Raw genomic sequence first — 57671 nt, 5'->3', positions numbered from 1 at the left:
CGGCAGCGCGGTCACCGAAGTGCCATCCTCGCGGTGGGACATCGACGACTACTACGACCCCGACCCGCGCGCCGCCGGCGGCATGTACACCAGGTACGGCTCCTTCCTGCCGGACATCGCCGGCTGGGACGCCGAGTTCTTCGGCCTCTCGCCGCGCGAGGCCCTGCGGATGGACCCGCAGCAGCGCCTCCTTCTCGAACTGGCCTGGGAGGGCCTGGAGGACGCGGGCGCGCCGCCGTCGCGCCTGTCGGGCAGCCGTACCGGCGTGATGGTCGGCTACATGGACAGCCTCCAGTACGGCCGGCTCCAGCTCGAACGGCACGGCGCGGAGGCGCTCGCGGACCCGTACCTCGGCCAGGGCTCGTCCATGAGCGTCGCCGCCGGGCGCATCGCCTACCTGCTCAACCTGTGCGGCCCCACGCTGGCCGTCGACACGGCGTGCTCCTCCTCGCTGATCGCGGTCCACCTCGCGGCGGAGGCACTGCGGCGCGGCGAATGCGACCTCGCGATCGCCGCCGGGGCGTCGATGACCTTCCACCCGAGCACCTTCATCCAGGCGTGCGCGGCGTCGATGCTGTGCGCGGACGGGAAGTGCAAGACGTTCGACGCCAGCGCCGACGGCTACGTCATGGGCGAGGGCGGCGGCGTGGTGGTGCTGGAGCCGCTGTCCAAGGCCATCCAGAACGGCCGGCGCATCCGCGCGGTGATCCGCGGCTCGGCCGTCAACCAGGACGGCCGCAGCAACGGCCTCACCGCACCCAGCCGGAGCGCCCAGGTCGACGTGATCGGCCGCGCCCTGGCCGCCGCGCGGGTCACCCCCGAGGACATCTCGTACGTGGAGGCGCACGGCTCGGGCACCCACCTGGGCGACGCCATCGAGCTGTCGGCGCTGCACGACGTCTTCGGCGCTCGCCCCGCCGAGCGTCCGCTGCGGGTCGGCGCGGTGAAGACCAACATCGGGCACACCCAGGCGGCCGCCGGAGTGGCCGGGCTGATCAAGACGGTCCTGGTCCTGGAGAACGAACTGATCCCGCCGAACCTGCACCTGTCCGAGCCGGCGGCCGCGATCCCGGAGGACGGGACGGTCGTGCCGGTGGCGGGGGAACCGCAGGCGTTCGTGGGGGCGGGGCCGCGGCTGGCGGGGGTGAGCTCGTTCGGCTGGTCGGGCACGAACGCCCACCTCATCCTGGAATCCGCCCCCGACCCCAACACCGCTTCTCCCGCCACGGAAACCGGGCACGGCACGTCCGCTTCTTCTGCGCGGTCAGCCGTCGATCTGCCAGAACCCGGCAGGGCCGGGGATGCTCGGGCGCTGGTGCTGCCCGTGTCGGCGGCCAGTGACGCCGCCCTGCGCGAGCACGCCGGGCGGCTGGCCGCCACGCTGGTGGCCCGGCCGGAGTCGGCCCTGGCCGATGTGGCCCGTACGCTGCAGGCTGGTCGTGCCGAGCACGACCACCGGCGCGCGCTGGTCTGCACCGACCTCCAGGACGCCGCCCGCCTGCTGGGCCGCGTCGCCACCGAGGGCGGCGTGCACCGGGTGAAGGGCCGTCCACGGGTCGCGTTCCTGCTGCCCGGCGTCGGAGACCAATACGCGGGCCTCGGCCGGGAGCTGTACCGTACCGAGCCCGTCTACGCCGAGGCGGTCGACCGGTGCGTCGAGCTGGCCGCCGAGCGCTGCGGCGTGGACCTGCGACCGCTCTTCTCCACCGACGGGCAGGACGAGCCCGCGGCCCCCACCGGCCTCGCGGGCCTGCTCGGCCGCGACGGCCCGGGACCCGACCGGGCCGACGACCCGCTCAGCCACGCCGAGATCGCGCACCCGTACCTCTTCACCGTCGAGTACGCCCTGGCCCGGCTCCTGTCCCACTGGGGCGTCACCCCGGACATGCTCATCGGCTACAGCCTCGGCGAATACGTCGCGGCCTGTCTGGGTGGCGTGTTCACCCTGGAAGACGCCCTGTACGTGGTGGCCGAACGAGCCCGCCTGATCGCCGCCGCCCCGGCGGGCCGCATGGTCGCCGTCGCCGCAGGCGAGGACCGCGTCCGGGAACTACTCGCCGGTGCCGGCACCGGCACCGGCACCGAGACCGAGACCGAGACCGGCATCGAGACCGGCATCGAGACCGAGGTCGATGTCGCGGCGCTCAACGGGCCCTCGATGACCGTGCTCAGCGGGCTCCCCGAGGACATCGAGACGGTGACCCGCCGGCTCACCGCCGAGGGTGTCGCCTGCCGGTCGCTGCGGTCCGCGCACGCGTTCCACTCGTCGCTGCTCCAGCCCGCCCGCGAGAAGCTGGCCGCGCTGCTCGACTCGGTGCCACGTCAGGTCCCGGCCACCACGATCGTGTCCAACCTCACCGGTGTCGCGTTGACCGCCGAGCAGGCCACCAGTTCCCAGTACTGGGCCGATCAGCTGGTCAGTCCGGTCCGGTTCGCCGACGCCGTACGGCACTGCGTCGCGCAGGAAGTGGACGCCTTCGTCGAGATCGGCCCCGGCCAGACCCTCGGTGGGTTGGTCCGGCAGAACCTGTCCGACCGGCCGGCCACCGTACTCGGGACTCTGCCGCCGCTGTGGACGGCGGGGGAGCGCCCGGACGCCCGCGCCGAGCTGCTGGAGGCGTGCGGACGGCTGTGGGAGCTGGGCGTCACGCTGAACTGGGAGCTCACCCGCCCCGCCACCGCCCGCCTCGTGGACCTGCCCGCGTACCCCTTCCAACGCACCCGCTTCTGGCCGGACCAGGGCCAGGACGTCCCGCGCCCCGACCGACCCACCAAACCGGCCGACTTCGCCTTCACCCCGATCTGGCAACAGGACACCACCCGCCCCGTTCCGGCGCACCTCGTCTCTCCCGGCGGTCGTCAGGTCGTACGGCTGGGTGGGCCGTTGGTGGTCTTCGTCGACTCGGAGGGGGTCGGTGAGGAGCTTGCCGAGTTGGTCGCCGCGGCCGGGAGTCAGGTGGTCGAGGTCGTGGCCGGGAACGGGCTGCGGCAGGACGGGCGGCGTATCGTCATCGATCCCGCCGTGCCCGAGCACTACGCCCAGGCGTTCGCCGCTGTGACGGAGCCGGGGCCGGTGCATGTGGTCCACCTGTGGAGCCAGCTCGCGACGGCTGTCACCCCTGTGTACGCCACCGACGAGGAGCTGCGGGGGGCCATCGGGCACGGGTTCGACAGTCTGCTGCTGGCCGTACAGGCGCTGGGTGAGCTGCCCGCGCGCCAGGGGGTGCGGCTGCTGACGGTCACCCGAGGGGCGGCCGAGATCCTCGGTGGCGACGCGGTCGCGCCGTACCGGGCGGTGACGCATGGGCTTGGACGGGCGGCGCACCACGAGTACGCCGGACTGACCTGGAGCGGCGTCGACCTCGACCCCGAGGACGGCGGGCAGGTGGCCGGGCAGCTCGTCCATGAGCTGCTCAGGGAGCCGGACGAGGCGCACGACCGGCTGGCCGGGTGGCGGCGGGGTCGTCGCTGGGTGAAGAGCTGGGGCGAGGTCCCGGACCGTGGCGAGCCGGCCGACAGCCCGTGGCGGGCCGACGGCGTCTACCTGATCACCGGTGGCGCCCGAGGACTCGGCATGGGCCTGGCCAAGCACCTGGTACGAGCCGGAGTGCGACGGCTCGCCCTGGTGGGCCGGACCCCACTGAAAGGCATCGCCGAGTCGCACAGCGGCCTGCGCGAGGTGCCGGACCGGGACGGTGGGACTGCGCGCGGCCCACATGACGTACCGGAGCAGGACGGCAAGGTGGCTCGGAGCCTTGAGAACGTCGCCGAGCTGGAGGCGGCTGGGGCCGAGGTGCTGTTGCTGACCGCTGACGTCGGTGTTCCCGATGAGTTGCGGGGGGCGTTGCGGCGGTGCCGGGAGCACTTCGGCGCGTTGACCGGTGTGATCCACGCGGCCGGTGTGCCGGCGGGTGGGATGGTGCAGCGCCGGACCGTGGCCGAGGCGGGTGCGGTGCTCGCGCCCAAGGTGCTGGCGATGGGGCCACTCGCCGAGCTGGTCGGCGCGGGTACGCCTGCCGAGGAGCGGCCCGAACTGCTGGTCCTGTACTCCTCCGCGGTGACCGCGTTCGGCGGCATCGGCGAGGGCGACTACTGCGCCGCCAACACCGTGCTCGACGCGTACGGCGAGGCGCTGGCGGCGAGCGCGCCGTCCACCACGGTGGTGTCGGTCGCCTGGGGGACGTGGCAGCATGACGACTGGCAGGTCGAGTCACTGAAGGGCGCTTCCGGCCTGGCCCAGCGGGTGGCCGCCTACCGGGAGAGGTACGGCTTCGCCGAGGAGGCGGGGTGCGCGTTCCTCGACCGGATCGTGACCGGCGGCCACGGCAGCGTCCTGGCCGCGCGCCAGCCGCTGCGGGACGTCCTGCGGGACTGGTCGGCCATGTTCGACCTCGACGCGCTGGTCGGTGCGGCGGCGGCGCCTCGTGGGGAGCGGTTCCCGAGGCCGCGGTTGCGGACCGAGTTCGTGGTGCCCAGGAACGAGACCGAGACCAAGATCGCCGATCTGTGGGGCGCCTACCTGGGCATCGAGCAGGTCGGCGTGCACGACCCGTTCTTCGACCTCGGAGGGAACTCCCTGGTCGGCATGGCCATGGTGCTCGCCATCGAGAAGGAGCTCGGTGTGCCCATCGCGCCCGCGGTGCTGTTCGAACACCCGACGGTCGCGGAGTTCGCGGCGGCTCTGGAGCGCTCGGGGGACGACGACGGCGGCACTCGGCAGGCGCTCACCACCAGCTCGGCTCGGGGGCAGCGCCGCCGCCGCGCCCGTTCCGGCCCACGGAAATGAGCGCGCGGATGAGGTCACGGACGGGACCGCAGTTGAAGTCGGAGTTGACGGCCGCGATGAGGCCGAGATGGAGCCGGAGATGAGACCGGAATTGAGGACTGTGGACGTGACTGACGAGCTGGCCGGTGAGGTTTCCGGCAACGACATTGCGATCGTCGGGATGTCGGGGCGGTTCCCCGGAGCCTCCGACGTGGCCGGATTGTGGGCGAACATCCGTGACGGCCGTTCCGGCATCACCCGGTTCACCGATGACGAGTTGCGGGCCGCCGGGGTGCCCGAGGATCTGTTGGCGGATCCCGGCTATGTGAAGGCCGGTGCGGTGATCGAGGGCGTCGAGCTGTTCGACGCGGGGTTCTTCGGGTTCAGTCCGAAGGAGGCCCAGATCCTTGACCCGCAGCACCGGCTGTTCCTGGAACACAGCTGGGAGGCCCTGGAGGACGCCGGCTGCGACCCCACCCGCTTCGACGGCGCGATCGGCGTCTTCGGCGGTTCCGGCTGGAGCTCGTACCTGCAGCACAACCTGATGCCGAACGACATCGCCGCCACCATGGGCGAGCTCGCCCTCGGCCTGGCCAACGACAAGGACTCGCTGACCCTCCGCGTGGCCCACACGCTGGGCCTGTCGGGTCCCAGCTACGCGGTGCAGAGCTATTGCTCCACGTCGCTCGTCGCGGTCTGCGCGGCGGCCTCCAGCCTGGCCGGGTTCGAGTGCGACCTGGCGCTGGCGGGTGGCGTCGCGGTCAACGTGCCGCACCGGGTCGGCTACCTGTACCAGCAGGGCGGCATCGCGCCGCCGGACGGCGAGTGCCGGGCGTTCGACGCGGGCGGCCTGGGCAGCCCGCTCGGCAGTGGTGTCGGTGTGGTGGCGTTGCGCAGGCTGGAGGACGCGCTGTCCGCCGGGGACCAGATTTACGCCGTCATCCGTGGCTGGGCCGTCAACAACGACGCGGGCAAGAAGGTCGGGTTCACCGCGCCCGGCGTACAGGGGCAGGCAGCCGTCATGGCCGAGGCGCTGGCCAGCGCGGGACTGATGCCCGCCGACATCGACTACGTCGAGGCGCACGGCACCGGCACCGCGCTCGGCGACGCGGCCGAACTGGCTGCGCTGCAGCAGGTGTTCCGCGACGAGTCGTGCCTGATCGGCTCCGTCAAGACGAACCTCGGCCACCTCGACCGGGCGGCCGGCGTCACCAGCCTCATCAAGACGGCGCTCGCCCTGCGCCACGACGAGATCCCGCCCACGCGCAACCTCACCGCCCCCAATCCCCAGCTCAGCGCCGGCGAGGCCGAGCTGGAGGTCGTCACCAGGCTCATCGCCTGGCCGCGCAGACCGGGACGGACCCGGCGGGCCGGGGTGAGCGCGTTCGGCATCGGCGGGACGAACGCCCACGTAGTTCTCGAAGAAGCGCCTCCCGTCTCGTGCCCGATTCCGGCTCCGCGGCCGGAGCTGCTGGTGTGGTCCGCGCGGTCCGCCGCCGCAGCCGACGCGATGACCGCGCGGCTCGCCGACCACCTCGCGAGCGACTCCGACACCCACCACCTGCCCGACATCGCCTACACGCTGCAGAGCGGGCGGCAGGTCTTTGGTCACCGCCGGATGCTGGTCGCCACCACCGTGGACGGGGCCGTCGCCGGGCTGCGCGACGCCGGAGTACTGGCCCGCGCGGACAGCCGCGCCGACCGGCCTGTCGCGTTCCTCATAGCGGGCACCGGCGAGCAGTACCCGGGCCTGGCCGCCGACCTGTACGAGACCGAGCCGGTGTTCAGGCGGACGCTCGACGAGTGCCGGGCCGTGCTCCGCGACCACCTCGACGGGGTGGACCCGCTCGCCGAGATGCTGCTCCCCAGGAACCCCGGCCAGGCCGCCGGGCTCGACCGGCTGCTCGGGCGGGGGTCGGCGCCGGTCGACACCATGCCTACCGCTGTGCTGCAGCCCGCTCTGTTCGCCGTGGAGTACGCGCTGGCCCAGCTTGTACGTTCCTGGGGCATCGAGCCCGCGCTGCTGGCCGGCTACAGCCTCGGCGAGTACGTGGCCGCCTGCCTGGCAGGCGTACTCCCGCTGGACTCGGCCCTGGCGCTGGTCGCCCACCGCGCGCGGCTGATCGACGCCCTGCCGGCCGGCGCGATGAGCGCCGTGCCGCTGGCCGCCGACGACCTGCGGAACCGCCTCAACCGGGCGGGCATCGCCGACGTGGACGTGGCCGCGGTCAACGGCCCCGAACTGACCGTGCTCGCCGGGCCGCCCGCCGCGATGGAGGCGGCCAGGGAGTTCCTGGCGGGCGAGTCGGTGCCGTGCCGGCCGCTGGCGACCAGCCACGCGTTCCACTCCCGCATGATGGAACCGGTACGCGACGAGCTGACCCGCTGGATCGCCACCCACGTCACGCTCGAAGAGCCACGCATCCCGTACGTCTCGAACGTCACCGGCGCCCTCATCACCGCCGCGGAGGCGACCGACCCCGGCTACTGGGCGCGGCACATGTGCGGGCCCGTGCTGTTCGACGCGGTACTCGGCACGCTGCTCGAACAGGGTGAGCTCGCGCTGCTGGAGATCGGCCCCGGCCAGTCGCTGGGGGCGATGGCCCGCGGCCACCGCGACTGCCCCCGGGACCGCTGGCCGCTGGTGGTCTCCTCGCTCCCCGCCGCCGCCGACCCCCGCCCGGCCAGTGTTGTGCTGGCCGAGGGTGTGGGGCGGTTGTGGCTGGCGGGGGTGCCGGTCGATTGGGCGGGCTACCAGCAGGATCGGCCCGTACGCAAGGTGGGGCTGCCCAGCTACCCGTTCCAGCGGGAGCGCTACTGGATCGACCCACCCCGCCACCAGACCGCACCCGCGCCTGACGTTTTGGTCGCCGCGCCCGCTCCTGACAAGGCGGTCCCGCACGTCCAGCTCATGGTCCCGCACTGGACCGCAACCGACGGACCCGCCGCGACAGGCCCGTCTGCGGGTGATGCGATCGGGCGCTGTGTGGTGCTTGCCGATGTGGGTGGTGTCGCCGACGCGGTCGTCGAGGCGCTGGGGTCGGATGGCACCGAGATCGTGCTGGTACGGCCGGGCGGCGCGTTCGCCGAGGTGGTGGGCGGGTACACGATTGACCCGGAGTCGGCGGCCGACCACACCGCCCTGGCTCGGGGGCTCGTGGGCGAGAGCCCGACGACCCTCGTCGACCTGCGGCTGCTCGACCACCCCGACGGTGGCGACGGGCGTCAGGTGGTGCTCCCGCTCTCCCGGATGCTGGACGCCTGGGGCAGCGAGGGCGGCGACAGCACCAGGATCATCGTGGCCACCCGGGGCGGCCAGGCGGTCACCGCCGGCGAGGTCCCGGACCCGGGCCAGGCCGCTGCCGCCACGCTGCCGCTGGTCGCCAACCAGGAGTACCTCAACCTCGACTGCCGCTGCGTGGACCTCGAGGCCGGGACCGACGTAGCCGCGACGGCCAGGGACCTGGTGGCCGAGCTCCGCAGCCCGGCGACCGACACCCTGGCGGCCTACCGCGCCGGGCGCCGCCACACCCGCGACTACGTCCCCGCCGCCCCGGACACCACCGCACCGACAGAGGGCCTGGGAGTACGGCCTGGTGGGACGTACCTGATGACCGGTGGTCTCGGGGACGTCGGGCTGCTGGTGGCCGAGCATCTGGTGCGGGCCGGAGCCGGGCGGCTGATCCTCACCAGCCGCGGTGGCGTGCCCGCTACGGCCGGTGACCCGCGCTACGAGGCCGTCCAGCGGTTGCGGGCGCTCGGAGCCGAGGTGCTGACGCCGCAGGCGGACGTAACCGACATAGACGCGATGCGCGCCGTGATGGCCGAGGCTCTGCGGGATGGTGGGCGGCTCGACGGGGTGATTCATGCCGCCGCCGAGACCGGCAGGGACACGTTCCTGTCGATGCGTGACCTCGGTCCGGAAGCCGTCGGGAGGCACTTCGGCGCCAAGGTGGCCGGCGCGCTCGTTCTGCGGCAGGTGCTCGCCGAGTTGCCCGTTGAGCGGGCGCCCGGGTTCTGCGTGCTGTTCTCCTCGACGTCGTCGCTGCTGGGTGGCATCACGTTCGGCAGCTACGCGGCGGCGAACGCCGCGCTGACGGCGGTCGCCCACGACACCGTCGCCTCGCCGACCCGGTGGGTGGCCGCGAACTGGGACACCTGGTCGCGGACGCTCGAAGGGATGGAAGGCGGCATCGGTGCGGCGATGGCCGCGCATGCCATGAGCACCGAGGAGGGGCTGGCGGCGTTCGATCGGCTGGTGGCCGACTCCCGGCCGAGCCTCGTGGTGGCGGCGGGTGGTCTCGATGACCGGCTGCCCAGGGCGGTGGCCGGGCCGGAGCCGGGAGCGGGCGGCACCAGGTTCCCGCGTCCCGAACTGCCTCAGCCGTACAGCCCGCCGTTGACCGCGACCGAGCGGGCGCTCGCCGAGCTGTGGTCCGAAGTGCTCGGCATCGAGCCGGTCGGGACCAGGGACAACTTCTTCGACCTCGGCGGCAACTCGCTCGTCGCGTTGCAGATGCTGGCCCTGGTGAAGAAGCGGTTCGGGACCGCGGTTCCGACGGTGATGCTGTTCGAGGCGCCGACGGTGCACACGCTCGCCGGGATCCTTGACGAGAAGGGCGCCGGCGCCGGTCGTACCGCGCCGATGACCGCCCGCACCACGACCAGCGCCCGCGCCACGACGGTGGCCAAGCGGGTCGCTCAGAGAGCCGCGGATGGCGCCGTCAGCAGCACCGATGGCACCGACGCGGACGACGACCGGCGGATCGCGATCGTCGGCATGGCCGGCCACTTCCCCGGCGCCTCCGACGTGGGTGCGTTCTGGAACAACCTGCGCGAAGGCGTCGAGTCCATCAGCTTCTTCTCCGAGGAGGAGCTGCTGGCCGCCGGCGTGGCCCCCGACCTCATCCACGACCCGTCGTACGTCCCCGCCCGCCCGGTCCTCGACGACGTCAGCGGCTTCGACGCCGCGTTCTTCGGCCTCAGCCCCCGGATGGCCGCGATCACCGACCCGCAGCAGCGGGCGTTCATCGAGGTCTGCTGGGAGGCGCTGGAGCAGGCCGGGTACGCGGTGCCCGAGAGCCGGGGCCGGGTGGGCGTGTTCGGCGGCAGCAACATCAGCACGTACCTGCTCCGCATGGGCGAGCACCTCCTGAACGACGAGGAGGAGGTCAGCCACTACGAGATCATCATGGGCAACGACAAGGACGCGCTCACCACGACGGTCTCCTACCTGTTCGACCTGTACGGGCCCAGCGTCGCGGTGCAGACGTTCTGCTCGACCTCGCTGGTCGCGGCGCACCTGGCGGTACAGAGCCTGCGGAACGGCGAGTGCGAACTGGCGCTGGCCGGAGGCGTGTCGATCCGGGTCCCCGACCGGATCGGGCACAAGTTCGGGCCCGGCGGGCAGGAGTCGCCCGACGGTCATGTGCGGACGTTCGACGCGCGGGCGCGGGGCAGCATGTTCGGCGACGGGGCCGCGGTGGTGCTGCTCAAGCGGCTGTCCGATGCGGTACGCGACGGCGACCACATCTGGGCCGTGATCCGCGGCTCGGCGATGAACAACGACGGCGCCCTCAAGGTCGGCTTCACCGCGCCGAGCGTGGTCGGCCAGGCCCGGGTGATCGCCGACGCGATGGCGGACGCCGGGGTGACCGGCGAGGACATCAGCTACATCGAGGCGCACGGCACCGCCACCGAACTCGGCGACCCGATCGAACTGGCCGCGCTTACCCGGGCGTTCGGCGAGACCGAGGAGACGCAGTACTGCCCTATCGGCTCGGTGAAGACCAACATCGGGCACCTGGACCGCGCCGCGGGCGCCAGCGGACTGATCAAGACCTCGCTCGCGCTGCGCGAGCAGGTGATCCCGGCCAGCCTGCACTACACCAGCCCCAACCCGGAGATCGACTTCGAGAACAGCCCCTTCTACGTCAACGCCCAGCTCTCCCCATGGCGGACCCGCGACGGACGGCCGCGCATCGCGGGCATCAACTCGCTCGGCATGGGCGGCACCAACGTGCACATGGTCGTCGAGGAGGCTCCAGTCAGACCCCCGGCTCCGCCGGTTTCGTCCGAGTCCTCCCGCAGGTACCAGGTGCTGCCCGTGTCCGCGCGCAACGCCACCGCGGCCGACCAGGCGGGCGAGCGCCTCGGGCGGCACCTGGCCGCCGCGCCCGGTATCCGGCTGGCGGACGTGGCGTTCACGCTCCAGGTGGGGCGGAAGACGTTCGAGCACCGGCGCGTCGCCGTCGTCGACAGCGTCGAGTCGGCCGCCGCCGTGCTGACCGGGGAGTCGCCGGAGCCCGGCGTGCTGAGCCGGGTCGACACGGTGCAGGGGCGTCCGGTGGCGTTCCTGCTGGCCGGGGCGGGGGAGCAGTATCCCGGTCTGGTCACTGAGCTGTACCGGCGCGAGCCGGAGTTCCGTGCGGCGCTCGACGAGTGCCTGGAGCTCCTGCGCGGGCCGCTGGGCGACGTGGACCTCGCCGACCTGCTGGCGGGTGGGCGCGGCACCGCCCCCGACCTCGCCGCCCTGCTGGGGCGTACGAGCTCGAACGGCTCAACGAAGGCGGGCGCGGGCGGTGATGAGCGGGTCGGTGTTCTGGAGCGTACGGAGGTTGTCCAGCCCGCTCTGTTCGCCGTCGAGTACGCCCTGGCTCGCACGCTGATGACCTGGGGCGTACAGCCGCGGATCATGCTGGGCTACAGCCTCGGCGAGTACGTCGCCGCCTGCCTGGCGGGAGTGCTGTCGCTGCCGGACGCCATCGCGCTGGTGGCGTACCGGGCGAAGCTGATCGACGGTGTGCCGCCCGGTTCGATGGCCGCCGTGTCGCTGCCCGCCGGCGAGTTGCGGCGCCGGTTCAAGCTCGACGAGCGGGGGCTGGACCTCGCCGCCGTCAACGGCCCGCAGGTGACGGTCGTCGCCGGTCCCGTCGAGGCGATGGACGGGCTCCTCGCCGACCTGCGGCGGGCCGAGATCCCGTGCCGTCCGCTGCAGACCACCCACGCCTTCCACTCCAGGATGCTGGCCCGCCTGAGCGACGAGCTGACCGCCTGGGTCGAGGCGAACATCGAGCTCAACCCGCCCGCCCTCCCGTACATCTCGAACGTCACCGGCGAGATCGCCGACGCGGACCTGGTGTGCGACCCGGGCTACTGGGCGCGGCACATGTGCGGGACCGTACGGTTCGCGGACGGGATCGACGCGCTGCTCGCCGACCCCGAGCTGGCCGTGGTCGAGATCGGTCCGGGGCAGTCGCTCGGCGCCCTGGTACGCGCCGCCGGGTGCCCGCCGCAGCGGTGGCCGCTCATCCTCAACGCGCTGCCCGGCGGCAGCGACAGCCGCCCGGAGGACGCGGTGCTCGCCGGTTGCCTGGCCCGGCTGTGGCTGCTCGGCGCCGACCTCGACTGGGCCGCCCACCACGGCAGACACCAGAACGCAGCACCCGCCGATGTGCTCGGGGCCGGGTTGCCGGGGCGGATTCCGCTGCCGACGTACCCGTTCCAACGTCAGCGTTACTGGATCGACCCGCCCGCGAGCGGTGCGCGGCGGCAGCCGGTGGGTGCGCTTCCCGCGCTCGACCTGGACAACCTGTTCGAGGCGATCACCAACCTGCCGAGGCTGCCGGAAGACCAGTGGATGTACCTGCCTGTGTGGCGTCAGACGGCCCCGCCCGCGCCGGGCGCGCAGCCGGGTTCGTGGCTGGTGTACACCCGCGATGGGCTCGCCGACCAGGTGGCCGCCGAGCTTCGGCGGACGGCGGGCGCCGCTGTCACGCTGGTACGTCCCGGCGACGCGTACGCCGACACCGCCGACGGATACACGGTGCGGCCCGGCAGCGTGGGCGACACGCTCTCGCTGCTGCGCGACCTGCGTGCCGCCGGTCGGCCGCTGGAGCGGGTGGTCCACCTCTGGACGCTCGACGCCGCTCCCGGCGACACCACCATCCGGTACGGCCTGCACACGCTCGTCGCGCTGGCCCGGGCGGCGGCCGAGTCCGGTACCGACGACTGGTCCCTGGACGTCGCCGTCACCGGCACGCAGCAGGTACTGGGCGACGACGTGTCGAACCCGGACGGCGCGACGCTGATCGGGCCCTGCCTGGTGATCCCCCTGGAATACCCGAAGGTCGCCACCCGCCTCATCGACCTGGAGACCGCCCCGCCCGCCTCCGCCACTCCGGGCACCCTCGCGCTCGCCGGTCGGGGTGCTCCCGCGCTCGCCGGTCGGGGTGGTTCGGTGGTCGGCGGGTTGGTGGCCGAGTTGCGCCGGCCGCAGGCCGACCGGATTGTGGCGCTGCGCCACGGTCGCCGCTGGGTGCCTGGGTACGAGACCATGGCGGTCGATCCGGACCTGGAGACGCTCCGCGACGGCGGCGTCTACCTGATCACGGGCGGGCTGGGCGGCATCGCGCTCGGCCTGGCCGAACGCCTGGCCCGCGACTGCCACGCCAACCTCGTCCTGCTCGCCCGCCGCGGCCTGCCACCACGCTCGGAGTGGCCCCGCATCCTGGCGAGCGCCGGACCGAACGGCGCCGGACCGAACGGCGCGGGTGCGGTCGATGAGGTGACCAGGTGGCGGATTGCTCAGGTGACCGAGATCGAGAAGCTCGGCGCCCGTGTCGAGATCGTCACCGGTGATGTCAGCAAGCCCGAGGACGTCCGCCGAGCCGTAGACACGGCGGTCGAGCGCTTCGGTGCCCTCCACGGAGTGCTCCACGCCGCGGGTGTCCCCGGTATGGGGTTGATGCAGTTCAAGCGGTCCGACGAGCTGGACCAGGTGCTCGCTCCGAAGATCGCGGGCACTCTGGCCATCGCCGAGGCGTTGCGCATCGGCGAGCCCGACGAGGTCGAGCTGGACTTCCTGGTGCTGTTCGCCTCCATCACCTCGGCGACCGGCGGTGGTCCGGGGCAGGTGGACTACTGCGCCGCCAACGCCTTCCTCGACGGTTACGCCCACCGGCTGGCCGGCACCGGCAGGCGCGTTCTGGCCATCGACTGGGGCGAGTGGACCTGGAACGCCTGGGAGGAGGGTCTGGCCGGGTACGACGGCGCGTTGCAGCAGTTCTTCCGCGACAACCGGGCCCGTGTCGGCATCGACTTCGAGGACGGCTGGCGGGCGCTGCTGCGCGCGCTGGCCAGTGGCGAGCCCAGGGTCGTGGTGTCCACGCAGGACTTCCCGACGGTGGTGCTCGGCAGCTCGCGGTTCAACCTGGAGGCGGTCACCTCGCCCGCCATCAGCTCGGCGACCGGCGAGCGGCACCCGCGCCCGGAGCTGGTCACCCCCTACCAGGAGCCGTCGGGGTCGGCCGAGGAGCAGATCGCCGGCATCTGGTGCGACTCGCTCAAGCTCGACCGGGTCGGCGTCCTGGACAACTTCTTCGAGCTCGGCGGCAACTCGCTGCTCGGCGTCAGCATCGTGGCCGCGATGCGCCGGGCGTTCGAGCTGGACGAACTGCCGCCCCACATCCTCTACGAGGCGCCGACCGTGTCGGCCCTCGGCCAGACCATCGAGGCCCTGTCCTCAGGCACGGGCCACGCGTCCGGGAACGGCGCCGACGGCGGCAGCCACGTACGTGCCCAGCTTCGCCGATCGGGACTCGAAGCCTCCGCCGCCCGCAGACGCGGCCGGTGAGACCGCGAAAGCGACTGCCAAAGCGACCGCCAAAGCGACCACCAAAGAGACCAGCAGAAAGAGAACGGAGCAGACATGACAGTGATCGGCGTAGTGGGCGCCGGCGTGATGGGCGTCGGAGTGGCCCAGAACCTGGCCCAGACCGGCCACGACGTGGTCCTGGTCGACAAGGACGAGCAGATCCTCCAGCAGGCGCTGGCGATCATCGAGCGCAACAGCCGGATGAGCCGCCTGATGGGCGGCCCGGCCCTGGACGCGGACGCGATCCTCGCCAGGATCACCACGGCCGTCGGCGCAGACGCCCTGGCCAAGGCGGAGATCGTCATCGAGAACGTGACGGAGAACTGGGACGTCAAGCGCGAGGTCTACGAGGCGCTCGACGCGGCCTGCGGACCCGACACCGTGTTCGTCGTCAACACCTCCGCCATCCCGATCACCAAGGTCGGCGCCGTGACGGGCCGTCCCGACAAGGTCATCGGCGTGCACTTCATGAACCCGGTGCCCGCCAAGCCGGCCGTCGAGCTGATCCCCGGCTTCCACACCACCCCCGACACCATCGAGCGGACCAGGAACCTGCTGACCGCGATGGGCAAGAGGGCCGTCGACGTCAAGGACTCGTGCGGCTTCATCTCCAACCGGGTGCTCATGCTCACCGTCAACGAGGCCGCCTATCTCGTGCACGAGGGCGTGGCCACGGCCGAGTCGGTCGACGAGGTGTTCCGTAGCTGCTTCGGCCACCCCATGGGGCCGCTGGAGACCGCCGACCTGATCGGCGTCGACACCATCCTCTACAGCGTCGAGGTGCTGTACGAGCACTACGCCGACAGCAAGTACCGGCCGTGCCCGCTGCTCAAGCAGATGACCGACGCCGGCCTGCACGGACGCAAGTCCGGCCGCGGCTTCTTCACCTACGCCAACTAACCAAACCACGGAAAAGGAGCACAGCAATGTCGAACACCGCGGAGGCGCAGATCCTCGCTTTCGTCCGCAGCCGCTACCCGCAGGCAGAGATCGCCGGGGACCAGGACATCTTCTCCCTGGGCTTCGTCAACTCGCTGTTCGCGATGGAGCTGGTGATGTTCGTGGAGAAGACCTTCGAGGTCACCATCCCGAACGAGGAGCTGCGGATCGACAACTTCCGGACCGCCGGCTCGATGGCCGAGCTGGTGGGCCGGCTGTCGGAGGAGCTGGCCGCGTGACGATCGCCGTCCCGGCACCGAGCGCGCTCGACGCCGCACCAGTCTCGGGCCCGGTCACCGACCGGGCCGGTGCGCGCGCGTTCGTGGACACGTACATAGTTCCGTACGCCGAGGCGTACGACCAGGCCGGCTACATCCCCGAGGAACTGCTGGACCAGATGGCCGAGGCGGGCCTGTGGGCCCCCTTCCTGCCCGAGGAGGTGGGCGGCGCCGGAATGGACCTGGTCACTCTCGGCGAGGTCCACGAGGAGGTGGGCCGCGGCTGCTCGTCCGTCCGCAGCCTGCTCACGGTCCACACCATGGTGTCGTGGGCGGTGCAGCGGTGGGGCAGCGCGGCGCAGCGGGAGAAGTGGACCCCGGCCCTGGCCAAGGGCGAGGTCCTGGGCGCGTTCTGCCTGTCGGAGCCCGGCGCGGGCAGCGACACCTCGGGCATCACCACGACCGCCGTCCAGTCCGGCACGGGCTGGGTGCTCAACGGCGGCAAGAAGTGGATCACCGGCGGCCAGCGGGCGGACCTGTACCTGGTGTTCGCCCGTACGGCGTCGAGCATCGGCGCGTTCCTGGTGCCCAGGGAGAGTCCCGGGGTCGAGGTGCGCCCGATCGACGACATGCTGGGCACCCGCGCGTCGATGCTCGCGGAGGTGACGTTCGACGAGGTCGCCCTTGGCGCCGACGCACTGCTCGGGCCCAGCGGGTTCACCGCGGGCATGGTGCTCACCGGCACGCTCGACCTCGGCCGCTACAGCGTGGCGGCCGGGTCGGTCGGCATCATCCAGGCGTGCCTGGAGGCGTCGGCCGCTTACACCGCGGCCCGCGAGGTCGGCGGGTCGGTGCTGCGGGACCTGCCGCTGATCCAGGCGAAACTGTCCGACATGGTCACCGACGCGCGGGCGGCCCGGCTGCTGCTGGCCGAGGCGGGGCGGCTCAAGGACGCCGGCGAGGCGTCCACGATCATGGCGACCTGGGTGGCGAAGTACTTCGCGTCCACCGCGGCCGCCAGGCACGCGTCGGAGGCGGTCCAGATCCACGGCGCCAACGGCTGCAGCCCCGACTACCCCGTCGCCCGCTTCTACCGGGACGCCAAGGTCATGGAGATCATCGAAGGCAGCAACGAGATTCAGCGCATCACGATCGCCGGCCAGGCGGCACGGGAGGTGACGTTGTGAGCGTGGCCGTCATTCACGAGAAGCCCAAGCAGGGCCGCATCAAGTGCGTCGTGTGGGACCTCGACAACACGCTGTGGGACGGCGTGCTGCTGGAGGACGAGAACGTCACGGTACGCCCGGCGGTCGTCGAGCACATCAGACGGCTGGACCGCATGGGCGTGCTGCACTCGGTGGCCAGCAAGAACGACCACGAGGCGGCGTTCGGCAAGCTGCGCGAGCTCGGCCTCGACGACCTGTTCCTCTACCCGCGGATCAACTGGAACGCCAAGTCCGACTCGATCCGCCAGATCTCCAAGGCGCTCAACCTCGGGCTCGACGCGTTCGCGTTCGTGGACGACCAGGAGTTCGAGCGCGCCGAGGTGGCGCACCAGGTGCCGGAGGTGACCTGCGTCGACGTCGTCGACGTGGACGAGGCGCTGGTACGGCCCGAGTTCACGCCCCGGTTCGTCACCGACGAGTCGGCGCAGCGACGCGGCATGTACCAGGGGCAGATCGCCAGGGACGAGCTGGAGAGCGAGTTCGTCGGCACCAACGAAGAGTTCCTGGCCGGGCTGAAGATGGCCTTCACCATCGCGCCCGCTCGCCGCGAGGACCTCCAGCGGGCCGAGGAGCTGACGGTACGCACCAACCAGCTCAACTCGACCGGCCGCACCTACTCCTACGAGGAGCTCGACGAACTGCGCGAGTCGCCGGACCACCTGCTGCTGGTGGCCTCGCTCACCGACCGGTTCGGCAGCTACGGCAAGATCGGGCTCGCGCTGGTCGAGAAGGAAGACACCTCCTGGCGGCTCAACATGATGCTGATGTCGTGCCGGGTCATGTCGCGCGGTGTCGGGATGGTGATGCTCAACCACATCATGCGGCTGGCGAAGGAGGCCGGCGTCTCGGTGCGGGCCGACTTCGTGGAGACGGGACGGAACCGGATGATGCAGGTCACCTACGCGTTCGCGGGTTTCAGGGAGGTGGAGCGGAACGGCGCCCACGTGGTCCTGGAGGCCGATCTGACGAGCGTGCAGCCGCCTCCGCCCTACGTGCAGCTAGAAATCGTGGATTGAGGCACGATGACCGTCAATGATGTGACAAGCGCGGATGTGATGCAGCGGTGGCTGCCCTACCGGGCGCAGACCGGCGCGGCGGCCGATGCGCTCGCGCTGTTCTGCCTGCCGCACGCCGGGGGCGGGGCCTCCGCCTACCGGGCGTGGCAGAACAGGTTGCCGGGCGTGGCGGTGCTGCCGGTCCAGCCGGCCGGGAGGGAGAACCGGCTGCGCGAACCCCCGTACGAGCGGATGGCGCCGCTGGTCTCCGACCTGGCAGACGTCATCCTGGCCGAGGTGAGCGGAGGCCGCCGGTACGCCGTCTATGGACACAGCCTGGGCGCGCTGGTCTCGTTCGAGCTGTTGCGGGAGATCCGCCGCCGGGGCGGGCCCGGGCCGGTGCACCTGTTCGTCTCCGGCTGCGTCGCTCCGCACCGGCCGTTCGACGACGGGCCGCCGGTGCGCGGCATGAGCCGCCCCGAGCTGGTGGAGATGCTGCGCAAGCTCGGCGGTACGCCCGACTGGCTGCTGAACGACCCATCCGTACTGGAGATGATCCTGCCCGCCATCCAGGCCGACTTCAGCGTCAAGGAGACCTACGAGTACTACGCCGAGCCCGCCCTGGACGTCCCGATCACCGCGCTGCCGAGCACCGACGACCCGCGGGCCGGCCGGGAACTGGTGGCCAGGTGGCGGGACCAGACCACGGGGCGGTTTGATTTGCACACGTTCGTCGGCGGGCACTTCGCCGTGTTCGAGCAGGCGAAGCTGACGCACAAGCACATCTCGGAGGCGCTGCGCGCGTGGGTATGACGCGGCTCAGAGTGTGGAAGATCCACCTCGACCGGCCGTCCGGGCCGGGATGGTGGCGGTCGCTCTCCGACACCGAGCGCGAGCGGGCCCGGCGGCTCGGCTCGGTCCGGGAGCGGCATCGGTTCACGGTCGCGCACGCCGCGCTCCGCGCCATACTCGGCGAGGTGTGCGGCGTGCGCGCCGCGCGTCTGGCCTTCGGCGCCGAGGACGGCGGCCGGCCGTACCTGGCCCTGCCCCAGGGCCGGGCCGCCCCCGACTTCAACCTGTCCCACTCCGAGGAGTGGGCGCTGGTGGCGGTGGCGCCGCCGGGATTCAGGGTCGGCGTGGACGTCGAGCGGATCCGCGAGGACCTCGACTGCTTGGCGATGGCCGGCAGCATGTACCAGCCGGAGGAGGTCGACCGGCTGCGGGCGGCCGACCCCGCCGGATGCCGTACCGGATATTTCCGCCTTTGGACGGCCAAGGAGGCGTACGTCAAGACCGTCGGGGTGGGCCTGGCCGGGCTCCGCGACGTCCTGGTACACGAAGAGAGCACGGCCCACGGGACCGTGCTCTCCTCTTCCTCGCCGCCCGGCGCCGCCCTGCCTGTCCGCTGGCTGGACGTCGCGCCGGGCTACGCCGCGGCGGTCGTCACCGCCGCGGACGCCTCATGACCGCTTCGACACCGGCACCACGTAGCGGCTGAACACCAGGTCACGCAGTACGTCGTCGCCGCCCTCGACGATCGACACGTAGCGCACGTCCCGCAGCAGCTTGCCGATGACCGAGTCGTGCGTGTAACCGAGCCCGCCGAACATCTCCGAAGCCGTGGACGCGATCTGCCACCCGGTCTGGCCGCAGAACATCTTCGCGGTGAGCGCCGACTTGAGCGTCCCGATGCGCAGGAACTCCTCGCCGGCGTCCGGCCGGGCCGCGACCGCGTCGTACGCGCGGGCCGCGGCCAGGCACTGGTTCACCATCACGTCGATCTGCATCTCGAACTGGCCCAGGCGAGCGGCGAAGACCGCGTTGTTGGCCAGCGGCGAGCCCTTCACCGACTTGGCCTTGCCGTACTCCATGCACACGTCGCGGATCCGGCGGGCGATGCCGAGCGCGGTCGTGGCGATGAGGATGCGGCTGGCGTTCAGCCCGACCTCCAGCAGCCGCAGGCCGTTGCCGCGCAGCACGTTGGCCGCGGGCACGCGGCAGCCGGTGAAGGTGACCTGGTAGGTCGCCGACGAGCGCAGGCCGATCACGTCCCACCGCTTGTCCACGCGGATGCCGGGCGTGTCACGCGGCACCAGGACCGCGAGGTAGCCCGCCGGGTCGTCCTGGGCCCGCGCGATCACCACCATGAACTGCGCGAAGTCGGTGTTGGTGGAGAACGCCTTCTGCCCGTTGAGCACGATCTCGTCGCCCTCGCGGGTCGCCGTGGTGGAGATCCGGGCCAGCTCGCTGCCCGCCGCGTGCTCGCTGCCGAGCGTCGCGCAGAACCCGTTCTCGGCCGCCAGCCGGCCCAGATGGCGCTCCTGGAGCTCCGCGGAGCCGTACCACTGGACCATGCTCGTCGTCAGCACCGGGATGAACAGCGTGAACGCCACGCCCGCGTCGGCGTAGGCCAGCTCGGAGACGATGCGGACGCTCTCCTCCAGGCCCAGCCCGAGCCCGCCCGACTCCTTGGGCAGCCACCAGTTCGCCAGGCCGGTGTCCGCGAAGCGCTTGTACAGCGGCATCGGCGCGTCGGCCAGCGAGTCCAGGTAGGCGTCCTTGTCGAGCAGTTCGCGCCGGGCGAAGCTCTGGATCTTGCGGAGATACTCGGGCTGCTTCACGCCGCCACCTCATCCCGGGAGTCCAGCAGGGCGGCCAACTGGCGGACCGTCGGGCACTCCAGCAGCCCGGTGACCGGCACCGAGGCGTTCAGGGCCTTGCGGATCCGGGTGGTCAGCTCGATCGCGAGCAGCGAGTGGCCGCCGAGCTCGAAGAAGTTGTCCGTGGCGCCGATCGGGTCGATGCCCAGCACTCTCGACCAGATGCCGGACAGCGTCGCCTCGGTGCCCTCGGCTGGCTCGACGTACGGGGTGCTCAGCTCGGGGCGCGGGTGGCGCTCGCGGTCGTCGTCGAGATCGTCGTCGCCGGCGTCGTGGATGTCACCGGTGACCCACTGCGCGATGCGCGCGTCCAGCGAACCCGTCGAGATGACCAGGTGCCCGACACGGTCGGCGGCCGACAGGGCCCGCTCGAACACGTCCACGCCCTCCGCGGGCGCCATCGCGTAGTCGATCACCGCGCCGCTGTGGCCTTCGAGCCGGTCGGGGTCGATGTTCCAGGTGTCCCAGTCGACGGTGATCCACCGGCCGCCCGCCAGCCGGGCCACGCGGATGTAGGCGTCGAGCGCCGCGTTCGCCGACGCGTACGGCGCCAGCGTCATCCCGCCGAGCACCGCCGCGATCGACGACAACGTGATGCGCCGGTCGGGGGCCTGGTCTCCCAGTACGGCCTCCAGCACGTGGAAGCCGTTGACCTTGGCGGCAAGGTGGGCGTCGCACTGGTCGCGGTCCATGAGGTGGGCGAAGTTGAAGTAGCCGCCGTCCTGGACGCCTGCGCCGTGGACGGCCACGTCGATGCCGCCGAACCGCTCGACCGCCGCCTCGACGACCGCCCGCATCCCGGCCTCGTCGGCCACGTCGGCCGACAGGGCGAGCACGGTGGCGCCGCGCTCCTCCAGGTCGCGGATGTTGCGGATGTGCCGCGCCGTACGCTCCCCGCCCTGCGGCACCGAGGCCAGGTAGGCGTCCCACTCCGCGCGTGGCGGCAGCGGCGCGCGGGCGGTGAGCACCAGTTGGCAGCCGTACCTGGCGGCCAGGTGGCGGGAGAGCACGAGGCCGACGTCGCCGAGACCGCCGGTGATCAGCACGGTGTCGCCGTCGCGGAACGGCCGCTGCTCCGGGCTTGGCTCGTCGATGGGGTACTGCTCGTACTGCCGCAGCCACGTCTCACCCGAACGCACCGCGACCGGCCCCTCGTGCGGCGCGACGGAAGCGGCCAGGATTTGTGTGGCGAGCTGGTGAAGAGACGCGTTTCCAATGGTGTCCGGCACCTCTTTAATTGCGCCCGAGTCCGGCGCGACATCGATGTGGCGACAGCGCAGGCGCGGGTTCTCCTGCGCCAGGCTCGGGGCCAGTGCCGCGAGCGTCGCGTGCTCGGGATGGCGCAGGTCCGAGCCGACCACGCCTACCGCTCCCGACGTCAGCAGGACCAGCTCGGCGCGCGGCGCGGAGCCGGTGTTGTCGACGAGCTCGCGGGCCAGCGCGAGGGCGGAGTAGAAGCCGCGGTTCTGCTCGGCGTCGAAGTGAGCGATGGGGTCCGGCCCCGCTTCGGCGGCGGCGAGGCTGAAGGCGTGGACGATCGAGCGCGGGACGACCACGAGCGAGTAGAGCACCTCGGCCATGTCGTCCGCCTTGTCGGGGCGGATCGTGAAATGCCCGGTGTCGTCCTCGTTGAAGCGGTCACCCCGGCGCACCGCCGTCACCTCGGCGCCCGCCTCGGTCAGCCGCTCGACCAGGGCCTCGCCCCGGGCGTCGTCGGTGAAGACCAGCCAGGGCCCGGCCAGCCGGAGCTGCTCGTCGAGACCGCCGAGCGGAAGCGGCCGCTGCCGCCAGGTCGGCAGGTGCGTCCACTTCGAGCGGTCGAACGTCTTACCGGTGCTCGGCGGCGCGGCCATCATGCTCGGGTTGGCCTTGACCCAGAACCGGCGCTTCTGCCAGGGGTAGGTGGGCAGCTCGACCCGCAGGCCCGCGCCATGGTGCAGGACCGCCCAGTCGATGGCGCTCCCGGCCTGCCACAGCCGGGCCACGGTGGCCAGCAGCCACTCGGCGGCGCTCTCGCCGTCGGCAGGGGCAACGGCGATCTCCTCGACGCCGGAGGTGTCGGTCCCGTCGTGGAGCAGGCGTACGCCGAGCGCGGTAAGCGCCTCGGCCAGCGCCGCGACCGCGTCCTCGGGGGCCATGGTGGCGCCGGCGGTGCCGGGGCGGGTCAGTCGGTTGGCCGTGGCGCGCAGGTCCGCCCACCAGGTGGCCGGGACGGCGCCGGTCGGCGTGATCAGCCGGACCTTGGGGTTGCGGCGCTGTGTCTTGGCGTCGATCCAGCGCGACGGGTCGGCCAGTGCCGCGACCGCGTCATCCCGGTCCCGGACCACGATCGCGCGCCGCGTCGCGAAGCCGCCGCGCGAGACCTGGAGCGTGTACGCCACATCGGCCAGGTCGTCGGCGACGTCACCGGCGAGGTGCTCCCGCAGCAGATCGGTGAGGTCCGACAGCGCCTGCCCGTCGGCGGCCGAGAACGTCAGCAGGTGCGGTCCGGGCCGGGCGGGCCGCGAGGGCCGTACCGGAGCCTGCTCCAGCACCACGTGCGCGTTGGTGCCGCCGAGCCCGAACGAGCTGACCCCGGCCCGCCGCGGATGCGGTCCCGCGGGCCAGGCCCGGTGCTCGGTGAGCACCGTGAACCGGTCCTGCGCCGTGGCCAGCGCCGGATTCGGCGTCTCGTAGTGCGGAGTGCCGGGCAGCAGCTCGTTCTTGAGGTTGAGCGCCGCGCGCATCAGCCCGGTGACACCGGAGGCGCGGTCGAGGTGGCCCAGGCTCGGCTTGAGCGAGCCCAACACGCACGGCGTCTCGCGGGGCTGCGCGAACACCCGGTTCATCGCGGCCAGCTCGATCGAGTCGCCCAGCATGGTGCCGGTCGCGTGGCACTCGACGTAGCCGATGGTGTCGGACTTGACCCCGGCTACGCCCAGCGCGGACTCGATGACCTCGGCCTGCCCGTCGACGCCGGGCGCGGTGTAGCCGGCGCGCATCCGGCCGTCGTTGTTGGCCGCCGAGCCGAGGATGACCGCGTGGATGACGTCGCCGTCCTTGATCGCATCGGACATGCGCTTGAGCGCGACCGTGCCGACCCCGCTGCCCATGACCGTGCCGCTCGCCTCGGCGTCGAAGCTGCGTACCCGGCCGTCGGGCGACATGATCCCGCCCTGCTCGTACAGGTAGCCGGCGGGTTGGGGGAGCGGCGTGAACGCGCCGCCGGCCAGCGCGAGATCGCACTCGTACGTCAGCAGGCTCTGGCAGGCCAGGTGCACCGAGACCAGCGAGGTGGAGCAGAAGGTCTGCACGGTGACGGCCGGGCCGCGCAGCCCGAGCTTGTAGGAGACGAGCGAGGCCAGCGAGTCGCGCTCGTTGCCGACGGCCATGAGCAGCGCGCCGCCCGGCTGGCCGGCGAGGTGCTGGATGTTCTGGACGATGTAGTCGGGGAAGCCGCAGCCCGCGAAGACGGCCACCTGTCCGGGCGTGTCGGTCGGGCAGTAGCCGGCGCTCTCCAGCGCCTCCCACGAGCACTCGAGGAAGAGCTTGTGCTGCGGGTCCATCGTCTCGGCCTCGCGGGGGTTGATCCCGAAGACCGTGGCGTCGAACCGGTCGAGGCCGTCGATCGGGCCGCCGACGCGCACGTAGCGCGGGTCGGCCACCTTGCCCGGCTCGACGCCGGACTCGGCCAGTTCCTCGTCGGTGATCTCGCGCAGTCCCTTGATCCCGGCGAGTACGTTGCGCCACAACTCCTCGACGCTGCTCGCCCCTGGAAAGCGACCGGACATGCCGATCAGTGCGACCGCCGAGTCGTAATCGGTTTCCGTCATGAAGCCCTCCCACGGAGCATGTTGCGTCGCTGTTCGATGCGGGACCGCCGCTGGTCAAGGGCCCCGAGGGTCTGCTGATCCTGCTGGTCCCCCGAGGTCGCGGCTTCGGCGAGCGAGGCGACCGTGGGCGACTGGTAGAGGATGTGCGGTGGCAGGTAGGACAGTTCGAGGGCCTTGCGGACCTCGGCGATGATCTCCATGCCGAGCAGCGAGTTGCCGCCGAGCTCGAAGAAGTTGTCGTGGATGCCGACCTGCTCCAGGCCGAGCGCCTCGGCCCAGACCGCGGTGATGGCCTCCTCGGCCGGTGACTGCGGCTCGACGTACGCGGTCGACAGCTCGGGCCGCGGGTGGCGGCCGAAGGCGTCGCGGATCTTCTTCACCGTGGCCTGGTGGCTCTCGATCGACGAGCGGCGGCTCATCGCGACCAGCGGGGCGAAGTCCTGGGTCGAGGTGATCACGTGCGCCTCGCCGCTGGCCAGCACCCGCAGCAGCGTCTCGTAGCCCTGGTCGAAGGTGATGCCGAAGTTCTCCCGGTACCACGTGAAGTAGTGCTTGGACCCCTCGTCGTAGTTCTCGAGGCCGTCGGTCCAGCCGTTCCAGGTCCACTCGCACCAGTCGATCGCCGTCACGGTCACGCCGGGCAGCGGGTCGCTGAGCGCGAACGCGTCGAGGTAGGCGTTGGCCGCGCAGTAGTCGACCTGCCCCGCGCCGCCGCCGGTCGCCGACGTGGTGGAGGAGAACAGCGCGACGAAGTCGACCGGCACGTCGCGCAGCGCCTCGGCGATGGCCAGCGTGCCCGCCACCTTCGGCGCCAGCGTCCGCTGGATGTCGGCGGCCGTCTTGAACTGCATCAGGCCGACGGCCGGCACTCCGGCGCAGTGCAGCACGCCGTTGAGCTCGCCGAACGTGTCGATCGCCGCGCCGACCGCCCGCCGTACGTCATCGGGCTGGGAGACGTCGCCGGCGACCGTGACGACCTCGATGCCCGCGGCCTCCAGCCGGCGCAGCCCCTCGATCCGCCTGCGTACCTCGTCGGCGGTCCGCTCCGAGGCCAGGATGGGCCCCCACTGGTCCTTCGGCGGCACCGGGGTGCGGCCCATCAGGACGAGGCGGGCCTGGTAGTGCTCGGCGAGCCGTTCCGCCATGGCCAGGCCGATGCCGCCGAGACCGCCGGTCACGAGGTAGGTGCCGCCCCGGCGGATCTGGGTCTTGGGGGCGTTCTGGTCGATGCACGACGCGTCGAGCACCTCGTACTCCGGGACCCAGCGCCGGCCGCCGCGCAGCCCCACGACCTGGTCGGCGGGTTCGGCGCGCAGCTCGGTGAGGAGGTCGCGCGGCGACGACGCCGTGTCGATGTCGATCAGGCGGGTGCGGACACGCGGGTACTCGACCGGGATCAGGCGGGTCGGGCCGAGCAGGGTGCCGCGTTCCGGGATGACCCGGTCACCGGGGAGCACCCGCTGGCCGCCGATGGTGACGATGTCCAGCGACCACTGCGTGATCCCCATGTCGCCCGAGGCCCGCGCGAGCGAGACCAGGGTGTGCAGGCCGCGCCGCAGGCACTCGTCGGTCGTGTCCGGGCTCTCCTCCGCGGTCCACAGGTGCACCACGCGCTCGGGCTGGAAGTCCTGCTCGGCCAGCGCACGCAGCGCGCTGACGGCGTCTTCCGGCGAGCCGGGCCGCACCACCAGGCCGCCGGGCCCGGCGGCGAACCGCTCGCCGGGACGGACCAGCACCACCCGGTGCCCCGCCGCCTCCAGGTGCTCGCGCAGCGTGGCGGCGAACGTGTCGGCGCGGCCCGCGTCGGTGTAGACCAGCCAGCGGGCGGCCTCCTCCTCGCGCGCCGGGCGCGGCGCGGTCTGCCGCCAGGTCGGCACGTTGATCCAGCGTTCGTCGGGCAGCCGGGGGAGGGCGTTCAGGATGCTGGTCGGGTCGCTGTCGTCGATCGCGGGCGCGCCGGTGCTCGCCGCGGTCTGGTCGATGTCCAGCCAGTAGTCCTGGTGCTCGAACGGGTAGGTCGGCAGCGGGATCCGGCCGGGCGCCCAGCCGTCGTGCATGGCCGCCCAGCCGACGGAGACGCCGGCCAGCCAGAGCTTGCCGACGGCCGTGGCGATGGCGGCGTGGGTGTCGAGGCGGTCGTTCGCGGCGGGCAGCGTGGTGACGATCAGTGGCCACTGCGCGCGGTCGCACTCCGGGTGGCCGCGGGTGAGCGCGCCGAGCGACTGGCCGGGGCCGATCTCCACCAGGGAGAGGTCGCCGCCGCCGAGCACGTGCGCGAGCCCGGCGCCGAACTCCACGGTCTCGCACATGTGCCGGGCCCAGTAGCCGGGGTCGGTGACGACGTCCGCGGTGGCCAGGCGGCCGGTGACGTTGCTGACGTACGGGATGACCGGGGGGTGCAGGGTGACGTTGTCGCTGATCCAGGCGGTCAGCTCGGCGGCCACCGGCTCCAGCATCCGGGAGTGGAAGGCGTGCGTGGTGTCCAGGCGGCGGCAGCCGATCTTCGCCTCCAGCAGCAGCGCGCCGGCCGCGTCGACCGCCGCGACGGGCCCGGCCAGGACGAGCTGCGAGCCGGTGCGCACCGCCACGTCCAGGTCGCGGGCGGACAGCTCGCCGAGCACCGCGCGCAGCCGCCGCTCGTCGGCGGCGACCGCGAGCATGGCGCCCTCGGGCTGCGAGGTGATCAGCTTGGCCCGGTAGGCGACCAGCCGGAGCGCGTCGGGGAGCGAGAGGACGCCGGACAGGCAGGCGGCCACGTACTCGCCGAGGCTGTAGCCGACCATGATCTCGGGGGTGATGCCCCAGCGCATGAACTGGCGGGCCAGGGCGTACTCGGCCACGAAGACGGCGGGCTGGATCAGGTGCGCCTCCGCCGTGGGGCCGGTCGCCGCGTCGGCGGTCCGGCCCAGGAGCCGGGCCAGGTCGCCGCCCGTGTCCTGGCGCTCGGCGGGCATGAAGACGTCGGAGAGCTGCGCCGCCTCGGTGAGGCCGAGGACGGTCAGGCACTCGTCGACGTCGTCGCGGAAGGCGGGCTCGTCCGCGTAGAGGGCGGCCACCATGCCGGGATACTGCTCGCCGACCCCGGCGATCAGGAAGCCGACCCGGCGGCCCACGGTCGCGTCGTTCCGGCCCAGCCGCCCGGCCGGGTCGGCGAGCAAGGTGGCGGCCCGGCCGGTCGAGTCGGCCACGACGACCCTGCGGTGGCTGAAGACCTTGCGGCCGACCTGCAGCGTGTAGGCGACGTCGCCCAGTTCGAGGTCGGAGTCGATCTCCAGCCGGTCGGCGAGCCTGGCGCAGGCCTGCTCGGCGGCCGACTCGGAGCGGGCCGAGACCGGCAGCACCTGCCAGCGGCGGGGGCGCTCGGGGCGCGGCTCGGGCACCGGGGCCTCGGTGACGATGGCGTGCGCGTTCGTGCCGCCCATGCCGAGGGAGCTGATGCCCGCGATGCGCGGCCGGTCCTCCTCCCGCGGCCACGGCGTGACCTCGGAGGTGACGCGGAACGGGCTGCTGTCGAAGTCGATCTCCCGGTTCGGGGAGCGGTAGTGCAGGGTGCCCGGGATGAGCTCGTTGCGCAGGGACTGGACGACCTTGATGAGCCCGGTGACGCCCGACGCGCGGTCGAGGTGGCCGACGTTCGGCTTGATCGAGCCGAGCAGGCAATACTGCTTGTCCTTGGTCGGGCCGAAGGCGCTGGTCAGCGCGGCGACCTCCATCGGGTCGCCCACCTCGGTCGCGGTGCCGTGCGCCTCGACGTACGAGATCTCGGACGGGTCGACCCCGGCCCGCTCGATCGCCCTGCTGACGCACCGGCGCTGCCCGTCGATGCTGGGCGCCAGGTAGCTGAACTTGAGCGCGCCGTCGTTGTTGATCGCGGAGGCGCGGATGACGGCGAGCACGGTGTCGCGGTCGGCGATCGCGCGGTCCAGGCGCTTGAGCGCGACCACGGCGGCCCCGTCGCCGAACATGCTGCCCTTGCCCTCGGCGTCGAACGTGCGCACGTGGCCGTCGGGCGACTCCTGGCCGCCCTCCTCCCACAGGTACCCGACCCGGTCGGGGATGCGCACCGACACGCCGCCGGCCAGCGCGATCTCGCAGTCGCCCCGGCGCAGCGCGTCGCTGGCCAGGTGCACCGCGACCAGGGAGGTCGAGCAGAACGTCTGTACGGCCACGCTCGGGCCCGAGAGGTTGAGCCGGAACGACACGTTCGTGGTGAGCGCGTCCTTGTCGTTGCCGATCATCAGGGCGGACGGGTCGATGCCCATCTCGAACGCCCTGAGCCGGGTGAGCAGGTAACCGCTGATGTTGGTGCCCGCGAACACGCCCACGCTGCCCCGCGCGTCGGGCGAGCCGTACCCGGCGGCTTCGAGGACCTCCCAAGCGACCTCAAGGAAGATCCGCTGCTGCGGATCGGCCAATGTCGCCTCACGCGGGTTGTAGCCAAAGAATCCGGCGTCGAATCCCCGGACGTTGTCGAGTATCGGCCGGCTCCTGACATAGTTCGGCTGCTGGAAGGTCGCCGGGCTGACCCCCGCGTCGATCAGCTCCTCGTCGGAGAATCGGGTGAACGATTCCACGCCGCCGCTGATGTTGCGCCAGAACGTCTCGACGTTGTCCGCCCCGGGGAATCGGCCGGCCATGCCGATGATCGCGATATTCGACTCGTCCGCCGAATGTTTCGAGTCGCCGGGTGAATGCTGCTGATCCATCAACATGCCTCTATTCACTACATGTCATTGAATTACCGACAGAAAGGCGAGCGGCCCGCGGCCCCCTGGCCGCGGGCCGGCACTTCACAGCAGATGCCCGCGGCCCCAGCCGCGGGTGAGCCTGCGGACGGCGAACGTCCCGGCGACGAGGCCGATCGCCAGCAGGACCCCGGCCGGTGCCAGGGTGCCCGCCGCGTCACCGCGGACCGCGGCCTGCATCATCGTCAGGGCCCAGTAGCCGGGCGAGATGTGCGCGGCCACCTGCGCCCAGTCGGGCATGATGCTCAACGGCACCAGGGCCCCGCCCAGCGAGCTGAGCGTCAGGGCGCCGACGTCGGAGATCACGCTGAGCTCCCCGTGGCTGCGGACGATCGTGGCGAGTGCCGCGCCGATCGAGAGCAGCGCGAAGGCCCAGATCGCGATCGCGAAGACCACGTACTGCGGGGCCCTCGGTATCGGCAGCCCGATGACGAGGCAGCCGTACACCAGCAGGATCGACTGCTGCACGACCATCACCACGAAGATCGGGAGGGTCTTGCCGAGCAGCAGCTCGGTCGCCGGAGCGCGGCTCGCGCGCAGGCGGTCCCAGGTGCGCCAGGTCCGCTCGACGAGGATCGCGTTGCCCGCGATGGAGATCGCGAACACCGAGAACATCACCATCAGGCCGGTCGCCACCTGCGTGGCGCCGCCCTCGACGGCCCGGACGTACAGCGGCTTGAGCACCAGCATGAGCACCATCGGCATGGCGACGTAGCTGATCATCTGCCCCGGGTCGCGCAGCCGGATGAGCGTGTTGTGCTTGGCCAGCGCGCCGATGCGGTACGCGGCGCCGCGCAGGGTGTCGAGCGCGCCCGTGGAGGGTGGGGGTTCGACCCGGTGCTGGGTGTGCGGGGTGTCAAGGAGCATTGCTGACCGCCAGGGATCGGTAGAGGTCGTCGAGGGAGGGGTTGCGCACGTCGACGGTGCTGATCGGGCGGTCTTCGCGGCTGAGCAGGTCGATCAGGGTGTTCGCCGGGTGCGTCGTCGAGACCGTGATCTCCTCCTCGTTGTCGAAGGTGAGCTGCACCTCGCCGGGCAGGCCGTCGACCAGCTCCTCGTGGGTGCCCCTGGCGATGACCCGGCCGTTCCTGACGACCGCGATCGTGGCCTTGAGCTCGGTGAGCTCGGGCAGGTAGTGGGTGGTGTAGACGACGGCGGCGCCCTCGCCCGCGCGCTGCTTCACCACGTCGAGCATCGCCTGCCTGGTCTCGAGGTCCGCGCCGGCCGTCGGCTCGTCGAGCAGCAGCAGCGCGGGCCGGTGGATGAGCGCGGTGGCCGCCTGGGTCCTGCGCTGCTGGCCGCCGGACAGGACCGCCGCGTGCCGGTCGATGAAGTCGCCCAGCCGCAGGGCCACCACGATGTCGTCGATGGCGGTGGTCAGCGCCTGGCCGCGCAGCCCGGCCAGCTTGCCGAACAGCTCCAGGTGCTCCCTGACGCTGACGGACGGGTAGAGCGCGATGTGCTGCGGTGCGACGCCGACCTGGCCTTTGACCGCGGACGGTGGCTTACCGTCGATGGTGACGTGGCCGCTGTCCGGGCGGGTCAGGTACGACACGATCTCCACGAAGGTCGTCTTGCCCGCGCCGTTGTGCCCCACGAGCCCGACGATCTCGCCTGCGTCCACGTGCAGACTGAATTCGTCGAGGGCTCGGACCGGGCCATAACACTTGACGAGATCGATTGCCTCCAGCAATGTGTCACCTCCTCGAGTATTCACACAGAATGCGACGTCAGCGGAATTCATCGGTTGAATACGATTAACTGGTGTTGCCGCTACGATAGCGGCAGATGGCCAATGTGGCTGGTGGCAGGAAATGCCGGTAATTAGCTGCCAGTGCACCCGGTCCCGCACAACTGGAATGACTCTCCTTTACCGCATAATCTGACCACCATGCGTGTGGGAACGTTGCTCGCGGCAGGGCAGGACTGTGACGTGTTCGAGGCCGGGACCGGCAAGGTGATCCGGCGGGCCCGCGACGGCCGCAGCCTCGAACGCGAGGCGTCGGTCATGCGGCACGCGCGCAGGCAGGGCTTCCCCGCACCCGAGGTCTTCGACGCCGACGGCGCCGACATCCTCATGGAGCGGGTCGACGGCGTCAGCCTGGCGCGCGAGGCCACCTGGCGGCCGTGGCGCGCGCCCGCGTACGGGCGCCTCCTGGTGGAGCTGCTGCAGCGGCTGGCCGGCGTACGGGCGCCCGGCTGGCTGCCCGCCGCCGAGGGAGCGCCCGGCAACAACCTGCTCCACCTGGACCTGCACCCCGGCAACGTGCTCGTCACCGGCGACGGCCCCCGGGTCATCGACTGGGCGAACGCCGGCCGTGGCGCGCCGGGCGCCGACGCGGCGTGCACCTGGCTCATCCTCGCCGCCGCCCCCGTCGACGGGCTGGTACGGCGGGCCGGGCGCACCCTCATGACGAAGGCGTTCGCCGATGCCGTCGACCGCCCGGCCGTCCTGCCGTACCTGACCGCGATGGCGAAGCGCCGCCGCGACGACGACAACACGCACGACGCCGAACGGGCCGCCATCGACCGCCTGCTCGCCCGCGAGGCAACGCTCGGCGCCGAGACCGCGCGGTGAACAGGCAGCCCGGTCACCCGTCTCGACCGGGCGGCGGCGGGAGGAGGCAGACGGTTGACATCCAAGGAGGTGCGATGAACGAGCGGCGGAAGATCCGGGCGTCGGACAGCGATCGCGAGGTGGTCGCCGAGCGGCTCAGCGCCGCGCTGACCGAGGGCCGGCTCAGCATGCAGGAGTACGACGACAGGCTGGGCCGGGCCTTTCAGGCGGTGACGTACGGCGAGCTGGCGGATCTGCTGGGCGACCTGCCCCGCGCGAAGGCGAAAGCGCAGCCCGCGCCCCGTGGGGCGGCGGTCCCGGCCGGGCTGGTGGCCACGCTGCCGAGATGGCTCAGGATCCTCTGGGCGATCTGGGCCGTGAAGGTGTCGATCAACGTCGTGGTCTGGGTCATGCTCAGCGTCTCCGACGCGTCCCTGGTGTACTTCTGGCCCATGTGGATCATCGGCCCTCCGGGCGCCGCGCTCTTCGGCTTGACGGCCGCGACCACCCTGCTCCGCCGGGCCCGCGCCCCGATCGGAGCGCCCGCGACGCCGTCGGCCCTCGACGGTTGACGCCTGCCTGCCCGGAAAGCCCTTAATTTCCTACCAAATGTGTGGGATAATCGCTCGCATGAGCTTGGATCGGACGCGCTCATCGAGCGAGCGTGCTGAGACACCGCTGACCGCCGCCATCATGGCCGGTCGCTGGATTCGGTCGGCGGCCGTCGATGACGAGCGCGGCCGGCACTGGCGGGCCAACCCCGACCCCCGCGGCAAGTCGGCCCTCGCTCCCGAACCGGCCTCGCTCTACGCGGGGGCGGCGGGCATTGTGCTGTTCTTCCTGGAGCTCGCCGCCGCGACGGGCCACGAGGCATACCTGGACGACGCCCGCGCGGGCGCCGACTACCTCGCCGGGACGTGGGGGAGCCAGACCAGCCTGTCGCTCTATCACGGGCTGTCCGGCACCGTGGTCGCGCTCGCCGAGGCCGGCTGGGTGTTCGGGGACGGCCGGTTCGAGGCGGCCGCCGTGGCCGCCGCCGACCGGATCGTCCGCTCCGCCCGCCCCCTCGACGGTGGCCCCGGCTGGTCGCGGGACCCCGCGCAGAGCGGCGACGGCGGCGTGGTGCTCGGCCTGCTGCACGCGTCCTCGATGCTCGGCATACCCGCCTACCTGGACCTCGCCGTCGAGGCGGGCGCCCGCATCGCCCGCCTGGCCGTCCCCGGCCACCGGTTCGGCCCGCTCGACGACGGGTGCGCGCCTGCGTCATCGTTCGAGCGGATCTGGTCCGGTGACTCCGCCGACCTGCCGGGAAAGCCCGGCGACGCGGCCGGTGGTCGCGCCGATCTGCCGGTCGACGCCGTCACACCGGGCTTCCTGTCCGGTACGGCGGGCACGGCGTTCCTGCTCGCCCGCCTGTACGGCATCACCGGAGACCCGCTCTTCATCGACGCGGCCCGCCGAGGGGCCGGCTTCGTCCGGATGGTCAGCGTCGTGGCCGGGCGGTGCGCCGCCGTGCCGCACCACGTGCCGCAGGGCCGGGGGCTGCACTACCTGGGCTTCTGCTCGGGCTCGGCCGGGGTGGCGCGGCTGTTCTACGAGCTGTACCGGGTCACGGGCGAGGCCGAGGACCTGGCGTGGTGCGAGCGGCTGGCGCACGGCATCGTGGAGAGCGGCGTCCCGCACCGGCGCACCCCCGGGTTCTGGAACGTCTCCTGCCAGTGCTGCGGCACGGCCGGGCTGGTGGAGCTGTTCGTCGGGCTGTGGGCGGCGACGGGGCGCAAGTCCTACCTGGACTTCGCCAGTGTGCTGGCCGAGCACCTGATCGGCCGCGCGGTCGACCACGACGGGCGAGGACTGCGGTGGTACCAGGCGTATCGGCGGCTGCGCCCCGGTGAGGTGTCGGCGGACACGGGCTACATGGTCGGCGCGGCGGGCATCGGCGCGGCGCTCCTGCACCTGGACGCGGCCCAGCAGGGCGACCAGGCACGCCGCGTGATCCTGCTCCCCGACAACCCGTTCCCGGCCATCCCCGTCCCCTCGCACCGTCTGGGCAAGGAGAGCGGGTGATCGCCTGCGGGGCGTGGGTCAGGGGGCGGAGGCCAGGGGCGCGACCGCGCGTAGCCGCTCGAAGTTGGCGACGTACTGGCGGTACAGGTCCGGGTCGGTGAGCCGCAGCAGGGTCTCGTCGTTGCGGCGGAGCGAGGTCTCGATGTAGTTGTGGCTGCCCGTCAGCACCACGTGCGTGTGGGCGTCCTCGACGAGCAGGTACTTGGAGTGGATCCGGCCGGGCAGCGCGTCACCGGTGCCCAGGGTGCGCAGCTCGATCCGGGGCTCGGCCAGCAGCACCTGCTTGACCTCGTCGTCCATGATGCCGTAGACGATCTTGACCGAGCAGCCCTGGGCGGCCAGCGCGCGCAGCTTCTGGGGGATGGCGATGCGGTAGGTGTCCCATTCCGACATGCCGACGCGGATCTTCGTACCGGGAGTGCAGCGGACCCTGGCGAGGTTCTCGGCGACGGTGTCGGTGGTGACGTCCGTGCCGGCGCGGGGGAAGAACCAGACCCGTCCGGAAGGGGTCGTGGTGATGCGGTAGTAGTCCGGGTTCTTCCGCTCCGCCGCCAGATCCTGGAAGTAGCTGTCATACGCCCGGTACAACTGCTTGTCGCCGGGGAGGACGACCGCGTTGTTCCAGTACGTCGAGGAGTTCAGGTCGGTGAGGTTGGCCGACGACTGCACCACCACATTGGAGGCTCCGCCGGTCCGCGAGAACAGGTAGAACTTGTTGTGCTGGCCCTTGCTGCCGATGCAGGCCGCCGTGCCGCCCGACGGCGGGCCGGTGCAGACGTGCAGCCAGGAGCCCGCGGAGAGGTCCGTGCCGAGCGCGGTCGCCAGTTGCGACGCCACGGTCGCGCCGCGCGAGTCGCCGTCCAGGATCACCCGCACCTCGACCCCGCGCTGGTGCGCCTTGATCAGCTCGCCGGCGAAGTCCGTGCCGGCCTGGCCGGACATGACGAAGTGGGCGACCTGGATCCGGGCGCCGGCCGGGGTCTGGTGGATCAGGCCGCAGAGGCGCCGGACGATGGCCGCCGCGTCGCCGCCCACGGGGTCGTTGAAGACCGCACCCTTGATGACCGGCGCGTCCGGCGCGTCCGCGCAGGTGGTGGCGCTGGCCGCGGCCGGGCCGCCCCCCGCCAGCGTGGCCGTCAGGACGGCGGCCCCCACCAGGGCGGACAGGAATCGGTTCGACATCGATCACTCCTTCACGAGGCGGACGGAGCCGAGCCGTCCGCCGGGGGGGTCGTCAGGACGGGTCGGTCTCGGGGAAATGGCAGGCCACGGGGTGGCCGGTGCCGCGGTCGAGCAGCGTCGGCTCCTCGTCCCGGCATCGATCCTGGGCCAGCCGGCAGCGGGTCCGGAAACGGCAGCCTGACGGCGGGTTCAACGGCGAGGGAACATCTCCGCTCAGGACGATCTCCCGCCGCCCACCGTCCCGCCAGTCGTCCAGGCTCGGCGCCGCCGACAGCAGAGCCTGCGTGTACGGGTGCGACGGCCGCAGGTAGACGCTCTCCTTCGACCCGATCTCGACGATCTTGCCCAGGTACATCACCGCGACCCGGTCGCAGATGTGGTGGACGACCCCCAGATCGTGGGAGATGAACAGATAGGCGACCCCCAGGTCACGCCGCAGCTCGTCGAGCAGGTTCAGGATCTGCGCCCGGACCGAGACGTCCAGAGCGGACACGGCCTCGTCGCAGATGATCAGCCGCGGGCGCACGGCTAGCGCGCGGGCGATGCTGATGCGCTGCCGCTGCCCTCCGGAGAACTGGTGCGGATACCTGTCGGCGTGCTCGGGACGCAGGCCGACGCGGTCCAGCAGGCTCCGTACCTCCTGGTCCCACCGGTCCCGCGGCACGATCCCCGGATGGATCCGCCATGCCTCCTTGATCAGGGCCGCGATGGTCATCCGCGGGTTGAGTGAGGCGTAGGGGTCCTGGAAGACGAGCTGGATGTCCTGGCGGAGCCCGCGCAGCTCCCTGGCCGGCAGGGCCGCCAGGTCGCGGCCCTCGAACAGGACCTGGCCACTGGACGGGCGTACCAGGCCGACGATGGTCCTGGCGATCGTGGACTTGCCGCAGCCGGACTCGCCGACCAGGCCCACGGTCTCCCCGGCCCGTACGTCGAGGCTCACCCCGGCCACGGCGCGCACCTCGGCGCCGGACCGGCCGAGCCCGCCGCGCAGGCGGTAGGCGGTGACCAGGTCGACCAGCTCCAGCAGGGGCGGGCCGTCGCCGTCCCGGGTGCGGGACTCAGCGAGCGCCGGTGTGGACACCCGCGATCACCTCCTCGGCGAAGTGGCAGGCGCTGGATCGGCCCGGGGCGACCTCTCGCGGTTCGGGCTCGACCTCCCGGCACTTGTCGCGGGCGAACGGACAGCGGGGGTGGAAGGAGCAGCCGGCGGGCGGCGCGGTCGGATCGGGCGGCTGGCCGTCGATCGCCACCAGCGGGCCGCCGCCGTCGCGCAACGCGGGCACCGCGCGCATCAGGCCCAGCGTGTACGGGTGCGCGGGATGTTCGTACACCTGCGCCACGGTGCCCACCTCGGCGATCCGGCCCGCGTACATCACCGCCACCCGGTCGGCCGCCCGCGCGACCACCCCGAGATCGTGGCTGATGAGGATCATGCCCAGCCGGTCGGCCCGCTGGCGCTGCCGCAGCAGCCGCAGGATCTGCGCCTGCACGGTGACGTCGAGGGCGGTGGTGGGTTCGTCCGCGATGAGCAGGCGGGGGTCGAGGGCGAGCGCGATCGCGATCATGACCCGCTGGCGCATGCCGCCGGAGAAGCGGTGCGGATGGTCGTCCAGGCGCCGCGCGGCGTCCGGGATGCCCACCTGGACCATGAGCTCCGTGGCCCGGCGCCGGGACTCCGCCCGGCCGAGGCCCCGGTGCCTGCGGAACATCTCGGCGATCTGGTAGCCCACCGTCAGCGACGGGTTCAGCGCGCTCAGCGGATCCTGGAAGATCATCGCGATGCGCTCGCCGCGCAGCTTCTGCCACTCCCGGTCCGAGAGCCCGGTGACGTCGCGGCCCTCGATCGCGACGCGGCCCCCGGTGACGCGGGCCCGCGGCGGCACCAGCCCCAGCAGCGCCTGCGCCGTCACGCTCTTGCCGCTGCCGGACTCGCCGACGATCGCCAGCGTCTCGCCCTCGTCGACCTGGAAGGACACTCCCCGGACCGCCCGGAGCGGCCCCTTCGGCGTGTCGAACTCCACGGCCAGGTCGTCGACCTCCAGCAGCGGGGTCACGTCTCGCGTCATCTTCACAGCTCCGTCATCGGGTCGGAGGCGTCGCGGAGCAGGTCACCGAGGATGCCGATGCTGACCACCACCAGTGCCAGCGCGGCGCCGGGCGCCGCCGCGATCCACCACGCCGACGCCAGGTAGTCGCGGCCCTGGGCGATCGTCGATCCCCAGGAGGCCTGGGAGGGCGGAACGCCGAGGCCGAGGAAGCTCAGCGAGGCCTCGGCGACCATGGTCAGGCCGATCTGCACGGTCGCCGCCACCAGCAGCGGCGGCAGGCACGACGGCAGGATGTAGTGGATCAGGATGCGCCCGTGCGAGGCGCCCATCACCCGGGCCGAGTCCACGAACTCCCGGTCGCGGACCGCGAGCGCCGAGCCCCGCACCACCCTGGCGAAGATCACCCAGCGGGTCACCGCGAGCGCGATGATCACGTTCAACATGCTCGGGCCCAGCACGCCGGCCAGCAAGATGGCCAGCAGCAGGCTGGGGAAGGCGAGCTGGATGTCGCCGAGCCGGGAGATGATCCCGTCGGCCCAGCCGCCGAAGTAGCCCGCCAGCAGCCCCATCAGCAGGCCGACCGACCCGGCGACGACCACGGTGACCAGGGCCACGGTCAGCGAGGTACGCATCCCCGCCAGCACCGCGGCCAGGATGTCCTGGCCGACCTGGTTGGTGCCGAGCCAGGCGACGGCGCCGTCGGACAGCCGGGTCCCGGGCGGCAGCAGCCGGTCGGGCGGGCTGGTGGCGGCGGCGTCGAAAGGCACCAGCAGCGGCCCGAGCACGCCCGCCACCACGAACAGCAGCACCATCCCGAGGGCGAAGTGAGCGCGCGGCGGCAGTCCGGCCAGCCGCCGGACAATCGCTCCGGTCCTGCCTGGAAGTGGGTCGTCGAGCTTCGGCGGCATCATGCGTTCTCCAACTGGATCCTGGGGTCGAGGTAGCCGTAGAGCACGTCGACCAGCAGGTTGAGCGTGATGTAGCAGACCGTGATCACGGTCAGGACGGCCTCGACCACGGCGTAGTCGCGGAAGGTGATGGAGTCCACGAGCAGCCGGCCGATCCCGGGCCAGGCGAAGACCACCTCGACGATGACGCCGTTGGCGATGAAGTTGCCCATGAGCAGGCCCAGCATGGTCACTATCGGGACCAGGGTGTTGCGCAGGACGTGGACGTAGAACACGACCTGGTCGCTCAGCCCCTTGGCGCGGGCCGTACGGACGTAGTCCTGGTTCATCTCCTCCAGCACCCCCGTCCGCACGAGGCGGCCGAGCCAGCCGACGAACGGGAGCGCGAGCGTGAAGGCGGGCAGCAGGAGGCTCGCCATCGTGCCGTCGGCCGTGCTGGGCAGGATCTGCAGCCCCCGAGCGAAGATCAGCGAGAGCATGATGCCGATCCAGAAGGGCGGCAGCGCCTGGCCGACCAGCGACGACACCGAGATCAGGCGGTCGGCCACAGAGTTCGCGTGCCGGGCCGCGTAGGAGCCCGTGAGGAACCCCAGCACCACGGTGAACACCATGGCCCAGGCGGACAGGACCAGGGTCGGTCCCAGCCGCTCCAGGCAGGCGTCGAGAGCGCTCACGCCCTGCCGCCACGATTGGCCGAAGTCGAGGCGCAGCAGACCCTGGAGGTGGTGCAGATACTGGACCGGCAGCGGGTCGTCGAGCCCAAGCTGGGCACGGAGCCCGGCGAGCTGCTCCGGCGTCGCCTGGCTGCCCAGGATCAGTTCGGCGGGGTCGCCGGGCAGCACCCGGAGGGCGACGAAGACGATGGTGATGGCGCCCCAGATCTGCAGCAGCGCCTGGGCCAGCCGGCGCCCGACGAAGGCGGTCATCTGCCGCCCCCGCTCGACGCCCGCTCCACCAGCCGGGGCGGGAAGAGGATCTTCTCCGGGGGCCCCTCCGCCGGCGGCCGCTTCAGCCGCCGGAGCATGTGGTCCACGGCGGACACGGCGACCTCCGCCGCGGGCAGCTCCACCGTGGTGAGGGAGGGGATGACGTACGGCGCGAACGGATGGCCGCCGTAACCGACCACCAGCACGTCCTCCGGGATCCGGAGACCGGCCTCGTCGGCCACCCGGTAGACGCCGAGCGCGAAATAGTCATTGCCCGCCACGAAGGCCATCGGTCGGTGCGCCGTGCGGAGCACGTCCTTGGCCAGCCGGTACGCCTCGCCCGGATCCCACGGCATGGCGCTCTGCTCCAGCCGTCTGGTCGGCACCTTGATCACGGTGTCCGGCTCCACCGGCAGCCCACTCTCGGCCATGGCCCGCCGGTAGCCCGCCACCCGGTCGGTCACCGAGGAGACGCCCAGATCCTCCTCCAGGAAGCAGATCTTCCTGACGCCCCGCGCGATCACGTGCTTGGCGGCCTGGTAACCGCCCAGGACGTGGTCGACGCCCACCAGATCGGTGTTCAGCTCGGGAACGTCACGGCTGATCAGTATGAGCGGGACCCCGGCCGACCGGAACCGGCGCCAGTGCTCGGCGCCTTCCTGCACCGTCACGACGAGCACCCCGTCGACGCCGCGGCGCAGCAGCTCCTCGGCCGCGCGCCGCTCGTTGTCCAGGCTCTCCTCCGTCGCCATGAGCAGCAGCGAGTAGCCGTGCTTGCGGCAGTGCTGCTCCATGCCGCTGATGAGCTGCGCGTAGAACGGGTTGGACGGATTGGTGATCACCATGCCCAAGGTGCTCGCGGAGCCCAGCACCAGCGAGCGGGCCGTGACGTTGGGCACGTAGCCGAGCCGCTCCGCCTCGGCCTTGACGCGGGCCCTGGTCTCCACGCCGATGCTGTCCTTGTCAGCGAGTGCGCGCGAAACGGTGTTGACCGACACGCCGAGGCTCTCGGCGATGTCCTTCAGGGTCGTCCGGTGTCCCTCAGGCATGGTGTCCCCAGACTCGATGGCGGCGCATGGACATCACTGCGCGGTCGACACCGTGCGGAACTCGGGCTGGCTGTTGGCCGCCGGGCTGAAGCCCTTGACCGCTCCGCGCAGTCCGTACGTGCTGGACAGTGCCGCCGGGAAGACGCCGACCGCGTCCCGCCAGATGATCTCGCACGCCTGGGCGTAGAGCGACTTGCGCTTCTCCTGGTCGGCGGTCGAGCGGGCCTGGGCGAGGATGCCGTCGAGCTCCTTGTTCGCGTAACCCATGCGGTTGGCCGTGCTGGTGTAGAGCCGGCCCAGGGTGTAGTCGGCGTCGCCGGTGGTCACCGTGTTCACCTGGAGCTCGATGTCCCAGTCGAGGGCGGTCAGCCGCTTGATCCAGGCCGCCTTCTCGATCTGCTGCTGCTCCACGACGACGCCCACCTTGGCCCAGGCCGAGATGAGCGACTGCGCCAGCTCGGTGGCCAGCGGGCCGGTGTCCTTGAACCACATCATCGAGGTGCGGATGCCCGAGGAGTAGCCGGCCTCCGCCAGCTCCCGCTTGGCGAGCTCCGGGTCGTACGCGTACGGCTGCTGGCTCGCGTGGCCGAAGACCGCGGCCGGGATCGGGGCGTCCATGACCGTCGCGGCGTCCCCGTACAGGCTCGCCACGATGCCCTTGATGTCGAGCGCGTGGTAGAGCGCGCGGCGGACCCGCGCGTCCGAGAACGGCTTGCGGCCGCAGTTGAACCAGGCGAGGAAGTAGTTCACGCCCGGCTTGCTCTCGATGCGCACGCCGTCCACGCCGGCCAGCCGCTTCAGCTCGTCCGGCGGGATGATCCAGGTGACGTCCACCTCGCCGTTCTGCAGCGACGTCATCCGGGTCGAGGTCTCCGGGATGTACGGCAGCCGCAGGCCGGGCAGTGTGGGGGCGCCGCCCCAGTAGTTCTTGACCGGCTTGAGCAGCAACTGGGACGACGGGGTGAACGACTCGACGGCGAAGGGGCCGCTGCCGATCGGCTTGCGGAAGAAGTCGGCCCGGCCCAGTTGGGCGGCGGGCAGGATGAAGGCGAGCGTCAGGTTCGTCGGCAGGGTGCCGAGCGGATCGGTGGTGGTGATCCTGATGGTGTGCGGGTCGGGCGCTTCCACGGTGCCGATCGCGGTCCACAGCGGCTTCTGCGGACCGTCGGACTTGGCCAGCCGCTCCAGCGACGCCTTCACGTCGGCCGAGGTCAGCTTGCTGCCGTCGTGGAAGGTGACGTCGTCGCGGAGGGTGAACTCCCAGGTCTTGTCGTCGGGCTGCGTCCACGACTTGGCCAGCTTCGGGGCCAGCTCATCCCCGGTACGGGTGACGAGAGTGTCGTAGATCTGCCGGTTGGCCAGCAGCGACGCCTCGTCCACCGCGCTCGCGCCGTGCGGGTCCAGGTCGTTGATCGGCTGGTTGAACGCGGCGCTGAGCGGGCGGTCCTTGCCGGACCCCGATCCGGCTCCGGAGCCGCCGGGAGCGCACCCCGCGACCAGCCCGGGAAGGGAGACGCCGGCGACCCCGGCTCCGAGGAGGGACAGGAACCGGCGCCTGTCCACCTCGTCCATTGCTGCCATGTCGGTTGCTCCCGTCAGCTCTTCAGTGCCAGGTAGATCAGGATCTTCGCTTGGGGATCGCCCCCGTCGAGCTGGGCCCGCAGCCGCAGCCAGTGGCCGAACTCCCGCACCCGCCAGCTCACCAGGCCGGCCTCGGTGACCACCTGCTCGGGGGTCTCGTCGTCGTCGCACCAGTGCAGCCCGTCGGGGGAGACCTGGGTCACCAGGTGCAGCTCGCCCTCCAGCGCCAGGATCCGCACGAACCAGCGCGCCTCCGTCGCCCAGCCGGCCTCGTACGGTTCGGTGGCGAAGTCGGCGGTGAAAGTGGTGTTCCGCTCCAGGACCGCGGTAAGAGCATGCTTCATGCCGATGTCACCAATCCACGGAAATCAGTGCGGAATCAAGGAAGAGAAAGTTGCGGACCGGAGAATGGGTGCGCACGCTGACATAGAAGTTCAGCAGGTTCTCCAGTCCCTCGTATTTGTCCGGATACTGCGGGACGGGTATCTGTCGCATGTCCATGACCCGGTCATTGACCTGGAGCTCGATATTCGTCCGGGTGCGCGTGTCGAACTGCCAGCGCAGGTAATGCCAATTCACCTTGGTCGGGACCTCGTTGTAGCAGAGGTGTTGCGGCTCCTCGTCGAAGGCGTGCCAGTCGGCGGGGTCCGGCGCGGTGAAGTCCTCGGTGGGGGACAGGTTCTCCTGGTTGTGCAGGTTGTCCCTGGGCGTCGGCTCGGGCACCACCGGGTAGACCCAGCGCCGGGTGAGCTTGTTGTCCAGGTCGGTGTTCTGGTAGCGCGCGACGCAGTGGTAGCGGATGCCGTCGCCGTCACAGAGGTCCGTGGCCACCGTGAACGCGCCGAACTGAGCCTCCGACGGGTGCAGGTTGCCGTCCCAGACCACGTCGCCGAAGGTGTCGCCGAGCGACGACTCCGCGGTCGCCGCCTCCGTCTTGTAGGTGAAGTACGTCTCGAACTGAATGACTCCGCGCTGGGCCATGGTCAGCCGGCGGATCGCGACGGCGGTGTGACCGGCCACCGGCCTGGTCGCCACCTTCAGCGCGTAGTTGCCGCTCATCGCGCCGTGGGTGCCGATGTCGAAGAAATCGCACGAGCTGAGCTGCGGCGGCCGGAAGTCGCGCATATGGACGTCGACCTTGTCGAGGTTTCCGTAGCCGTCGTGATTGCCGATGAGTTCGCACCAGCCGTGCGTCCCGGTGGTGAACTCGTCGAAGGCGAGTATGCGGGGGAGGGGGTTGAACTTCGAAAGTTTCGGGTCCGCCGCGATCAATGCGCGACGCAGGTCCCCGGCCGGATCATGAATCGTCTCCACGTCCAGGACGTCCTTCCATAGACGATCTTCGCCGCCAGGATGAACGTTCACGTGAACGTTAATCCTAGGTTTCGAGGAAACTAACTTGTCGCATCAGCGGATGTCAAGGGATGTACGCGACAGAACAGGACATCTGGCGCGCGCCGTCTGTGCTGTAAGTGACTTGTAAGTCAGATGTGAGTCTTGGGGCATACGTTCGATTCGCAGCACACAGGCGGAACATCTGAACGGAGCGCATCATGCGGCTGAGGACCAAGAGCGTCCGCATCACCTGAGCATGAGGTGACCACATAGCCGGTGGAGGCCGGAGGGCGCAGATCCGGTCTCCACCTCATGCGCCCGTACGACCTGCGTAGACGGATCTTTCCAGCTTATTTGAAGCATCCATCCAGATATGTCACGTCTGCATACAGTACGACCCGTGGGGGCTCCGGTAACCAGAACGAACGTGTGGAGCGAGCTACGAGTGACCTCCGCTCCTCAACTGTCCGTGTCGATCTCTCCGAACCTGACCGCTCTCGCCATGATCGCCGACGCGCTGGCCGGCCGCCGGCGCGGCCTGCCCGAGCTGTGGCGGCGCGCGGTCCAGGCGAGGGTGAGCCCGCTGGGACGCGAGGCGGTACTCCCGCTCGCCGCTCCCGGCTATTCCGTCGTGCCCGACAGCGTCGCGCCGATCACCCCCATGGACGACATGTCCGTGTCGGCCCAGGTGAGCGCGCTGAGCGACATTCCGCCCGAGTCATTGATCAAGGACCTGGAGCAGGCGTTCGGCGACGGCGTGCTGCCGACGCACTGGAGGGCCGCCGCCGAGCGGCCCGGCCGCTGGCTGCGCGGGTACGCCACCGCGCTCAACGACGTCTGGCACACCACCGAGCCGCTCTGGCAGCGGGCGCGGCCATTGCTGGACCGGGAGATCGAGCGCGTCGGCATCGCCTCCGTCCGCGGCGGCCCCGAACTGCTGCTGGGCTCACTGAACGACCGCATCCAGTACGGCGAGCGCGGCCTGCTGATCGCCGACATCGAAGCCAGCACGTACGAGCTGGGCAACCGGCGGATCATCCTGGTGCCGATGCTGGCGGGCAAGGACGCCGTGATCGTCAGCCTGGACCACCCCGACGCGGTGTGGATCGCCTACCCCGTGCCCGGCGCCGAGTCGTTGTGGCGCCGCCCGGTCGCGCCCGACGTGGACGAGCTGTCCGCCCTGGTCGGCCCGGTGCGCGCCGAGTTGCTCTGCCAGTTGGACCAGCCCATGACGATGAGCATGCTGTCCTCCAACGTCAAGATCGCGCCCAGCGGGATCACCTATCACTGCGACCGGCTGCACGCCGCCCGGCTGATCAGCAGGGAGCGCCGCGGCCGCGAGGTCTGGATCGCCCGCACCGACCGGGCCGAGGAACTGCTGTCGCTGTTCCGGCGCTGAGAGAAGGGGGCCTTGGTCATGAAATATCACCGTGAAGCGCTCGACGGGTGCGGGACGGCGGCGAAGGACGCGTCCGGTGCCTTCGCCGAGGTCGCCGGGTCCGTGTCCGGCGCGGCGATCGACCAGTCCGCCTTCGGCGCGCTCGCGAACTCCGGGGCACTGGCCGCGGCGGTGAGCGCGCTGAACGGTGCCGCCGGCACGACCTCGCGAACACTCGGCGACCACCTCCTGGCCGTGGAACGGGCGTTGGACGCCGTGGAACGGACGTTCACCGGCGCCGACGGGGCCGCGGTGCAGCGGTGAGTGGCATCGAGGGGGCCGTGGTGCGGCGGTGAGCGGCATCGGCGGGGCCGTGGTGCGGCGGTGAGCGGCATCGAGGACGCGCGGGGTGTCCCCGGCGGGGCCGAGCTGGCCACGCTGGCCGCGACGCTGGTGGGCGACCCGGGCGCGGCCGGTCGCGTCGCCGAGGTGTGGCGGACGGCGGCCGACACCAGCCGCGGGCAGACCGCCGCGGTCAGGGCGGCCGTCGGCGACCTGGACGCCGCCTGGCAGGGGGCGAGCGCCGACGCGTTCATCACGTACATGGACCGGGCCGGCCGGATCGGCGACACCCTGCAGGGCGTGCTGTCGCAGTGCGCCACGCACCTCGCCACCGCCGCCGAGGCCCTGCGGACGGCCGAGTCCCAGGCGAACGGGATCTGCCAGAACTACGCCGCCGCCGTACGCGACTTCCAGGCCGGGAACCCGCAGGCCACGCGGGACCAGATCCTGCGGGGCGTGCAGTCGCTGGCCGGCGACGCCCGCAAGCAGTTGGAGGAGCAGCGGACGAACGCGAACAACGCCCTGGGCACGGCCGCCGCCGGCATCCAGGGCCTGCTGGGCGGCCTGGGCAGATCCATCGAGAACTGGCCGGAGCCGGACGCGGAGCCCTTCGCCCCCGGCTCCGGGAAGTCCCTGGACTGGACCCCGTCGCGGCAACAAGCCGGGACCGGCACCTCCCTCGCCCAGGGAGAGAGCCCGCCCGGCTTCGGAGGCTACGGGCCGAGCGGCCCGCCCCCGGCAGGCGGCGGCCCGGCCCCGCAGGGGCAGGTGGCCGACTGGATCTCGCAGGCCGTCAACGTCCTCAAGGCCCAGGGCTACCCGGTCGAGAAGATGAACGCCAACGACATCTGGACCATCATCCGGCACGAGTCGGGCGGCAACCCGAACGCGATCAACAACTGGGACTCCAACGCCGCCAGGGGCACGCCGTCCAAGGGGCTCATGCAGACGATCGACCCGACGTTCAACCGGTGGAAGCTGCCGGGCCACGAGAACATCTACGACCCCGTCGACAACATCATCGCCGGGGTCCGCTACGCCATCGAACGCTACGGCTCGGTCTCCAACGTGCCCGGCGTCGTCGGCACGAAGACCGGCGGAGCCTACCGGGGCTACTGAGCCGGTGCGTCGGTGGTCACCGGCTTGGCGGCGCGCGCCGGGTCCAGCACCGGCCCCTCGGGGATGAGCTGCAGCACGTTGGCGGGCACCGGGGTGGCGCGCTTGGCGTCGTAACCCAGCTTGCCCAGCACGTCCGCGTTCGGCACGGCGTAGCGGCGTCCCTCGTCCGTCACCAGGTAGTACGACTGCACCGCGTCGAGCTGGCCGTCGCCGGGCAGGACACCGGCCACGATCGCCCGCCCCGGCGGCAGTCGTACGAGATCCGTGGCGTCGCCGTGTGGCGTGGGCAGCGTGCCGCCGGACATCAGCCGGGCGCGGACCGAGCCCTTGTCCGCGTCGGCGTACACCGCGCAGAGCGGGCTCGCCGGGTCATAGGTGGTCATCTTCGGCATGGACGCGGGCAGGCCGTCGGCCGGGATCTTGGTGCGGGAGCGCGGGGCGGCGTTGGCCGTCGCCGCGTCGATCTTGATCTCGGCGGTCGTGCCGCTGTCGTACGCCGCCGGGTCGCTCAGCAGCAGCGTCGCCTGCGTACGGGTGATGGGGGCCAGGCCGTCGGCGGCCTGCACGTACCAGCGCGGTTCGCCGCCGGCGACGGCCGTGGCCCGGAAGACCTGGCCCACGGCGGCCTTCTCGCCGCCGGGCCCGGTGACCGGCCGGCCCCGCCCCTCGATCGCGGGCGCGGCCAGGTCCGGCCCTTCCGGCAGCGCGTTGAGCCAGGCCACGGGGACGGCCGCCGGGTCGGTGCCGCTCAGGCCGCGCGCGATCCCGGCGGGCACGCGCATCCGCGCGCCGCGCCAGATCGCCCAGGTCTGCCCGCCGACGTCCACGAACATCGCGCTGTCCTCGGCGAGCGGCCGGTCGCCTGCCTGCCGCCCGGCGATCAGCGTCACGTACGGCTCGCGCCCCGTGTCGCTCTCGCGCTCCTGGACGCAGACCGACCAGGGGCCGCCCGCGAGCCGCTGGGCGGACGGCAGCGAGTCGGGCGCCCCAGGGATGCCGACCGGCGTGCCGCGCTCGTACGAGCTCAACGCGTCCCTGGCGACCACCCGCTCGGTGATCTGCGGCGAGTCGAGGACGAGCCGGGCCGAGGCGTAGTTGGCGACCGGGATCAGCCGGCGCTGCGGCTGGCTGTAGACGTAGCGGGCGCCGGTCTCGCGTTCGATGATCAGCGTCCCCGGGTCCTGCAGTGCTTTCGTGCCGCTGGGACGGAGCAGGCCCAGGACCGCGAAGCCGACGCCCAGCAGCACGGCGACCATCGCGCCGGCCAGGAAGCCGATGTTCTGCCGTCGTAGCGGCCACTCGGGCTGGTTCGGCTGGGCGCGCATCAGGGCCAGGCCGATGCGCTGGACCGTGAGCCGGTACGCCTGGTAGAGGTCGCGCTGGCTGTGCACGCCTCACCTCCCCGGAATTCGCCCGGCCCAATTTATCCAGATAAAAATGACCAGAGCGCGATACTTCAACAGTTCTGTAATGGTGACCCTGGCCGCCAACCCACGGTTACCGGCGGATGGCGTGATCGTTAAATGCGTGCCCGGTTTCGCCGGGACCCTGGACGAGGTGTCCAAGGACCGGCTCGCGCCCTAACCGACCAGCCCGCGGATCGTCTCGTACACATCCAGTACGGCCAGCGCCAGCGGCAGCAGGGCGATCATCAGCATGATGTCGAGGATGTCCGCCAGCCGCCCCCAGAACGGGGTGGGCCGCGCCGACGCGAGCCACAGCGACACCCCGGCCACCAGCAGCGCGAGCACCACCAGCGCGGGCACCAGGCCGAACAGCACCACCTCGCGAGCGGCCCCCACCCCCACGGCCAGAGCCAGGAGGCTGGCGCCGAGCAGGGCCGAGGTCAGCAGCCACATCCGCTGGCCGCGGCCCTCGAAGACGCGGGCGCGCAGCAGCAGCGCGGCCGAGAGCGACAGGCTCATCGCGATCGCCGTCCAGGTGCCCTCCGACGCCAGCAGTACCTGGGCGCCGAGCGCGACGAGCGACACCCCGCCGAGCAGGCCCGTGCAGAAGCCGTCCGCGACGACCGTCCGGTCGATCACCATCTGGCCGTCCAGGTCGCCGCCCTCGCGGCGCAGCTCGTCGGCGGTCGTCGGCAGGGCGGGCAGCGGCATCCCGGCCAGCCTGAACGAGACCGACGGCACCACCGTCGTCATGCCCACGGCCAGCGTGGCCAGCAGCGCGGCCAGACCGGCCGCCGGCACGGCGAAGACCATGACCGCCACCGCGCCGATCAGGCCGCAGAACGCGGCGAAGGCCACCCCGAGGAACGTCGGCAGCCCCTGGGCGACCGCGAACCCGGTGGCCGTAGCCAGCATCAGCGTGACCCCGAACGCCGCCAGCAGATGCGGGGCGCCCAGCCCGGCCAGCCCGGTCGGCGAATCGGGTCCGAGCAGCCCCGCGACGAACCCGTACGGCAGCGCCGCGTACCCGATCGCCGCCCCCGCGCCCGCGTCGCCCAGGGCCCGCGACAACGCCACCGCCGCCAGCAGCAGCACCAGCGCGATGCCCGCCGCGACGATGGCGGCGGGCGTCCACGGCGGCCCGGTCAGCAGCAGGGCGGCGGCGCCCGCGCCCAGTGCCACCGAGGCGGTCCGCAGGCCGTAGGACCTGGTGACGGCGGGCTGCCAGCGGCTGGTGCGTTCGAGCACGCCGGTCGCGACGGCGTCGGCCACGTCGTCGAAGACGGTCTCGGGCAGCTCGTGCCCCCGGGGCCGCAGGTGCAGCAGCTCCCCGTCGTGCACGGCCAGGTCCGACAGCGTCACGTTCAGGTCGAACGGCTGCCCGCCCACGCGCTGGAGCACCCAGCCGCCGTGGGCCAGGCCGGCCTCCGCGAGCCCTTCGCCCGCGATGCGCAGCAGCGTCGGCAGCATGCTCGCCAGCGGCATGTCCGAGGGCAGGCCGAGATCGAGGGATCCCCGAGGGGTGACGATCGTGACCCGGCACAGGTCGGTTCCGGTGGCGCTCACTTGGAGGAGTTTATGGACTCGGCTCCCGACGCGCCGCCGTAAATATGTCGAGAAAACTTGAAATGTCGCTGATTGCGGGGTCTGACGGGCTTTTATGAGGGTTGTTTGGTGGCTTGTTCGGTGAGGTGCGGTGAGCGGCAACACATGGGTGGTGCGTCGGCCCGAGCGGCGCAGGCCGCCGGAGCAGCCGAGCGGCGAGGTCCTGCTGGAACCGCCACCCGAGATTCCCGAGACGGTCACGGGCGGCGGCCTGACCCAGGTGCTGACCTACCTGCCGATGATCGCCGGGGCGGGCGCCATGGCGCTCATGTTCACCGGCGGCGGCACGGGCAACCCGATCATGATGGTGTCCAGCGGCCTGTTCGCCGTCTCGATGGTGGGCATGACGATGGGCCAGCTGCTCAGGACCACCGGCGAGCGCAAGAGCCGCGTCAACGGCCAGCGCCGCGACTACTACCGCTACCTGGAGCAGGTGCGCCGTCGTGTCCGCCGGGCCGCCGAACAGCAGCGCAAGGCGATGACCTGGAACCATCCCGACCCCGTCACGCTGTGGTCGCTGGTCATGACCTCGCGGCTGTGGGAGCGGCGGCCCCGCGACGACGACTTCGGCCAGGTGCGGATCGCCACCTCCGCGCAGCGCCTCGCGCTACCGCTGATCCCGCCGGAGAGCAGGCCGATCGAGGATCTCGACCCGATGTCCGCCGGCGCGCTGCGCCGTTTCGTGCGTACCCACGCCACGGTCCCCGGCCTGCCGGTCGCGCTGGCGCTGCACTCCTTCGCCCGGATCACGCTCGCGGGCGACCCGGAGGCCGCCCGCGGCCTGGTCCGCGCCGCGCTGGCCCAGGCGGTGGCCCTGCACTCGCCCGAGGACCTGCGGGTCTCCGTGTGCACCGGGGCCGAGCGGGCGGCCGAGTGGGAGTGGGTCAAGTGGCTGCCGCACGCCTTCCACCCCCAGGAGGAGGACGGGGCGGGCCCGGTCCGGCTGGTCACCAGGGATCTTGCGGAGCTCGACGACCTGCTCGGGTTCGAGCTGAAGGACCGGCCCCGGTTCAGCCGGGGGCTCTCGCAGGACGCGCTGCCGTACCACGTGGTGATCCTGGACGGCGGCCGGGTTCCCCCGGGCAGTCAGCTCGGGACCGACGCCATCGAGGGCGTGACCGTGATCGACCTCAGCGGGTCGGCGGGACAGGCGCCCGCGCAGCTCTCGCTGTACCTCGACGTGACGGCCGACGAGGTGGTCCGGGTCGCCGAGGACGACATGGGCAAGCAGGTCAGGACCGCGCTGGGCCGGCCCGACGTACTCGGGCTGCCCGCGTTCGCCTCGCTGGCCAGGCAGCTCGCGCCGCTGCGGGCCGGCGCGGCGGGCGGGGCCGAGGAGGAGCGCGACGCGCTCTCCACCAACACCACGCTCACCGACCTGCTCCGCATCGGTGACGCCCGCCGGATCCTGCCCGCCGTGACCTGGCAGCCGCGGCCGGTCAGGAACCGGCTGCGGGTGCCGCTCGGCCTGGGCGCCGACGGCCGTCCGGTGGAGCTCGACATCAAGGAGGCGGCGCAGGGCGGCATGGGCCCGCACGGGCTCGTGGTCGGCGCCACCGGCTCCGGCAAGAGCGAGCTGCTGCGCACGCTCGTGCTCGCGCTGGCGATCACCCACTCCTCCGAGGTGCTGAACTTCGTCCTGGTCGACTTCAAGGGCGGCGCGACGTTCCTGGGCCTCGACACGCTCCCGCACGTGTCGGCGGTCATCACCAACCTGGCGGACGAGCTGCCGCTGGTCGACCGCATGCACGACGCCCTGCACGGCGAGATGGTCCGCCGCCAGGAGCTGCTGCGCTCGGCCGGCAACTACGGCTCGCTGCGCGACTACGAGCAGGCCCGGGAGCAGGGCGCCGCGCTGGCGCCGATGCCGACGCTGTTCATCGTGCTGGACGAGTTCAGCGAGCTGCTGTCGGCCAAGCCGGAGTTCATCGAGCTGTTCGTGATGATCGGGCGGCTCGGGCGGTCGCTCGGCGTGCACCTGCTGCTCGCGTCCCAGCGGCTGGAGTCGGGACGGCTGCGCGGGCTGGACACGCACCTGTCGTACCGGATCGGGCTGCGGACCTTCTCGGCGGCCGAGAGCCGGGCGGTCCTGGGCGTCGCGGACGCCTACTCGCTGCCGCCCGAACCCGGAAACGCCTACCTGATGTTCGAGACGACAGGAATGACCAGGTTCAAGGCCGCCTACGTGTCCGGCCCCTACCAGGCGGCGCAGCGGGAGAACCGGGCGGTCGCCGCCCGCCCCGGCCACCAGGGCAAGATCGTCTGGTACGGCACCGAACGGGTGCCGCTGCCGCCGCCGCCCGAGGTCGAGCCCGAGCCCGTCGCCGAGGATCGGGAGCAGCAGGACAGCCTGCTCAACATCGTGGTGGACCGCCTGAACGGGCAGGGACCCGCCGCCCACCGGATCTGGCTGCCCCCGCTCAAGGAGCCGGCCTCGCTCGACCGGCTGCTGCCGCCCGTCCTGGCGACCTCGTCGCACGGGCTCACCGCCGCCGGCACCGACCAGGATCGCCCCGGCCGGCTGCACGCCGTGGTGGGCATCGTGGACAGCCCCTTCGACCAGCGGCGCGACCCGTACTGGCTGGATCTGTCGGGCGCGGCGGGCAACGCCGCGATCATCGGGTCGCCGCAGACGGGCAAGAGCACGCTGCTGCGCACGCTGATCGCCTCGCTCGCGGTCACCCACACGCCCAAGGAGGTGCAGTTCTACTGCCTGGACTTCGGTGGCGGCACGCTGTCGGCGCTGGCCGGGCTGCCGCACGTCGGCGGCGTGGCGACCAGGCTGGACACCAACCGGGTGCGGCGGACGGTTGCCGAGGTGACGGCGCTGCTGGCGCGCCGGGAGCGGCTGTTCGTGGAGCGAGGCATCGACTCGGTCGCCACCTACCGCCGGCTCGTGGCCTCCGGCGAGTACGAGGGCGACGGCTGGGGTGACGTCTTCGTCGTCGTGGATGGCTGGGCCACGATGCGCCAGGAGTTCGAGTCGCTGGAGGCGCCGCTGAGCGAGCTGGTCTCCCGGGGGCTCGGCTTCGGCATCCACGTCGTCGGCACGGCCAACAAGTGGTCGGAGTTCCGGTCCAACGTGCGTGACATGTTCTCCACCAGGCTGGAGCTCAGGCTGGGCGACTCCTTCGAGTCGGAGATCGACAGGAAGGCCGCCGCCAACGTGCCCGAGGGCGCGCCCGGCCGCGGCCTCACCCGCGAGGCGCTGCACTTCCTCGCCGCGCTGCCCCGCGTGGACGGCAAGGCCACGGTGGACGACCTGGCCGAAGGGGTCGCCGCGCTGGTGGCGGACGCCGCGAGCGCCTGGCGGCAGCCTCCGGCGCCGCCCGTGCGGCTGCTGCCGGACCTGTTCCCCGTGCACACGCTGCCCGGACCGGACCAGAGCGGGCCGCGCATCCCGATCGGCATCGACGAGGCCGCGCTGGCGCCCGTGTCGCTCGACTTCGACGCCGACGCGCACTTCGTCGTCTTCGGCGACACCGAGAGCGGCAAGACGAACCTGCTGCGCGTCGTCGCCGAGGGCATCGTCGACAGGTTCACGCCGCTGGAGGCGCGGATCGTCATCATCGACTACCGGCGCTCGCTGCTCGACACGGCCGACAACGAGCACCGCATCGGTTACGCCGCCTCCAGCACCGCCGCGGCCACCGTGCTCAAGGGCATCCACGAGGTCATGCAGACCCGGCTGCCGCCGCCCGACCTCACCTCCGAGCAGCTCCGCACCAGGAGCTGGTGGACCGGCCAGGACCTGTACGTGATCGTGGACGACTACGACCTGGTGGCCACGTCCGCCAATCCGCTGGCCGTGCTCGGGGATCTGCTGCCGCAGGCCCGCGACATCGGGCTGCACCTGATCCTGGGGCGGGCGATGGGCGGCGCGGGGCGCAGCCTGCTCGACCCGGTCGTACGGCGGCTGAAGGAGATGAACACCCCGGCCGTGCTGCTGTCGGGGCCGCGGGACGAGGGGACGCTGTTCGGGAACGTGCGTCCGCAGCAGTTGCCGCCCGGGCGGGGGGTCTATGTGGACCGGCGCTCGGGCGCGCGGCTCATCCAGACGGCCTATCTGGCCCCGCCGGAAGCTCCGACTCCGTCGGACGCTCCAACTCCGTCAGATGCTCCGACCCTGTCAGACGCTTCGACCCCGCCGGACACGGGCTAGGAGCCGTCGACGCGGCGCTGGATGCGGGCGAGTTCGGCCATCGAGTTCTCCATGGCCCTGTCGTACGTGTCCTGCGCGTTCCGCAGGCGCAGCTCGGCCGGGTTGCCCTCCTTGGTGAGGTCCAGCGGAGCCTCGCCCCACTTCTCGGCCATGATCGCGTTCGACTTCTCCTGCAGGTCGGCCAGCGACGTGGCGATCAGCTCCAGGATCGTGGCGGCGAGCTTGTCCGAGCCCCAGCGGAGCGCGCGCGGATTGATGTCCAGCCCGGTGACACCCTGCGCGGAGCACTCCACCGTCACCAGCTTCTCCGCGTCCTGGGCGAACCCCTGCACGGCCAGGACCTGCTGGTAGAGCTCCTCGAACCCGTCCAAGGGGCGCTGGGTGCCGACGATCATGCGGTCGATGGCCGCTTCGTCGAAGGCCTGCATCATGCTCCCTTGATCTGCTGGTTGCCCTGCGGGAGAGCCGATCCGCTGATGTCGCCGGCCACGGCCGAGCTGGCGACCATCCCGCCACCGACGGCGGTCGCACCGCCGAAGATCAACTTCTTGGCGGGCGACACCTTGGCGAACCGGCCGGCGATCTTGCCGACCACGCCCTCCGTGCCCCTGAGGAACGTCTGCAGCTTGATGGCGCCCTGCCCGGCCTGCTGGTCGGCCCGGCGCCCGAACATCGTCGCCGCCACCTCCGCCGCCGGCCGGAAGTAGGGATTGACCCGCCCGAGCTGGTAGATCGTCCCCGCCAGGAGAATGGCGGCGCCCACGTCGAACATCAGGTCGCCGGCGAAGTCGAGAACATCGGCGGACGTCCGCATGGAGTCCGCCGTGGACTGCGGCAGACCGGCCTTGTCGGCCACCTCGTTGGCATGCGTGTCGACCGTCTGATGGAACAGCTCGGCGCTCGTCTCCGTCCAGCGCACGTCCTTGACGGACTCCTGAACCTGCTGGGGATGCTCACGTAGTCCCGCCGACAGTTCCTCCCACTGCTGCGCGGCCCGCCGCAGCTCCGGGGTGTCGGCGACGGTGAGCGCGATGATCATTCCGGCGTACTTCGCGCGGCCGCCGCCCAGGAGCGCCGCACCAAGCTGGGCCATGCCCGCGCCCGCGATCACGGATTCCGGTTGTGTCGGCATGTGTCCTCGCTCTCAGCCGGCCATGACGCCGGAGGCCGCGCCGTCGCCCTGAACGGCGGTGTTGGCCGTGTCGAACGCCTTCGACCCCATCTCGGCCAGCTCGTGCCTGGTCGCCGACACGTACTGGTGGGCGGCCAGCTTGACCTGATCGAGCGCGTCCTCCAGCGACGAGCCGAAGAAGCCGAACAGGCCGTAATGGCGGGAGTGCACGTTGAGTCCGGCGACCACGCGGGTCATGTCGTTGAGGTGCTCCATGGGCTTCTTGCCGAGGTTCCGGCCCACCTCGCGGACGGAGTCGGCGTCGAGCCGCATGCGCTTGAGGTCGTTCTCGGAGACCATGGTCAGTCCACCACCGGCTGGCCGGGGTCGTACGCGGGACGGAACAGGCCCGAGTCGTCAGGGGGCGGCGCGACCGTCCGGTGCGCGGCCGGCGCACCCTCGTATCCGGTCGGGCCGCCGCCCATCGGCATGAACGGCATGCCACCGGTGCCGGCGACCGCCCCTGTGGGGCCGCCGGACGATGCCGTCCTGGTGACAGGCCAGGTCCCGTCGACGACCGGCACGACACCGGGCCGTACGGACGGGCCCGTCTCGTGGGGCACACTGCCGAGCGGGGTACGGGCCTGGTCGGAGGTGGGCCTGGTGCCCGGTGGACCCTCGTCCAGGACGGAGCGCGTGGGGTCGGACGATGTGCGATCGGACAGCGTGCGGTCGGGCCGCGTGCGATCGGACAGTGGCTGGTCGGACGGCGTGCCGTCGGACCGGCGGGTGCCGGTCGGGGATCGTCTCGGCTCGGCCGTGACCGGCGGGAGTCCGGTCGGCGTGAGGCCGGTCGTCGGCGGGTAGCCGGTGGGCTGGGCCATGAGCGGCGTCCCGCTGGTGGACGTGATCAGCCCGGGGACCTGGCCCGGCGTCGTCCCCAGGGTCGGGGGAGCAGCGGTGCCGGGGACCGACGCGGCCAGCGGTGCCGCCGGGGTGGACGCGATAGCGGGCGGCGTCACCGAGGTCGGTGACGCCGCCCGGTCCACACTGGCCAGCCGGGCGACCGGGCGCGTGGACTCCTGATCGGGGAACTCGATCCCGCCACCCACCGGCGTGCTGTCACGCACGACCGGCGCCGGCAGATACGGCGCGCTGGAGGCCAGATCGGCGTCCCACGGCAGCCGCGCGGGAAGCGTCCCGTGCGCGTCCGCCAAGCGGCCGTTCAGTTCCGCGAGAAAGCGCTGGGCGTCGGCGTCTGGATCGTTCCCCAGCTCCCTGGAGATGTACGACCCGGTGTCCACCGTGTAGTACTGCTCCTGGGTGGCCTGCTCGAACGTCTCCTTCGCCGTGGCCAGCTCGCGAGCGGCCTGCTGAACGGATGGCGGGATGTCGCCGATCTGGCTCCGCAGCGTGCCGAGATACGACTGCACCCGCGCCATCCGTCCGAGCATGGCCCGCGCCGACTCGCCGCCCCAGTTTCCATCGGCGACGAGACGTGAGGCATAGGTGGTCAATTCCTTGATCGTCTGGTCCAGCAGCGTGCCTGCGGACTGGTAGGCGTCGGCGACGCCGCCGAACTCCTCCGGCCTGGTGCTCATGACCAACCGCCGGATCGAGTCGCGCCCGCCGTAGCTCTCGGGCGCGCTCGCCGGCAGCGCGCCCTCCTTGATCGGCTTCGGTTCTCCCACGCGCCCCTCTATCCGGAAGATCTCGTACGGCGAGCAGCCTCGCTCGCCCGCTGGTCGCCGTCCCTGGCGGTGTTGGCGGTGGCGACCAGATCGTCGACGACCCTTCTGACCAGTTCGGTCACGAACTCCATCGTGTCCACCGTGGCCATGCGCGCCCGTTGCATGGTCTCGGCGTACCCCCGTGCCACATCCCAGTCGCCCACGGCCGTGAACGACAGGTCGGGCACCGTGTGCCCGGCCGACTCAAGCCGGGGCAGCAGGTCCCTCGACATGGCCCCCGCGATGTCGAGCAGCGCGTCCGGCCGGCACATCGCCTGGTCACCGGCCGCCGCCGGGTCGATGACCAGCTCGGGGGGTATCCCGTTCTCGGCTTCAGCCATCGTTTCGCTCAGGTGCCCCAGCGCCGGACGTTGGCCTGCTCGGCGTCGCGCATGATCTCGGTCGCGTCGTGCAGAGCGGGCCCGAAGCGCTGCATGGTGTCACCCATGGACACGACGGCGTCGTTCCAGTTGCGCTTGGCCTCCAGGTAGACGCCCTTCGCGGAGCCGTCCCAGGTCTCCAGGATCTTCAGGTCGTTCTCCAGGTCGGTCAGCTCGCCGACGAGGTTGGCGTACGCGCGGCCGAGCTCGGCCGCGATCTCCTCCATCTCGTCGAAATTGGCGAGGATGATGTCGCCGCCACCTGTCATGGAGACCCTCCTAAGGTCAGAGCTTGCCGCCGTTGAGCGCGGCCATGAGGTTCTGGGTGACGGCCTGCGTGGAGGTGCCGGCCTCGTCGTACTCGATCCCCGAGCCCTTGAGGTTCTCGGCGATCAGGTGGAGGGCGTCGATGACCTTCTTGAACTGCGGGTTCCACTCGTTGAGAACCTGCGCGTAGACGGACGCCGACTCGCCCTTCCACGCGCCCCCGAGCTGGTCGGGGATCTGGAGCAGCCTGTTGTGGATCTGCGTGATGTGCTCGTGCGCGATCAGCGCGCGCGCGGCCGCGTCGTGCTGACTGCCCTGCTGATAAGTGGTCGGCTGCGCCACGGTTCACCTCCCGGAATCGAACATGGGACAACGCGAGCACCATAAGCGGTCACACCAGATGAACGGCCGTGACTTCAACATTCCTCGAAATGTTGGATCACCCGGCACGCCAGCCCCGGCGCCTCGCCCGGGGCAGCATGATCGCCGCGAAGACCACCAGCCCGGTCACCGCCACCGTGCCTCCCGCGATGCCGACGGCCAGCCCGCGGGTGCGCGGGTCGGGGACGGCGGCCTTGGCCACGACGACCGGCGCGCCGCCGCCCGCCTTCTCCTCGGTGCCGGGCAGTACGGCGGTCACCGCGAGCAGCGGGTTGACCATGCCCGCGCCGGTCCCGGTGGCGCCGCCGCCCTCGGCCGTCACCTCCACGCGCCGCTTGACCTGCCAGAGATCGAGCTCCGGGTGCCTGGCTCTGACCAGGGCCACCACTCCCGAGACGTACGGGGCGGCGAAGCTGGTGCCGTCGAGATCGGTCCGGTAGCCGCCGCCCGTCCACGTACTGGTGATCGCCGAGCCGGGTGCGGTGACGGAGACCCTGGTGGTGCCGTTGGAAAACGCCGATTTCGTGCCGTCGGGGGAGGCGGCGCCGACCGCGATCACGCCGGGGTAGTTCGCCGGGTAGGAGGGCGTCACCTCGCCGTCCTCCCGCTTCACGTTGCCCGCCGCCGCGACGATCACCGCGTCCCTGCTCTGCGCGTAGCCGACGGCCGACTTGAGCTCCGGCTGGTCGTGCGCCTCCACGGATACGTTGATGACCTTCGCGCCCAGCTCGGCGGCCCGTCTGATGCCCCGGGCCAGCAGTGACACCGCGCCGTCGTTCGTCGCGGTCTGCTTGATCGACAGGATCCGCGCACCCGGTGCGACGCCGAGGAACGGCACGCCACGCGAGGTGAGGTCACGGCCGGCGATGATGCCCGCCACGGCCGTACCGTGGCCCACGCAGTCTCGCTGGTCCGTGCCGGTCAGGTCCTCGGAGACGGTGACCACCCCGGCGAGCTGCGGGTGCCGCGTGTCCACGCCGCTGTCGACGACCGCGACGGTGACGCCCTCGCCCCGCGTCAGCCGCCACACCCGCTGGAAGCGCAGCCGATCCTGTGGCCAGGGCCTGCCGCTGACGTCCTGGACACCGGCCTCGGGATTGCACGGCGGGGCGGCCGTCGCGG

39 protein-coding genes (2 of these 39 cut by a window edge) are annotated in these 57671 nt (G+C 71.8%); 15 read left to right on the top strand and 24 right to left on the bottom strand.

Translation table 11 applies throughout. The features are described from left to right. From KLK06_RS31295 to KLK06_RS31260, 8 genes are all read left to right on the top strand, one after another. On the top strand, positions 1-4786 hold the 3' portion of the coding sequence (locus KLK06_RS31295) for a type I polyketide synthase (protein ID WP_214639251.1). Its footprint begins 185 nt before the window's first position; only the last 4786 of its 4971 coding nucleotides appear in the window; the start codon falls outside the window, past its left edge; the stop codon is at positions 4784-4786. A 106-nt stretch (positions 4787-4892) separates the two neighbouring features. After that, positions 4893-14399: a type I polyketide synthase gene (locus tag KLK06_RS31290; protein WP_214639250.1), complete on the top strand. Its 9507-nt coding sequence runs from the start codon at positions 4893-4895 to the stop codon at positions 14397-14399. A gap of 75 nt (positions 14400-14474) precedes the next feature. After that, the gene (locus KLK06_RS31285) at positions 14475-15320 is read left to right on the top strand and encodes a 3-hydroxyacyl-CoA dehydrogenase family protein (RefSeq protein ID WP_214639249.1); all 846 of its coding nucleotides are present in this window, start codon (positions 14475-14477) and stop codon (positions 15318-15320) included. A gap of 26 nt (positions 15321-15346) precedes the next feature. Then, entirely contained in the window at positions 15347-15598 is a 252-nt protein-coding gene (locus KLK06_RS31280) for an acyl carrier protein (RefSeq protein ID WP_214639248.1), read from the top strand. Continuing rightward, positions 15595-16764 carry an acyl-CoA dehydrogenase family protein gene (locus tag KLK06_RS31275; protein WP_308168529.1) on the top strand — a complete coding sequence of 390 codons (1170 nt, stop codon included), beginning with the start codon at positions 15595-15597 and terminating at the stop codon, positions 16762-16764. The genes KLK06_RS31280 and KLK06_RS31275 overlap by 4 nt, the downstream gene beginning before the upstream one ends. Next, positions 16761-17819: an HAD-IIIC family phosphatase gene (locus KLK06_RS31270; protein WP_308168528.1), complete on the top strand. Its 1059-nt coding sequence runs from the start codon at positions 16761-16763 to the stop codon at positions 17817-17819. Before KLK06_RS31275 ends, KLK06_RS31270 begins: the two co-directional genes overlap by 4 nt. Positions 17820-17825: 6 nt before the next feature. Continuing rightward, positions 17826-18611 (top strand): thioesterase II family protein, encoded by a 786-nt coding sequence (locus KLK06_RS31265; RefSeq protein ID WP_214639247.1) that lies wholly within the window; start codon positions 17826-17828, stop codon positions 18609-18611. Next, a complete protein-coding gene (locus KLK06_RS31260) occupies positions 18608-19264 on the top strand; it encodes a 4'-phosphopantetheinyl transferase superfamily protein (RefSeq protein ID WP_214639246.1) in 657 nt (218 codons plus the stop codon). Before KLK06_RS31265 ends, KLK06_RS31260 begins: the two co-directional genes overlap by 4 nt. Here the strand turns inward: KLK06_RS31260 and KLK06_RS62545 are convergent. The 5 genes from KLK06_RS62545 to KLK06_RS31235 all read right to left on the bottom strand — a co-directional run bounded on the left by KLK06_RS62545 (position 19259) and on the right by KLK06_RS31235 (position 30759). Next, a complete protein-coding gene (locus tag KLK06_RS62545) occupies positions 19259-20419 on the bottom strand; it encodes an acyl-CoA dehydrogenase family protein (protein ID WP_214639245.1) in 1161 nt (386 codons plus the stop codon). The genes KLK06_RS31260 and KLK06_RS62545 overlap by 6 nt on opposite strands. After that, on the bottom strand, positions 20416-24270 hold the full coding sequence (locus KLK06_RS31250; protein WP_214639244.1) for an SDR family NAD(P)-dependent oxidoreductase: 3855 nt from the start codon (positions 24268-24270) through the stop codon (positions 20416-20418). The genes KLK06_RS62545 and KLK06_RS31250 overlap by 4 nt, the downstream gene beginning before the upstream one ends. Further along, positions 24267-28976 (bottom strand): type I polyketide synthase, encoded by a 4710-nt coding sequence (locus KLK06_RS31245; protein WP_214639243.1) that lies wholly within the window; start codon positions 28974-28976, stop codon positions 24267-24269. Before KLK06_RS31245 ends, KLK06_RS31250 begins: the two co-directional genes overlap by 4 nt. 84 nt (positions 28977-29060) lie before the next feature. Further along, entirely contained in the window at positions 29061-29882 is an 822-nt protein-coding gene (locus KLK06_RS31240) for an ABC transporter permease (protein ID WP_214639242.1), read from the bottom strand. Beyond that, positions 29872-30759, bottom strand: coding sequence for an ABC transporter ATP-binding protein (locus KLK06_RS31235; RefSeq protein WP_250906279.1), 888 nt, complete (start codon positions 30757-30759; stop codon positions 29872-29874). The genes KLK06_RS31240 and KLK06_RS31235 overlap by 11 nt, the downstream gene beginning before the upstream one ends. Positions 30760-30906: 147 nt before the next feature. On the opposite strand from KLK06_RS31235, the gene KLK06_RS31230 reads away from it, so the two are divergent. From KLK06_RS31230 to KLK06_RS31220, 3 genes are all read left to right on the top strand, one after another. Beyond that, entirely contained in the window at positions 30907-31593 is a 687-nt protein-coding gene (locus KLK06_RS31230; RefSeq protein WP_214639240.1) for a phosphotransferase, read from the top strand. 74 nt (positions 31594-31667) lie between these two features. Next, the gene (locus KLK06_RS31225) at positions 31668-32144 is read left to right on the top strand and encodes a DUF1707 domain-containing protein (RefSeq protein WP_214639239.1); all 477 of its coding nucleotides are present in this window, start codon (positions 31668-31670) and stop codon (positions 32142-32144) included. Between the two features lie 58 nt (positions 32145-32202). Further along, a complete protein-coding gene (locus tag KLK06_RS31220; protein ID WP_214639238.1) occupies positions 32203-33639 on the top strand; it encodes a lanthionine synthetase LanC family protein in 1437 nt (478 codons plus the stop codon). An 18-nt stretch (positions 33640-33657) separates the two neighbouring features. On the opposite strand, the gene KLK06_RS31215 is transcribed toward KLK06_RS31220, so the two are convergent. The 9 genes from KLK06_RS31215 to KLK06_RS31175 are packed head-to-tail and all read right to left on the bottom strand — an operon-like array spanning position 33658 to position 42698. After that, on the bottom strand, positions 33658-34821 hold the full coding sequence (locus KLK06_RS31215; protein ID WP_214639237.1) for a phosphatidylserine/phosphatidylglycerophosphate/cardiolipin synthase family protein: 1164 nt from the start codon (positions 34819-34821) through the stop codon (positions 33658-33660). Between the two features lie 52 nt (positions 34822-34873). Beyond that, the gene (locus KLK06_RS31210) at positions 34874-35902 is read right to left on the bottom strand and encodes an oligopeptide/dipeptide ABC transporter ATP-binding protein (RefSeq protein WP_308168527.1); all 1029 of its coding nucleotides are present in this window, start codon (positions 35900-35902) and stop codon (positions 34874-34876) included. Then, positions 35880-36887 carry an ABC transporter ATP-binding protein gene (locus tag KLK06_RS31205; RefSeq protein WP_214639236.1) on the bottom strand — a complete coding sequence of 336 codons (1008 nt, stop codon included), beginning with the start codon at positions 36885-36887 and terminating at the stop codon, positions 35880-35882. The genes KLK06_RS31210 and KLK06_RS31205 overlap by 23 nt, the downstream gene beginning before the upstream one ends. Positions 36888-36889: 2 nt before the next feature. After that, positions 36890-37780, bottom strand: coding sequence for an ABC transporter permease (locus tag KLK06_RS31200; RefSeq protein ID WP_214639235.1), 891 nt, complete (start codon positions 37778-37780; stop codon positions 36890-36892). After that, complete coding sequence (locus KLK06_RS31195) at positions 37777-38703, bottom strand: ABC transporter permease (RefSeq protein WP_214639234.1); 927 nt, start codon at positions 38701-38703, stop codon at positions 37777-37779. Before KLK06_RS31195 ends, KLK06_RS31200 begins: the two co-directional genes overlap by 4 nt. After that, complete coding sequence (locus KLK06_RS31190) at positions 38700-39752, bottom strand: LacI family DNA-binding transcriptional regulator (RefSeq protein ID WP_214639233.1); 1053 nt, start codon at positions 39750-39752, stop codon at positions 38700-38702. Before KLK06_RS31190 ends, KLK06_RS31195 begins: the two co-directional genes overlap by 4 nt. 33 nt (positions 39753-39785) lie before the next feature. Continuing rightward, the gene (locus KLK06_RS31185; protein ID WP_214639232.1) at positions 39786-41333 is read right to left on the bottom strand and encodes an ABC transporter substrate-binding protein; all 1548 of its coding nucleotides are present in this window, start codon (positions 41331-41333) and stop codon (positions 39786-39788) included. A 14-nt stretch (positions 41334-41347) separates the two neighbouring features. Then, positions 41348-41677, bottom strand: coding sequence for a hypothetical protein (locus KLK06_RS31180; RefSeq protein ID WP_214639231.1), 330 nt, complete (start codon positions 41675-41677; stop codon positions 41348-41350). A 7-nt stretch (positions 41678-41684) separates the two neighbouring features. Continuing rightward, positions 41685-42698, bottom strand: a complete 1014-nt coding sequence (locus tag KLK06_RS31175; RefSeq protein ID WP_214639230.1) for a DUF6772 family protein — start codon at positions 42696-42698, stop codon at positions 41685-41687. 370 nt (positions 42699-43068) lie between these two features. On the opposite strand from KLK06_RS31175, the gene KLK06_RS31170 reads away from it, so the two are divergent. The 3 genes from KLK06_RS31170 to KLK06_RS31160 are packed head-to-tail and all read left to right on the top strand — an operon-like array spanning position 43069 to position 45507. Further along, entirely contained in the window at positions 43069-44067 is a 999-nt protein-coding gene (locus tag KLK06_RS31170; protein WP_214639229.1) for a helix-turn-helix transcriptional regulator, read from the top strand. An 18-nt stretch (positions 44068-44085) separates the two neighbouring features. Further along, positions 44086-44370 carry a hypothetical protein gene (locus tag KLK06_RS31165; RefSeq protein ID WP_214639228.1) on the top strand — a complete coding sequence of 95 codons (285 nt, stop codon included), beginning with the start codon at positions 44086-44088 and terminating at the stop codon, positions 44368-44370. Between the two features lie 60 nt (positions 44371-44430). Next, positions 44431-45507, top strand: a complete 1077-nt coding sequence (locus KLK06_RS31160) for a transglycosylase SLT domain-containing protein (protein WP_214639227.1) — start codon at positions 44431-44433, stop codon at positions 45505-45507. Here the strand turns inward: KLK06_RS31160 and eccB are convergent. Both eccB and eccD read right to left on the bottom strand, forming a co-directional pair. Then, positions 45501-46898, bottom strand: coding sequence for a type VII secretion protein EccB (gene eccB / locus KLK06_RS31155; RefSeq protein ID WP_214639226.1), 1398 nt, complete (start codon positions 46896-46898; stop codon positions 45501-45503). The two genes, KLK06_RS31160 and eccB, sit on opposite strands and share 7 nt — an antisense overlap. Before the next feature lie 189 nt (positions 46899-47087). Beyond that, positions 47088-48479 (bottom strand): type VII secretion integral membrane protein EccD, encoded by a 1392-nt coding sequence (gene eccD, locus KLK06_RS31150; RefSeq protein WP_214639225.1) that lies wholly within the window; start codon positions 48477-48479, stop codon positions 47088-47090. A gap of 130 nt (positions 48480-48609) precedes the next feature. Here eccD and eccCa point away from each other — a divergent pair, with 130 nt between their 5' ends. Continuing rightward, on the top strand, positions 48610-52680 hold the full coding sequence (gene eccCa / locus KLK06_RS31145) for a type VII secretion protein EccCa (protein ID WP_214639224.1): 4071 nt from the start codon (positions 48610-48612) through the stop codon (positions 52678-52680). Here the strand turns inward: eccCa and KLK06_RS31140 are convergent. From KLK06_RS31140 to mycP, 8 genes are all read right to left on the bottom strand, one after another. Beyond that, positions 52677-53111: a hypothetical protein gene (locus KLK06_RS31140; RefSeq protein WP_214639223.1), complete on the bottom strand. Its 435-nt coding sequence runs from the start codon at positions 53109-53111 to the stop codon at positions 52677-52679. The two genes, eccCa and KLK06_RS31140, sit on opposite strands and share 4 nt — an antisense overlap. Then, on the bottom strand, positions 53108-53812 hold the full coding sequence (locus KLK06_RS31135) for a hypothetical protein (RefSeq protein WP_214639222.1): 705 nt from the start codon (positions 53810-53812) through the stop codon (positions 53108-53110). Before KLK06_RS31135 ends, KLK06_RS31140 begins: the two co-directional genes overlap by 4 nt. Positions 53813-53824: 12 nt before the next feature. Further along, on the bottom strand, positions 53825-54151 hold the full coding sequence (locus KLK06_RS31130; RefSeq protein ID WP_214639221.1) for a hypothetical protein: 327 nt from the start codon (positions 54149-54151) through the stop codon (positions 53825-53827). A 2-nt stretch (positions 54152-54153) separates the two neighbouring features. After that, positions 54154-55482 carry a WXG100 family type VII secretion target gene (locus tag KLK06_RS31125; protein WP_214639220.1) on the bottom strand — a complete coding sequence of 443 codons (1329 nt, stop codon included), beginning with the start codon at positions 55480-55482 and terminating at the stop codon, positions 54154-54156. Between the two features lie 8 nt (positions 55483-55490). Then, a complete protein-coding gene (locus tag KLK06_RS31120) occupies positions 55491-55862 on the bottom strand; it encodes a hypothetical protein (RefSeq protein WP_214639219.1) in 372 nt (123 codons plus the stop codon). 8 nt (positions 55863-55870) lie between these two features. After that, positions 55871-56170, bottom strand: coding sequence for a WXG100 family type VII secretion target (locus KLK06_RS31115; protein WP_214639218.1), 300 nt, complete (start codon positions 56168-56170; stop codon positions 55871-55873). Positions 56171-56186: 16 nt separating this feature from the next. After that, positions 56187-56510: a WXG100 family type VII secretion target gene (locus KLK06_RS31110; protein ID WP_214639217.1), complete on the bottom strand. Its 324-nt coding sequence runs from the start codon at positions 56508-56510 to the stop codon at positions 56187-56189. 97 nt (positions 56511-56607) lie between these two features. Then, positions 56608-57671, bottom strand: the 3' portion of a protein-coding gene (gene mycP, locus KLK06_RS31105) for a type VII secretion-associated serine protease mycosin (protein WP_214639216.1). The gene runs 64 nt beyond the window's last position; only the last 1064 of its 1128 coding nucleotides appear in the window; the start codon falls outside the window, past its right edge — the gene reads right to left on this strand; it ends in the stop codon at positions 56608-56610.

This window comes from Nonomuraea sp. NEAU-A123 (assembly GCF_018603905.1).
Classification (GTDB): domain Bacteria; phylum Actinomycetota; class Actinomycetes; order Streptosporangiales; family Streptosporangiaceae; genus Nonomuraea.
This window is presented reverse-complemented; position numbering and strand designations above follow the sequence as displayed.

Coding starts and splice junctions, on each gene's coding strand:
- KLK06_RS31285 (WP_214639249.1), top strand. CDS start 14,475: ATGACAGTGATCGGCGTAGTGGGCGCCGGCGTGATGGGCGTCGGAGTG.
- KLK06_RS31280 (WP_214639248.1), top strand. CDS start 15,347: ATGTCGAACACCGCGGAGGCGCAGATCCTCGCTTTCGTCCGCAGCCGC.
- KLK06_RS31265 (WP_214639247.1), top strand. CDS start 17,826: ATGACCGTCAATGATGTGACAAGCGCGGATGTGATGCAGCGGTGGCTG.
- KLK06_RS31260 (WP_214639246.1), top strand. CDS start 18,608: ATGACGCGGCTCAGAGTGTGGAAGATCCACCTCGACCGGCCGTCCGGG.
- KLK06_RS31250 (WP_214639244.1), bottom strand. CDS start 24,270: ATGACGGAAACCGATTACGACTCGGCGGTCGCACTGATCGGCATGTCC.
- KLK06_RS31245 (WP_214639243.1), bottom strand. CDS start 28,976: ATGGATCAGCAGCATTCACCCGGCGACTCGAAACATTCGGCGGACGAG.
- KLK06_RS31240 (WP_214639242.1), bottom strand. CDS start 29,882: ATGCTCCTTGACACCCCGCACACCCAGCACCGGGTCGAACCCCCACCC.
- KLK06_RS31235 (WP_250906279.1), bottom strand. CDS start 30,759: ATGAATTCCGCTGACGTCGCATTCTGTGTGAATACTCGAGGAGGTGAC.
- KLK06_RS31230 (WP_214639240.1), top strand. CDS start 30,907: ATGCGTGTGGGAACGTTGCTCGCGGCAGGGCAGGACTGTGACGTGTTC.
- KLK06_RS31225 (WP_214639239.1), top strand. CDS start 31,668: ATGAACGAGCGGCGGAAGATCCGGGCGTCGGACAGCGATCGCGAGGTG.
- KLK06_RS31220 (WP_214639238.1), top strand. CDS start 32,203: ATGAGCTTGGATCGGACGCGCTCATCGAGCGAGCGTGCTGAGACACCG.
- KLK06_RS31215 (WP_214639237.1), bottom strand. CDS start 34,821: ATGTCGAACCGATTCCTGTCCGCCCTGGTGGGGGCCGCCGTCCTGACG.
- KLK06_RS31205 (WP_214639236.1), bottom strand. CDS start 36,887: ATGACGCGAGACGTGACCCCGCTGCTGGAGGTCGACGACCTGGCCGTG.
- KLK06_RS31200 (WP_214639235.1), bottom strand. CDS start 37,780: ATGATGCCGCCGAAGCTCGACGACCCACTTCCAGGCAGGACCGGAGCG.
- KLK06_RS31195 (WP_214639234.1), bottom strand. CDS start 38,703: ATGACCGCCTTCGTCGGGCGCCGGCTGGCCCAGGCGCTGCTGCAGATC.
- KLK06_RS31190 (WP_214639233.1), bottom strand. CDS start 39,752: ATGCCTGAGGGACACCGGACGACCCTGAAGGACATCGCCGAGAGCCTC.
- KLK06_RS31185 (WP_214639232.1), bottom strand. CDS start 41,333: ATGGCAGCAATGGACGAGGTGGACAGGCGCCGGTTCCTGTCCCTCCTC.
- KLK06_RS31180 (WP_214639231.1), bottom strand. CDS start 41,677: ATGAAGCATGCTCTTACCGCGGTCCTGGAGCGGAACACCACTTTCACC.
- KLK06_RS31165 (WP_214639228.1), top strand. CDS start 44,086: ATGAAATATCACCGTGAAGCGCTCGACGGGTGCGGGACGGCGGCGAAG.
- KLK06_RS31140 (WP_214639223.1), bottom strand. CDS start 53,111: ATGATGCAGGCCTTCGACGAAGCGGCCATCGACCGCATGATCGTCGGC.
- KLK06_RS31135 (WP_214639222.1), bottom strand. CDS start 53,812: ATGCCGACACAACCGGAATCCGTGATCGCGGGCGCGGGCATGGCCCAG.
- KLK06_RS31130 (WP_214639221.1), bottom strand. CDS start 54,151: ATGGTCTCCGAGAACGACCTCAAGCGCATGCGGCTCGACGCCGACTCC.
- KLK06_RS31120 (WP_214639219.1), bottom strand. CDS start 55,862: ATGGCTGAAGCCGAGAACGGGATACCCCCCGAGCTGGTCATCGACCCG.
- KLK06_RS31115 (WP_214639218.1), bottom strand. CDS start 56,170: ATGACAGGTGGCGGCGACATCATCCTCGCCAATTTCGACGAGATGGAG.